The 57671-nt window shown below is 64.1% G+C and carries 49 protein-coding genes and 2 pseudogenes (1 of these 51 running past the window's edge); 18 read left to right on the top strand and 33 right to left on the bottom strand.

The window, feature by feature from the left end; genetic code table 11:
- Positions 1 to 1020: the 5' portion of an efflux RND transporter periplasmic adaptor subunit gene (locus BGI01S_RS09515; protein WP_042325883.1), read on the bottom strand. 201 nt of this gene lie to the left of the window's left edge; only the first 1020 of its 1221 coding nucleotides appear in the window; its start codon is at positions 1018 to 1020; the stop codon falls past the left edge of the window.
- 34 nt (positions 1021 to 1054) lie between these two features.
- Entirely contained in the window at positions 1055 to 1909 is an 855-nt protein-coding gene (locus BGI01S_RS09510) for an alpha/beta hydrolase (RefSeq protein WP_042324691.1), read from the bottom strand.
- A 172-nt stretch (positions 1910 to 2081) separates the two neighbouring features.
- On the opposite strand from BGI01S_RS09510, the gene BGI01S_RS09505 reads away from it, so the two are divergent.
- From BGI01S_RS09505 to BGI01S_RS09495, 3 genes are all read left to right on the top strand, one after another.
- Positions 2082 to 3086, top strand: a complete 1005-nt coding sequence (locus BGI01S_RS09505) for a LysR family transcriptional regulator (protein ID WP_042324689.1) — start codon at positions 2082 to 2084, stop codon at positions 3084 to 3086.
- 217 nt (positions 3087 to 3303) lie between these two features.
- Positions 3304 to 3615, top strand: coding sequence for a DUF4148 domain-containing protein (locus BGI01S_RS09500; RefSeq protein WP_042324687.1), 312 nt, complete (start codon positions 3304 to 3306; stop codon positions 3613 to 3615).
- A gap of 366 nt (positions 3616 to 3981) precedes the next feature.
- Complete coding sequence (locus tag BGI01S_RS09495) at positions 3982 to 5373, top strand: cytochrome c peroxidase (RefSeq protein WP_042324684.1); 1392 nt, start codon at positions 3982 to 3984, stop codon at positions 5371 to 5373.
- Between the two features lie 82 nt (positions 5374 to 5455).
- Here BGI01S_RS09495 and BGI01S_RS09490 read toward each other — a convergent pair whose 3' ends face one another.
- The gene (locus BGI01S_RS09490) at positions 5456 to 6529 is read right to left on the bottom strand and encodes a purine-nucleoside phosphorylase (RefSeq protein ID WP_042325881.1); all 1074 of its coding nucleotides are present in this window, start codon (positions 6527 to 6529) and stop codon (positions 5456 to 5458) included.
- Between the two features lie 240 nt (positions 6530 to 6769).
- Between BGI01S_RS09490 and BGI01S_RS09485 the strand changes: the two genes are divergently transcribed.
- Positions 6770 to 7750: an aldo/keto reductase gene (locus BGI01S_RS09485; RefSeq protein ID WP_042324683.1), complete on the top strand. Its 981-nt coding sequence runs from the start codon at positions 6770 to 6772 to the stop codon at positions 7748 to 7750.
- 70 nt (positions 7751 to 7820) lie between these two features.
- Here the strand turns inward: BGI01S_RS09485 and BGI01S_RS09480 are convergent, their stop codons facing one another.
- From BGI01S_RS09480 to BGI01S_RS09465, 4 genes are all read right to left on the bottom strand, one after another.
- Positions 7821 to 8744, bottom strand: a complete 924-nt coding sequence (locus tag BGI01S_RS09480; RefSeq protein ID WP_042324680.1) for a cation diffusion facilitator family transporter — start codon at positions 8742 to 8744, stop codon at positions 7821 to 7823.
- 154 nt (positions 8745 to 8898) lie between these two features.
- Positions 8899 to 13740 (bottom strand): NAD-glutamate dehydrogenase, encoded by a 4842-nt coding sequence (locus BGI01S_RS09475; RefSeq protein ID WP_042324678.1) that lies wholly within the window; start codon positions 13738 to 13740, stop codon positions 8899 to 8901.
- A 156-nt stretch (positions 13741 to 13896) separates the two neighbouring features.
- Positions 13897 to 14676 (bottom strand): alpha/beta fold hydrolase, encoded by a 780-nt coding sequence (locus BGI01S_RS09470; RefSeq protein WP_042324676.1) that lies wholly within the window; start codon positions 14674 to 14676, stop codon positions 13897 to 13899.
- A complete protein-coding gene (locus tag BGI01S_RS09465) occupies positions 14673 to 15713 on the bottom strand; it encodes a M14 family zinc carboxypeptidase (protein ID WP_042324675.1) in 1041 nt (346 codons plus the stop codon). Before BGI01S_RS09465 ends, BGI01S_RS09470 begins: the two co-directional genes overlap by 4 nt.
- 468 nt (positions 15714 to 16181) lie before the next feature.
- Between BGI01S_RS09465 and BGI01S_RS09460 the strand changes: the two genes are divergently transcribed.
- A complete protein-coding gene (locus tag BGI01S_RS09460) occupies positions 16182 to 17018 on the top strand; it encodes an EamA family transporter (RefSeq protein WP_042324672.1) in 837 nt (278 codons plus the stop codon).
- Positions 17019 to 17084: 66 nt separating this feature from the next.
- Here the strand turns inward: BGI01S_RS09460 and pdxR are convergent, their stop codons facing one another.
- On the bottom strand, positions 17085 to 18659 hold the full coding sequence (gene pdxR / locus BGI01S_RS09455) for a MocR-like pyridoxine biosynthesis transcription factor PdxR (protein WP_042324670.1): 1575 nt from the start codon (positions 18657 to 18659) through the stop codon (positions 17085 to 17087).
- Positions 18660 to 18782: 123 nt separating this feature from the next.
- On the opposite strand from pdxR, the gene BGI01S_RS09450 reads away from it, so the two are divergent.
- Together BGI01S_RS09450 and gabD are read left to right on the top strand one after the other, a co-directional pair.
- Complete coding sequence (locus BGI01S_RS09450; RefSeq protein ID WP_042324668.1) at positions 18783 to 20066, top strand: 4-aminobutyrate--2-oxoglutarate transaminase; 1284 nt, start codon at positions 18783 to 18785, stop codon at positions 20064 to 20066.
- 40 nt (positions 20067 to 20106) lie between these two features.
- On the top strand, positions 20107 to 21567 hold the full coding sequence (gene gabD / locus BGI01S_RS09445; RefSeq protein WP_042324665.1) for an NADP-dependent succinate-semialdehyde dehydrogenase: 1461 nt from the start codon (positions 20107 to 20109) through the stop codon (positions 21565 to 21567).
- 7 nt (positions 21568 to 21574) lie between these two features.
- Here gabD and BGI01S_RS09440 read toward each other — a convergent pair whose 3' ends face one another.
- Together BGI01S_RS09440 and BGI01S_RS09435 are read right to left on the bottom strand one after the other, a co-directional pair.
- Entirely contained in the window at positions 21575 to 23089 is a 1515-nt protein-coding gene (locus BGI01S_RS09440; RefSeq protein ID WP_042324662.1) for a HAMP domain-containing sensor histidine kinase, read from the bottom strand.
- Positions 23086 to 23835: a response regulator transcription factor gene (locus tag BGI01S_RS09435; RefSeq protein WP_042324661.1), complete on the bottom strand. Its 750-nt coding sequence runs from the start codon at positions 23833 to 23835 to the stop codon at positions 23086 to 23088. The genes BGI01S_RS09440 and BGI01S_RS09435 overlap by 4 nt, the downstream gene beginning before the upstream one ends.
- Before the next feature lie 231 nt (positions 23836 to 24066).
- On the opposite strand from BGI01S_RS09435, the gene msrB reads away from it, so the two are divergent.
- From msrB to msrA, 3 genes are read left to right on the top strand one after another with little or no spacing between them, the layout of a single operon-like run.
- A complete protein-coding gene (msrB, locus tag BGI01S_RS09430; RefSeq protein ID WP_042324660.1) occupies positions 24067 to 24591 on the top strand; it encodes a peptide-methionine (R)-S-oxide reductase MsrB in 525 nt (174 codons plus the stop codon).
- Between the two features lie 46 nt (positions 24592 to 24637).
- On the top strand, positions 24638 to 26488 hold the full coding sequence (locus BGI01S_RS09425; RefSeq protein ID WP_042324658.1) for a cytochrome c biogenesis protein DipZ: 1851 nt from the start codon (positions 24638 to 24640) through the stop codon (positions 26486 to 26488).
- A 56-nt stretch (positions 26489 to 26544) separates the two neighbouring features.
- The gene (gene msrA / locus BGI01S_RS09420) at positions 26545 to 27282 is read left to right on the top strand and encodes a peptide-methionine (S)-S-oxide reductase MsrA (protein WP_042324656.1); all 738 of its coding nucleotides are present in this window, start codon (positions 26545 to 26547) and stop codon (positions 27280 to 27282) included.
- Positions 27283 to 27394: 112 nt separating this feature from the next.
- On the opposite strand, the gene BGI01S_RS09415 is transcribed toward msrA, so the two are convergent.
- The 15 genes from BGI01S_RS09415 to BGI01S_RS09345 all read right to left on the bottom strand — a co-directional run bounded on the left by BGI01S_RS09415 (position 27395) and on the right by BGI01S_RS09345 (position 43297).
- Complete coding sequence (locus BGI01S_RS09415) at positions 27395 to 28537, bottom strand: porin (protein WP_042324654.1); 1143 nt, start codon at positions 28535 to 28537, stop codon at positions 27395 to 27397.
- 248 nt (positions 28538 to 28785) lie between these two features.
- Positions 28786 to 29997, bottom strand: a complete 1212-nt coding sequence (locus BGI01S_RS09410; RefSeq protein ID WP_042324652.1) for an MFS transporter — start codon at positions 29995 to 29997, stop codon at positions 28786 to 28788.
- A gap of 76 nt (positions 29998 to 30073) precedes the next feature.
- Positions 30074 to 30877 (bottom strand): amidohydrolase family protein, encoded by an 804-nt coding sequence (locus BGI01S_RS09405; RefSeq protein WP_042324651.1) that lies wholly within the window; start codon positions 30875 to 30877, stop codon positions 30074 to 30076.
- A gap of 55 nt (positions 30878 to 30932) precedes the next feature.
- Entirely contained in the window at positions 30933 to 31652 is a 720-nt protein-coding gene (locus BGI01S_RS09400) for a maleate cis-trans isomerase family protein (RefSeq protein ID WP_157004149.1), read from the bottom strand.
- Positions 31653 to 31776: 124 nt separating this feature from the next.
- Entirely contained in the window at positions 31777 to 33195 is a 1419-nt protein-coding gene (locus BGI01S_RS09395; RefSeq protein WP_042324647.1) for an MFS transporter, read from the bottom strand.
- 93 nt (positions 33196 to 33288) lie between these two features.
- Positions 33289 to 34581: a LysR family transcriptional regulator gene (locus BGI01S_RS09390; RefSeq protein ID WP_167335640.1), complete on the bottom strand. Its 1293-nt coding sequence runs from the start codon at positions 34579 to 34581 to the stop codon at positions 33289 to 33291.
- Between the two features lie 81 nt (positions 34582 to 34662).
- Complete coding sequence (locus tag BGI01S_RS09385; protein ID WP_042324643.1) at positions 34663 to 35523, bottom strand: fumarylacetoacetate hydrolase family protein; 861 nt, start codon at positions 35521 to 35523, stop codon at positions 34663 to 34665.
- 13 nt (positions 35524 to 35536) lie between these two features.
- On the bottom strand, positions 35537 to 36316 hold the full coding sequence (locus tag BGI01S_RS09380; protein ID WP_042324642.1) for an SDR family oxidoreductase: 780 nt from the start codon (positions 36314 to 36316) through the stop codon (positions 35537 to 35539).
- 43 nt (positions 36317 to 36359) lie between these two features.
- Positions 36360 to 37376, bottom strand: coding sequence for an amidohydrolase family protein (locus tag BGI01S_RS09375; protein WP_042324640.1), 1017 nt, complete (start codon positions 37374 to 37376; stop codon positions 36360 to 36362).
- Positions 37377 to 37420: 44 nt separating this feature from the next.
- Positions 37421 to 38344, bottom strand: coding sequence for a VOC family protein (locus BGI01S_RS09370; protein WP_042324638.1), 924 nt, complete (start codon positions 38342 to 38344; stop codon positions 37421 to 37423).
- Positions 38345 to 38399: 55 nt separating this feature from the next.
- Positions 38400 to 39296, bottom strand: coding sequence for a substrate-binding domain-containing protein (locus BGI01S_RS09365; RefSeq protein ID WP_052400442.1), 897 nt, complete (start codon positions 39294 to 39296; stop codon positions 38400 to 38402).
- Entirely contained in the window at positions 39293 to 40288 is a 996-nt protein-coding gene (locus BGI01S_RS09360; RefSeq protein WP_052400441.1) for an ABC transporter substrate-binding protein, read from the bottom strand. The genes BGI01S_RS09365 and BGI01S_RS09360 overlap by 4 nt, the downstream gene beginning before the upstream one ends.
- Positions 40289 to 40308: 20 nt before the next feature.
- The gene (locus BGI01S_RS09355; RefSeq protein WP_042324635.1) at positions 40309 to 41175 is read right to left on the bottom strand and encodes an HpcH/HpaI aldolase family protein; all 867 of its coding nucleotides are present in this window, start codon (positions 41173 to 41175) and stop codon (positions 40309 to 40311) included.
- Positions 41176 to 41197: 22 nt separating this feature from the next.
- Complete coding sequence (locus BGI01S_RS09350; RefSeq protein WP_042324632.1) at positions 41198 to 42238, bottom strand: hypothetical protein; 1041 nt, start codon at positions 42236 to 42238, stop codon at positions 41198 to 41200.
- A 375-nt stretch (positions 42239 to 42613) separates the two neighbouring features.
- Positions 42614 to 43297 carry a GntR family transcriptional regulator gene (locus tag BGI01S_RS09345; protein ID WP_042324629.1) on the bottom strand — a complete coding sequence of 228 codons (684 nt, stop codon included), beginning with the start codon at positions 43295 to 43297 and terminating at the stop codon, positions 42614 to 42616.
- 374 nt (positions 43298 to 43671) lie between these two features.
- Between BGI01S_RS09345 and BGI01S_RS09340 the strand changes: the two genes are divergently transcribed.
- Positions 43672 to 45123, top strand: a complete 1452-nt coding sequence (locus tag BGI01S_RS09340) for an MmgE/PrpD family protein (RefSeq protein WP_042324628.1) — start codon at positions 43672 to 43674, stop codon at positions 45121 to 45123.
- Positions 45124 to 45287: 164 nt separating this feature from the next.
- Here the strand turns inward: BGI01S_RS09340 and BGI01S_RS09335 are convergent, their stop codons facing one another.
- A complete protein-coding gene (locus tag BGI01S_RS09335; protein ID WP_042324625.1) occupies positions 45288 to 45614 on the bottom strand; it encodes a DUF4148 domain-containing protein in 327 nt (108 codons plus the stop codon).
- A gap of 287 nt (positions 45615 to 45901) precedes the next feature.
- On the opposite strand from BGI01S_RS09335, the gene BGI01S_RS09330 reads away from it, so the two are divergent.
- Positions 45902 to 46411, top strand: a complete 510-nt coding sequence (locus BGI01S_RS09330) for a thioesterase family protein (RefSeq protein ID WP_042324623.1) — start codon at positions 45902 to 45904, stop codon at positions 46409 to 46411.
- Positions 46404 to 47354 carry an alpha/beta hydrolase gene (locus BGI01S_RS09325; RefSeq protein ID WP_042324622.1) on the top strand — a complete coding sequence of 317 codons (951 nt, stop codon included), beginning with the start codon at positions 46404 to 46406 and terminating at the stop codon, positions 47352 to 47354. Before BGI01S_RS09330 ends, BGI01S_RS09325 begins: the two co-directional genes overlap by 8 nt.
- A gap of 249 nt (positions 47355 to 47603) precedes the next feature.
- Here BGI01S_RS09325 and BGI01S_RS09320 read toward each other — a convergent pair.
- Positions 47604 to 47903: pseudogene (locus BGI01S_RS09320) on the bottom strand (hypothetical protein); the annotation flags it as partial.
- A gap of 21 nt (positions 47904 to 47924) precedes the next feature.
- Complete coding sequence (locus tag BGI01S_RS09315; RefSeq protein WP_042324618.1) at positions 47925 to 48887, bottom strand: response regulator; 963 nt, start codon at positions 48885 to 48887, stop codon at positions 47925 to 47927.
- Positions 48888 to 49415: 528 nt separating this feature from the next.
- Between BGI01S_RS09315 and BGI01S_RS09310 the strand changes: the two genes are divergently transcribed.
- Positions 49416 to 50111, top strand: coding sequence for a hypothetical protein (locus BGI01S_RS09310; protein WP_042324615.1), 696 nt, complete (start codon positions 49416 to 49418; stop codon positions 50109 to 50111).
- Between the two features lie 57 nt (positions 50112 to 50168).
- Here the strand turns inward: BGI01S_RS09310 and BGI01S_RS09305 are convergent, their stop codons facing one another.
- Positions 50169 to 50843 (bottom strand): HAD family hydrolase, encoded by a 675-nt coding sequence (locus BGI01S_RS09305; RefSeq protein WP_042324612.1) that lies wholly within the window; start codon positions 50841 to 50843, stop codon positions 50169 to 50171.
- A gap of 670 nt (positions 50844 to 51513) precedes the next feature.
- Here BGI01S_RS09305 and BGI01S_RS09300 point away from each other — a divergent pair.
- Entirely contained in the window at positions 51514 to 52674 is a 1161-nt protein-coding gene (locus BGI01S_RS09300; protein WP_042325875.1) for a porin, read from the top strand.
- Positions 52675 to 52931: 257 nt separating this feature from the next.
- Positions 52932 to 53327 (top strand): TerB family tellurite resistance protein, encoded by a 396-nt coding sequence (locus tag BGI01S_RS09295; protein ID WP_042324610.1) that lies wholly within the window; start codon positions 52932 to 52934, stop codon positions 53325 to 53327.
- Between the two features lie 69 nt (positions 53328 to 53396).
- On the opposite strand, the gene BGI01S_RS09290 is transcribed toward BGI01S_RS09295, so the two are convergent.
- Positions 53397 to 54278 carry a LysR family transcriptional regulator gene (locus BGI01S_RS09290; protein ID WP_042324608.1) on the bottom strand — a complete coding sequence of 294 codons (882 nt, stop codon included), beginning with the start codon at positions 54276 to 54278 and terminating at the stop codon, positions 53397 to 53399.
- 122 nt (positions 54279 to 54400) lie between these two features.
- On the opposite strand from BGI01S_RS09290, the gene BGI01S_RS09285 reads away from it, so the two are divergent.
- Together BGI01S_RS09285 and BGI01S_RS09280 are read left to right on the top strand one after the other, a co-directional pair.
- Positions 54401 to 55153 (top strand): TerC family protein, encoded by a 753-nt coding sequence (locus BGI01S_RS09285; protein ID WP_042324606.1) that lies wholly within the window; start codon positions 54401 to 54403, stop codon positions 55151 to 55153.
- 133 nt (positions 55154 to 55286) lie between these two features.
- Complete coding sequence (locus BGI01S_RS09280) at positions 55287 to 55598, top strand: TFIIB-type zinc ribbon-containing protein (protein ID WP_042324604.1); 312 nt, start codon at positions 55287 to 55289, stop codon at positions 55596 to 55598.
- Between the two features lie 11 nt (positions 55599 to 55609).
- Here BGI01S_RS09280 and BGI01S_RS09275 read toward each other — a convergent pair whose 3' ends face one another.
- From BGI01S_RS09275 to BGI01S_RS09265, 3 genes and pseudogenes are all read right to left on the bottom strand, one after another.
- Entirely contained in the window at positions 55610 to 56281 is a 672-nt protein-coding gene (locus BGI01S_RS09275) for a DUF2894 domain-containing protein (RefSeq protein WP_042324602.1), read from the bottom strand.
- Complete coding sequence (locus BGI01S_RS09270; RefSeq protein WP_042324600.1) at positions 56274 to 56921, bottom strand: OmpA family protein; 648 nt, start codon at positions 56919 to 56921, stop codon at positions 56274 to 56276. The genes BGI01S_RS09275 and BGI01S_RS09270 overlap by 8 nt, the downstream gene beginning before the upstream one ends.
- Positions 56918 to 57671: pseudogene (locus BGI01S_RS09265) on the bottom strand (hypothetical protein); the annotation flags it as partial. The pseudogene BGI01S_RS09265 and the gene BGI01S_RS09270, both read right to left, overlap by 4 nt.

Here is a 57671-nt window from a genome sequence, read left to right as displayed (position 1 = left end):
GCCCACCGACACCTCTCGGTACACGACGTGATTGCCCTGATCGACCACCAGCACGAACTTCTTGTCCTGGTCGGTGCCGACCGCCGCGTCGTCGATCAACAGCGCCGGATGCGGCTCGCTGCCGCCCACTTTCACGCGTGCGTACAAACCGGGAATCAATGCACCGTCCTGGTTATCGAAACGCGCGCGCACCCGGATCGTGCCGGACGACGTGTCGAGCCGGTTGTCGACCGACTCGATCGTGCCGCTGCGCGAGTAGCCGCTTTCATCGGCGAGGCCGAGTTCCACCGGCACCTTGCTGCCGTCTTTCGCGCGGCTCAGGTATTGCAGATAGGTCTGTTCGTCCGCGTCGAACGATGCGTAGATCGGCGACACCGACACCAGCGTGGTCAGCGGCGCCGAACTCGCGCCCGCCGACACCACGTTGCCCACCGTGATTTCCGCGCGCGATACGCGGCCGGCCACGGGCGCCACGATCTTCGTGTAGCCGAGATTGATGCGCGCGGTTTCGAGCGCGGCTTGCGCGGCCTTCAGGTTTGCGCTCGCCTCGCGTGCGGCGTTCTGCTTCTCGTCGTAGTCGCGCTTCGCAATTGCGTTGTCGGCGATCAGGCGTTGCGCGCGCTCCCAGTCGCTTTGCGTGTAGCCGGTGCGGGCCTGCGCAGCCGCGAGCTGCGCTTCGGCGCGATCCACTTCGGCCGCATACGGACGCGGATCGATCACGAACAGCGTGTCGCCCTTCTTCACGAGCGCGCCGTCCTTGAAGTTGACCGACACGATCGTGCCCGGCACCTGCGAACGCACGTCCACTTTTTCGACCGCTTCGAGACGGCCCGAATAACTCTGCCAGTCGGTGATCGTTTTTTGCACCACGGTGGCGACATCGACTTCCGGCACGATGGTCGGCGCGGCGGGCGAACTCGCATCCACGCGGATCGCGCCGAAAGTGCCGAGCCCGGCGACGGCGATGACCACTAGCGCGGCAATCGCCACGCGGCGGCGGGAAAGAGGAAGAATAGTCATGAGAAGCTCCCGGTATCGTTGATTGAATTTCTGTTTATCGATGGGCGCGCGCATCGAAGCGCCACTGAAAAAATCGCACCGCTTCCTGCAAAGCGGGCGGATGATCGGCCAACGCGGCGTGCGAAACGCTCGGATAGCGGACCACCTGGGTCAGCACTCCCGCGTCGATCAGACTGCTCGCGTATTTCTCCGCTTCCACATGCAGCACGTCGTTTTGCGCGGTCGCGATCAGCGTGGCCGGCAACCCCGCAAGCCGCGCCGATTCGAGCGGCGCGGCATACGGGTGCATGCGTTGCGACGCTTGCGGCAGATACGCGCGATAACACGCAGCGCACTCTTTCGCGGTGATGTCGGAGCCCAGGCGCTTTTCGTCGCCCAGACGCGTGAGGCTCGGATCGAGCATCGGTCCGAACAACGCCTGCGCGGAAATCCGCACGTCGCCGCGATCCCGCGCGATGAACGCGAGACAGTTGGCCAACTGCCCGCCCGCATCGTGGCCGGCCACGCCAACCTTTCTGCTATTGCCGCCAAACGCACGCGCCCGCGTCTGCACCCACAACGCCGCGCGGTGCGCGTCTTCGGGCGCGGCGGGAAACGGAAACTGCGGCGCGAGCGAATAACCAACCGACACGACCAGTGCCGGTAAGTGTTCTGCGAAATAACGGGCGGCGAAGTCGGCCTGTTCAATCGAGCCCTTCGTAAAGCCGCCGCCGTGGAAATAAAGCAATACCGGCAGTGCGGTCTTCTTCGCCTGCCGGTACAAACGCAACGTGATGTCCTGCGCGTGTCCTTCGATCTGTACGTCGGTGATGTCGAGTGCCGTGCTGTCTGCCGCTGCCGGGCTGCTGTCGGCGGGGGCGAAGGAGTACGACGGTTTAAATGCATCCATGTCGGGCCGCGCAATGCGCAAGAACTTTCGATGGTGCGAATTGTGGGTTCGGCAGAGTCGTAAATAAATGCCTATAATCCGGCAACACAATTCGGTGCCCCTGAACAATCGAATGCGATTGCTCCGCGGATTCACTTTCCGCCCGGTGCGCCCGCCCTTCTGGAGGTTTGCAATGGACCGGCTTCAGGCCATGCAAGTGTTCACGCGCGTCGTCGACACCAACAGCTTTACCCGCGCAGCGGAAACGCTCGATCTGCCGCGCGCATCTGTCACCACGATTATTCAGAACCTCGAAGCGTTTCTCGGCACGCGTCTGATGCACCGGACCACTCGGCGTCTGTCGCTCACGCCGGACGGCGCCGCGTACTACGAACGCTGCGTGCGCATCCTCGCCGACGTCGAAGAGACCGAAGCCAGTTTTCAGAGCGGCAATAAAAAGCCGCACGGTAAATTGCGCATCGACATGCCGGGATCGATCGGCCGTCTGCTCGTGATTCCTTCGCTGTGTGAATTCCACACGCGCTATCCGGACATCGATCTGCAACTCGGCCTGTCTGACCGGCCGGTCGATCTGTTGCAGGAAGGCGTGGATTGCGTGGTGCGGGTCGGCGCGCTACAGGATTCGTCGCTGGTCGCGCGGCGCATCGGTCTGTTCGAGGGCGTGACTTGCGCCGCGCCCGACTATCTTCAGCGCGCGGGGATGCCCGCTTCGCTCGAAGACCTGGAGAATCACAAAGCAGTCAATTACTTTTCGAGCCGCACGGGACGCACGATCGATTGGGCCTTCATGGTCGATGGCAAAGAAATCGAAGTGAAGATGAAGGGCATCGTGTCGGTGAACGACGCTGACGCCTACGTGACCTGCGGGCTCGAAGGCTTCGGCCTGATTCAGCCGGCGCTCTTCATGGTGCTGCCGCATCTGCGCTCGGGCCAACTGGTGGAAGTGTTGCCGGAACTGAAGCCTTTGCCGATGCCGATTTCCGCAGTCTATCCGCACAGTCGTCATCTGTCGCCGAAAGTCCGTGTTTTCGTAGACTGGATCGCGGAGCTGTTCGACCGTTGCCCGTTGCTGAGCGGACGCGGCAGTCTCGACGCAACGTGCACGAAGCGCACATTCGAAGAACGCGAGTCCGCCCCGATGCTCGACACACCGGTCATTACCGAATGGGTCGCGTAATAGGCGATTCCATTTGAAGTACGGAATCTGGAACACTGAATTCCAACCGCGGCTCTAATGCCGCGGTTTTTTTATTCCGTCGAGCCTGTAGCGCGATTGTTCCGGAATCGCGACAATTCATTTCGCGAAAGTGCGATTTATCCGCGCTCGCTCAAAGTCTACATTTCACCCTGTCGCGGCGCCCCTCGCGCTGCAAATGAATCGACAGGAGTGAATCATGAAACGCAATCTTCTCGCAGGCCTCGCTCTTTCGCTGCTCGCAACCGCGCCAGTATTCGCGCAAGGCAATGGCGGTGGCGGCATCGGCCGCGCCGGCACTTATGAAACGCAACCCACGCCGAGCACAAGTACAAAGACGCGCGCCGAAGTGAAGGCGGAACTGGTCGCGGCTTATCGTGACGGCTCATTGCCCGCACTGAATCGCACCAGCTATCCGAACAAAGGCTTGATCGGCCAGACGCAGGCCGCGCGCATCGCCTTGCAGGAAGGCACGAGCGGCGACGTTACCCGCGTCGCCAAGGGTCAGTAAATCAGAAGGCGCAGCAATGATTCGGTTTCCAAAAGAAATAGTCATTGCGGCGTCACCCATGCACTCTTCAAAAAGGAGCACATCATGACACCATCCGAACTGGACAACTGGGATACCGACACCCCGGTGTGGACGCCGTATCGCGCGCCCCAACACTAAGGCCGCGTCAGCTTCAATGCGTCGTTAGACTTGCGAAGCACATGACGTAGCGCGGCGACTGGCTGCGGCCATGTGTCTCGCCTGGGAAAAGTCCCATGAATAGAGGCGCCCTGATTCAGATCAGGGCGCTTTTTCTTTCCCGTCGCCAGACTCCCCTCCTCGGACGCCACGGCGTCGAGCGAATATTCGAAATGGGGAGAGGTGTGCATGCTGAAGAAGTTTTTGTTGGCGGCAGGCGGTGTTGTCGCTTCGGGGTACTTCGCCCTGTCCGGCTACGCCTGGTATCACGACAGAGCATACGCGGCGCAGTCCGCGCAGCGGACCTCGTGGTCGGTCGAGAACGGCCGTATCAGAACGCTGCTGGATGAACGCGCCTGTTACTACTGTCATGCCAGCACGCAGAAGCTGCCGGGTTATGCACGCCTGCCCGGCATCAGTCAGTTGTCCGCTTACGATGTCGAGGCAGGCTCGAAAGCCTTCCAGATCGACGCGTTGTTCGCAAGCCTGCAAAACGGCACACCCGCGCCTGAAGCGGATCTCGCGAAACTCGAAGCGGTCGTCAAAGACAATTCCATGCCGCCGTTGCGGTTTCGCGCGGTGCATTGGAATGCCGCGCTGTCAAACGCGGATCGCGCGTTGCTGCTGGCGTGGATCGGCAAGCAGCGTCAGACTCATTACGCGAGCGCCGATGTTGCAGCCGAATTTTCGAACGAGCCGGTCCAGCCGTTACCCGCGTCGATTCCCGTCGAGTCGCGCAAAGTTGCCTTGGGCGAACGGTTGTTTCATGATCCGCGACTCTCGGCGGACAACACGGTGTCGTGCGCGAGTTGCCATAAGCTGTCCAAAGGCGGCGTCGACGGGTTGAAGACCTCGCTCGGTGTCGGCGCTCAGGTCGGACCCATCAATGCGCCGACCGTCTTCAATGCGGCGCTTAATCACCGGCAGTTCTGGGACGGCCGCGCGGGCACGCTGCAGGAACAGGCGGGGGGACCGCCGCTCAATCCGATAGAAATGGCGTCGACATCGTGGGCGCAAATCATCGCCAAGCTCGAACAGGATAAGTCACTGTCTGACGCATTTCGCAAGGTCTATCCCGACGGTTATTCGGGCGCCGCTATCACGGACGCAATCGCCGAATTCGAAAAGACGCTCATTACACCGAGCCGTTTCGACGCGTATCTGAGAGGAAAGAAAACGGCATTGAACGCGGTGGAATTGCGCGGCTATGAATTGTTCAAGACGAACCGTTGCGCCACCTGCCACGTCGGTCAGAATCTGGGCGGCCAGTCGTTCGAGATGATGGGGCTGAAGGGCGACTACTTCCATGACCGTGGCACCGCGCTGACCGCCGCGGACAACGGTCGTTTGAGCGCCACGGGCGACGAGCGGGACCGTTATCGCTTCAAGACTCCAACCTTGCGCAACGTGGAACTGACCGCCCCCTACTTCCACGACGGCAGTACGGGCGATCTGAATGAAGCAGTGCGCGTGATGCTCAAATACCAAACCGGTAAAGAGTTGCCCGATGCGGATGTGGATGCGCTGGTCGCGTTCCTGAAGTCGCTGACCGGAACGTATAAGCCGTATGCCGCGCACTGACAGGTGAATGCAACTGAGGCGGGGCGCATGCGTCCCGCCCTCCCGTCAAACGCACTTTCGTTCCTGCAAGAGAACTCAGCACTCACCGCTTCGGCACACCATCGCGCCACTCGCCCCAATGCGTGACGATGTCCTGCACCAGCGGATTGCCAGAGCGGAACAGGTTCTCGATAGCGATCGTGAAGCCGCCCTGCGCCGCATAGTTGAGCAGGTTGTCCGCGCTCGTCTGGCCATCGTAGGGCCGGTCGAAATCGGAGCCCGCGCGCAATACCGCCACGCGATTCAGATCGACCTTATGCACCGACGCAGCACGCTTGAGTGCTTCGTACGTCGCATTGTCCTCCTGCTGCGTCGTGCAATAGACGCCTTTGCCGTCCGTGAGAATCTTTGTCCAGTCGCGGGCGCGCTGACCGAGTTGCGTTCCCGACCACCACGTATCGCCGGCCAGCGTATCGCATTGAATGACGCTCGGCGGACGATTGGCCGGCGCATAGGAATACTTCGCGCGCGCGGCCTGCGCCTGTGCGTCATCGGACAGCGCAACGTCGCGCGACAAGGCGAATGCCGTATCGGCGAGCCGCGTGTTCAACTGGAATACCTCGGTGCGATAGTCGAGTGGCGGCTTGGCCGTGGGACTCGTCGTGTTGATGCCCAGATAACCGGTATTCCAGCCGGGCGGAATCTCGCGCGCGTCGATCTCCCACTGAATGCCGAAGTCGACCAGGTATTTCGCCCACGCGGCCGACCCCACCGTGCCCTGCTGCGGGTCGATGCCGGCAATGCCGGCCACCATGAAGTACGTGTGCCGCAAATCGAAACGCGGCGAGAAGCTCAGCGCCATGATCGACGCCGCCGCGTTGGTGTGCCCCATACCGGTCGTCATCACGCAGACGTCCTGCCGGTTGCAATGAACCGTCGGGTAATCGGGCGACAAACCATCCACCGCGATTTCGCGCCAGGGGCCGAGCCGGTCGAGCCACACCTGGCCTTCAGGACCGAACATCGAGATGATCATCACCTTGACGCGCTGCCCGTGCGAGCCGCCGTCGCCGTGCGAGAACGCATCGTTGTCGTCGGCGCTGGCGGCTCCGGACGAAAGGGCCGCGCAGGCCGCGAGTGCCACGGCGCAACACGCGCCGAGTGAGCGAGTCAGCATCATGATCTTCCTTCTTATGCTTGCAATGCAGGTTGGGAGAGAGTGCTGCTTTCAGGCCGAAAGAAGTATAGGTGCGAAGAAATTATTTGCCACTACCTGATGGGTCATGCCGTGTACGGAAAATGTAAACAGAAGGGATGGCCGAGTGAATCGGCTCACGACGTGATTCGCGCCATTTCCCTATAATCGTTAATCCGCAACGCGCACCGCCTTTGTGCAGATCACAACAGGAGCACCACGATGGAATATGTGAAACTCGGCCGCACCGGCCTCGATGTATCGCGTCTTTGTCTCGGTTGCATGAGTTACGGCGTGCCCGCGCGCGGCACGCATCCCTGGTCGCTCGACGACGAAGCCGCGCGCCCTTTCATCAAGCAGGCGCTCGATCACGGGATCAATTTCTTCGACACCGCGAATGTCTATTCGGACGGCACCAGTGAAGAGATTGTCGGCCGAGCGCTGAAGGACTTTGCGAAGCGCGACGAGATCGTGCTCGCGACCAAAGTGAATAGCCGTATGCATCCGGGCCCGAATGGCGCGGGCCTGTCGCGCAAGGCGATCATGTCGGAAATCGATCACAGCCTGCGCCGTCTCGGCACGGACTACGTCGACCTTTACCAGATCCATCGCTGGGACTACGGCACGCCGATCGAAGAAACGATGGAAGCGCTGCACGACGTCGTGAAGGCCGGCAAAGCCCGCTATATCGGCGCATCGTCGATGTACGCGTGGCAGTTCGCCAAAGCGCTGCACGTCGCCGAGCGCAATGGCTGGACGCGTTTCGTGACGATGCAGAACTACGTGAATCTGCTGTACCGCGAGGAGGAGCGCGAAATGCTGCCGCTGTGCGAAAGCGAAGGCATCGGTGTGATTCCGTGGAGCCCGCTTGCGCGCGGACGTTTGACGCGCGACTGGAACACCGGGAGTGCGCGTTCCGAGACCGACGAATTCGGCCGCACGCTATATGCGCAGACGGAAGATGCGGATCGGCGCATCGTCGAACGGGTCAGCCAGATCGCGAAGGAACGCGGCGTGCCGCGCGCTCAAGTCGCGCTAGCCTGGGTGCTGCAAAAGAAGCCGATTACCGCACCCATTGTCGGCGCGACCAAACTGCATCATCTGGACGATGCGGTCGCCGCGCTTTCGTTGAATCTCAGTGCGGAAGAAATCCGGCAACTTGAAGAACTGTATGTGCCGCATGCGGTGACCGGCTTCAAATAAGCCAACCCGCTGCACACCCCGAGACGAAAGAAGCCGGCCGGTATCCGCAATGGAATCCGCCGGCTTCGTTTCATGTGGAAGCGGCGGCCTCGCCACGCGGCACTTCCGGCTCGAAAAACACCCAACGCACCTGCGGGAACGTCGCCTGCAAATCGGCCTCGATCACGTTGATCGCATCGACCATCGCGCGTCCGCTCGCGTAATCGATCATTTCCGCCTGCACGGCCACTACCACGTGGCGTCCCCATTGCAGCGTAATCATATTGACGATGCCGCGAATCTCGGCGCGCGCACGCAGATGGGCTTCGATCGCGCGGCGCACTTCCGGACTCGCCGATTCGCCGACGATCATCGACTTCACTTCACGCGCCACCAGCCACGCAATCACCATCAGCAGCAAGCCGACGCCGATCGAGCCCAGCGCGTCCCACACGGGATTGCCGGTCACCATCGTGAGCAGCACGGCGATGAACGCAATCGCGAGGCCGGCCAACGCGGCGATGTCTTCGCCCGCGACGACCAGCAACTCGGACTCGCGCGTCTCGCGAAACCAGCGCCACATGTTCTTGTCCGGATGCTTCTTGCGGATCTCCTTGACCGCGCCCCACAGCGACAGCGCCTCCAGCACCACCGACACGCCGAGCACCGCCAACGCGACATATGCGAACTGCAACGGCTCGCGCGTGAACAGTCGATGCACGCCCTCGTAAACGGAAAACGCGCCGCCGACAAAGAACAGCAGCAACGCGACGAGCAGCGAATAGAAGTTGATCTCGCGTCCACGGCCCATCGGATGCAGCGGACTCGCCGGCTGGCGCGCCTGGCGCAGGCCAAATAAGAGCAGCAGTTGATTGCCGCAATCGGCGGTCGAGTGAATGGCTTCGGCGAACATCGAACCGGAGCCCGTGAACGACGCGGCCGCGAACTTGCAGATGGCGATGCCGAGATTGGCGGCGAGCGCATAAAAAATGGCTTTCGGCGATTCTTCTTTCATCGTCGGGAGGATGTCCGTGGGTTTGCAGAGTGCTTTCGGTTAACAGGAAGCCGTATTATGGACACGCCGGGTGGCACGCGTCCAACCCCGGCGTTGTTTGCACCGCACTCCTGCACATACTCCGCTCGTCCCCACGGTGTCGACGCGCGTTCCGTCAGGCTCGCTCCAGTGCCGCCATCTCGCGCACGATCACCAGCAGCATCGACAGACTCGCGCCACCCGTGGCCCGCAGATCGGCCAGCAGGCGCGCGTAGCGTTCGAGCTGCGCGGCGCGCTTGTCACGCCATGCGCGCACCAGATCGTCCGGCGTCGACGCATCGTCCGCGCCCGCCAGCGCGCTCGTGGTCAGCGCGCGTTTGAGGCGCGCGAGTTCGGCGAGCGCCGTCGCGCGCGCCAGCATGTCCCAGTGCGACGGCGCGGGCAACGCGGTCGCACGTTCGCTGATCCAGCCGTAGTTCAGCAGCGTGCCGAGCTCGAAGTACACGCCCGCCACCAGTTCGAGACTGCGCCCGCAGGTCGATGCCACCTCGGCGATATCGAGCAACGCCGCCGAAATTTCGCCGCTCGCGATCCGCACCGCGAGTTCGCTATCCACGCCCGCGTCGGCCAGCACGCGTTGACGCTCGGACAACGCTTCGAGATCGGCGGCCGGCAACAGCTGCGGCCATTGCGGCGCGAGCCGCTGCGCCGCGTCGCGGCAACGCGCGAGCAGGCCGGCGACGTCGTCGTTGCCGACCGCGCCGGATTGCAGATGCCGTAAGAACCACAGCGCCGAGCGCTCGACGAGCCGCGCGACCTCGACGAACATGCGCGCCTGCACATCGTCGGCGACGCGATTGTCGAGCGCGTCGATGCTGCGCCACACGTCGTCGAGATCGAACACATCGCGCGCCATGATGCACGCGCGCACGATGTCGCCCGGCTGCGCGTCGGTTTCCTCCATCAGCCGATGCACGAACTCGCAGCCGACGCGGTTCACCAATGCGTTGGTCAGATGCGTTGCGAGGATTTCACGGCGCAACGGGTGACGCTGCATCGGCACGCTGAAGCGCTGCCGCAGCGGCTTCGGGAAGTACTGGACCAGCATGTCGGCGACCAGCGGATCTTCCGGCATCGACGATTCGAGTAGCGCGTCGTACAGCCACATCTTGCTGTACGCGAGCAGCACCGCGCGCTCGGGCGTGGTGAGCCCCTGTTTCGCGGCGGCCCGTTCGGCGACTTCCTCGTCGGTGGGCAGGAATTCGATCACGCGATTCAGCCGCCCCGCGCGTTCGAGGTAGCGCATCAGACGCGCTTCGGCATCGAGCAGTTCGACGCCGTAGCGGCCCGCAATCGACAGCGCCTGGGTCTGATAGTAGTTGTCCTGCAACACGAGCAGGCCGACTTCGTCGGTCATTTCGGCGAGCAAAGCATTGCGCTGCTTCTCGGTCATCTCGCCATCGGCCACGACAAGACCCAGCAGAATCTTGATGTTGACCTCGTGATCCGAGCAATCGACGCCCGCCGAATTATCGATCGCATCGGTATTGATGCGGCCGCCGCGCTGCGCGAATTCGATGCGCCCGAGTTGCGTCAGTCCGAGATTGCCGCCTTCGGCCACGACCTTGCAGTGCAGATCGGCGCCGTTGACGCGGATCGCGTCGTTCGCGCGGTCGCCCACCTGCAGATGCGTTTCGCGGCTCGCCTTCACATAGGTGCCGATGCCGCCGTTATAAAGCAGGTCGACCGGCGCCTGCAAAATCGCGCGCATCAGTTCGGCTGGCGCAAGCGCCGGCGCGCTGATACCGAGCACCGACTGCACCGCCGGCGACAACGGAATCGTCTTCGCGCTGCGCGGAAACACCCCGCCGCCCGTGGAGATCAGCGCGGGATCGTAATCGGCCCAGCTCGACCGGTCGAGAATGAAAAGCCGCCCGCGTTCGGCAAGGCTCACCGCTGGATCGGGATTCGGGTCGAGAAAGATATGCCGGTGATCGAACGCGGCGACCAGTTTGATATGCGGCGACAACAGCATGCCGTTGCCGAACACATCGCCCGACATGTCGCCGACGCCGACCACCGTAAAGTCCATCGTCTGCGTGTCGACGCCCATCTCGCGGAAGTGCCGCTTGACCGACTCCCACGCGCCGCGCGCGGTGATCGCCATTTTCTTGTGGTCGTAGCCGACCGAGCCGCCCGACGCGAATGCGTCGTCGAGCCAGAATCCGTACTCCTGCGAGATCGCGTTCGCGTAGTCGGAGAAGGTGGCGGTGCCCTTGTCGGCGGCGACCACCAGATAGGGATCGTCGGGATCGTGGCGCACCACGTCGGGCGGCGGCACAACTGCTGTGCCGGACAGGTTATCGGTCAGATCGAGCAGGCCGCGCAAAAAGGTCTGATAGCACGCGACGCCTTCGCGCATCCACGCATCGCGCTCGCTTTGCGGCGGCGGATTCTTCACGACGAAACCGCCCTTCGAACCGACCGGCACGATCACCACGTTTTTCACCATCTGCGCCTTCATCAGGCCGAGCACTTCCGTGCGGAAATCCTCGCGTCGATCCGACCAGCGCAAGCCGCCGCGTGCCACGCGCCCGCCGCGCAGATGCACGCCTTCGACACGCGGCGAATACACCCAGATCTCGAACATCGGTTTCGGCTCGGGCAAGCCGGGCACTTGCGAGGGATCGAACTTGAACGACAGGTAGGGTTTGGGGTGGCCCTCGGCGTCGAAGCGATAGTAGTTCGTGCGCTTGGTCGCCTTGATGACGCCAAGGAACTGGCGCAGGATGCGATCCTCGTCGAGATTCGGCACCTGATCGAGCGCGCTGTCGATCGTGCGCAGCCAGCCGTCGACACGCGCCTCGCGCGTATCGCCGAACACCGGATCGAATCGCGCGGTGAACAGCTCGACCAGCATCCGCGCAATCGCCGGATTGCCGGTGACGGCGCGCTCGATATACGCGTCGCTGAAAGTCGAGCCAACCTGCCGCAAATACTTCGCATACGCGCGCAGAATCGTCACCTCGCGCGCGTTCAACTGCGCGCGCAACACGAGACGATTGAAGTCGTCGCTTTCTATCGCGCCGGTCCACACCTGCTCGAACGCTTCTTCGAACAGATCCTTCACGCGCTCGATATCGAACTCCGCATCGTCCGCGAGTTCGAGGCCGAAGTCGTGAATCCATGCGGGCGTCGCGTTCACCGCCTCGATCAGATAAGGCCGCTCTTCATCGACGCGCACGCCCAGGTGTTCGAGCATCGGCAAGCTGCGCGACAAAGCGATCGGCTGCCCCGCGCGATACACCTTGAAACGGAACGCACGCGGCCCGGCTTCGATCGGGCGGTACAGGTTCATCGCGAGCCGCTCGCTGCCCTGCACGCGTTCGATCAGTTCGATATCGCGCACCGCCGTGCGCGCCGGATAATCGTCTCGATACCCGGCCGGAAACGAATCCGCGTAATGCTGCAGCAGACGGTTGCCCTGCTCTTCGCCGTACGCGTCGAGCAGCGCATCGGCGAGATCGTCCTGCCAGCGGCGCGCCACCTGCACGAGCCGTGCTTCCAGTTCGCGCGTGTCGACATCGGGCATGCCGCCCGGCTTCGCATGCACAACGAAATGAATGCGCGCGAGCGTCGACTCCGACAGCAGCGGCGTGAACTCGACGCCCTCGCCATTGAACGCGGCGGCCAACAGATTCGCGATGCGTTGCCGCAGATCGGTGTTGTACTTGTCGCGCGGCACGAACACGAGGCACGACACGAAGCGGTCGAAGCGATCGCGCCGCACGAACAGGCGCGTGCGCTGATGCTCCTGCAAACGCAGCACGCCGAGCGCGATTTCGTAGAGCTGATCTTCGTCGGCCTGGAACAGTTCGTCGCGCGGATAGGTTTCCAGCACCGTCACCAGCGATTTCGCGAGATGACCTTTTGGCAGGAAACCGGCCCGTCTCACGATATTCGCGCATTTGCGCCGCACGATCGGAATCTCGGCGGCCGACACGAAATACGCGGTGGACGTATAAAGACCGATGAAGCGCCGCTCGCCGATCACCTTGCCGTCCGCACCGGTCAGCTTGATGCCGACATAGTCGAGATAGCCGGGCCGGTGCACGGTGGCGCGCGAATTGGCCTTGGTCAGAAAGATCGGCAACGCGCTGGCGATGATCTCGGCCGCGGCCGGCGGCAACGCGGTGACTTCGGCGGCGCCCGCGGGCCGCATCGCGTCGCGCAGAATGCCGAGCCCCGAACCGGCCACCGCGCGCAGGCCGTAGCCGTTGTCGAGTTGCACCAGCTCGTAGTCGCGCTGACCGAGGAAGGTGAAATGATCGGCCACCATCCATTCGACGAACGCGCGCGCCTCGACGCCTTCCGGGCCCGCTTCGCCGGTCTTCATGCCTTTGATCGTCACGCGCGCGAGTTCGACGATCTTCGGCCAGTCCTCGACCGCTGCGCGCACGTCGCGCAGCACGCCGGCAATTTCATCGCGCAACGCGTCGAGCTTCGCGGCATCGCCGCAACGGTCCACTTCGAAGTGAATGAACGAGGTCAGATGCGAGCGCGTGTCGGCGGCTTCCTCGGCGCCCTGGCTGACTCGCGCGATGCCGCCGTCGGGGCTGCGCCAGATGCGAAACACCGGATGCACGACCGAATGCAGCGCGAGCCCCTGGCGGTTGACCGCCATCGAGACGGAATCGACGAGAAACGGCATGTCGTCGTTGACGATCTCGATCACGGTGTGATCGGAGTGCCAGCCATGCTGTTCGAGGATCGGGTTGTAGACACGCAGCCGTTCGGCGCCGGGCACGAAGCGCTGCGCGGTTTGCCAATGCGCGAGCGCGGCGCCGTACAGATCGGCGATCGCGCGGCTTTGCAGATCGTCGGCGTCGACGAAATCGTAGTAGTGCCGCAGAAAGGGCTCGACGACGTTGAAAGTCGGCTCAGGCAGCCGCCCACGCGCAAATTCGATGACATCGTTCAGCAAATGCGTAACGGCTTCTTCGTTCTTCGCTTGCATGATCAACTCCCCCGGCTAGCGGCTATGGCGAGTACGGCGTGATTCACATGCATCGTCTGAAGGCAATTATGCGCCTGCCGCCCCGCATCCGATCGACGCGCGCAGTTAGGTAATACCCGCTGAGCGCCGCGATGCTGCAGTTGCACGGCGGGCCGTCTAAAGCGCGGGCTTCGGCGTGGCCGGCGGGGACGCTGTTTCGAGCCACGCGCGCACCTGTTCGGCAAGCCACGCGGGATCGTCGTGCGGCAGGTCGTGACCCGCCCACGCGTGCTCGCGGCGCGGCGCGCCCCACGCCGCCGCGAGCTTGGCCGAGCACACCGGATCGACGAGCCGGTCGGCACGCGAGGACAGAATCAGCACCGGACAACGCGGTGCAGCAACGGCCGCGCTGAAACGCGCCGCGGCCCACAATTGCCGCAGCGCATTGGCGCGGCTCACCGGCGCACTGAGGCGGATCGCGCGCCACGCGTCGAGGTCCGCGTTCAGACGATCGACGCGATTGCACGTCAGCCGATGAATGCCGCGCTCCGCGCGCAGCGTGTCGCGCCAGTGCGCGGCGATGGCCAGCAAACCCGGCCATGCCGACGGACGCAGCCGCTCATGCATGCGGCTGAACGGCCGCATGCTGGTGTTGATCAGCACGAGCCGTTCGATCTCGCCGGGATGCCGTTGCGCCCAGTCGGTCGCCACCATGCCGCCGAGCGACATCGCAAGTACGCGATATGGACCGGGTGCGCCGGTTTGCAACGCGGCATCGCGCACGAAGCCGACCATGTCGGCGACCGCGATCGGCGAACACAAATGCGTGAAGGCGCCGTTGCCCGGCAGATCGATCGGCAACAGAGCGCCGCCGACCGCGTCGCGCAGCGCGTCGGGCAAACGGCCCCAGTGGCGCGTTTCGCGCGTCAGGCCGCGCAACAGAAGCCACGTGCTCATGCGGCGGTTTCCGGCTTGTACCAGTGATCGATTGCGCTTTGCAGCAGTTGCTCGCGACGCTTGCCTTGCGGCAGCCAACGCTGCGACGAAAACGCGGCGCGCGCCAGAAAGTCGAGCAGGTTCGCGTGCCGCCGCAACACGCGCGCGGTGCGATGCGCCTTCACCGGATTGAACATGCCCTGACGCGAAAACAGCTGGCGCGGGTTCTTCTTGATCCAGAGCCACGAGCCGAGTTCGAGGGTCATCGGCAGAAAGATGTTGGGAGCGGGCGTGCGGTCGTACGCGAAGTCCCACAGATCGCCGTGCAGCAGGTACTGATGGCTCTGCGGTTCGAACGCGTAGCCATGATGCGGATGCGCGCGTTCGAACATCGTTTTCAGCACGTACATCTCGGGCAAATGCAGCATCCTGTTGCGGGTGCGCGCGTACGGAAACCAGATGCTGTCGCTCCAGCCATAACCCGAGTGGCAATCGAGCGCGATACTCAACGGCCGCGCACTCAGCTGCGTTTCGACGACGTGCAGCAGTGCGGCGGCTTCGGGCTCCATCGGCTCGCCCGCGCGGCCGCGATACCACGGCAGCCAGGCGCCCACGCGTTGACCGCCCGCGAGCGGGGGCACACGCGCGTCGGCGTTTTGCGGGGCATTGCGCATCAGATCGACGCCGTTCGGGTTCGCGCGGGTGGCGGACCACATGCCGCCGGGGTTGACGATGGGCATGAAAATCAGGCGAATCGACTGCAGCTCACGCACCAGCAGTTCGTCCCATTCGAGCCGCGCGAGCAGCGCGCGCATGTAGTCGAGCACGAGCTGCGAGCCGATCCGCTCGAGTCCATGGATGCCGCCGAAAAACCCGATGGCCGGCGCGAGCGGATCGGTCGAACCAATGCTCGCGGTGTGAACGGCGAACTGCCGCCCACGCACGGTGGTCTCGCAGACCGTGCGGATTTCGAAGCTCGCACTGCCGTGGTCGAGGATCGACTTGAGGTCTTCATACTCCGCGAAACTGTCGGGAAGGAAGCTCAAAAAAGGCTGCATGACGACGTCGCAAGAAACTGCCGGGTTATGGGGGACGATGCCGGGATGACGCAATATAGCCTGGCCGCGAACGATCATGCGCGAGCAGTGCATCGCAGTGCGAAGCGTGTCACATGGGCGTCATCTCACCGTCGAACAAATGACTTCAATCTGCCTTCCCCGCGACTTGAAAACGACACGCGAAGATCTAGTCGTCTAGACGTTTCGAACGCCTTTTATTCCGTCTGACCGGTGCGCATGGGGCCGGGATCCTCCGCCCTCCAGCGGCAGAAACATCGGCAATACCGGCAACCTCGATACACCCCAACAGCTCCCCGCCCCGGCCTAACCCACGCCAAAATTCGCCGTTTTTCTCCACACAAAGCCCCTTCGCTTTAGTCGTCCACTCCGGCATTCCGGCGTTCTGCTGGAATAATCACGTGCTTGCGGCCGGCCTATGGCCTTTCCTCACCCTTTCCCTGGTAGTCGATGGAAACCTTTGTCGTCCTGCTGGTGCTGCTCTCCGCCCTGCTTCACGCCACGTGGAACGCGTTTCTGCATCTCTCCGAAGACCGCATCTGGCTGCTCGGCATGATGGCGATTCCGTATCTCGTCATCAGCGCGATCGGCGTGATCGTACTGCCGATGCCCGCGCCGGCCGCGTGGCCGTTTATCGGCGCATCGGCGGTGCTGGAGTGCGGCTACCTGCTCGCGCTGATCCGCGCGTATCGAAGCGGCGACTTCGGCCAGATCTATCCGATCGCGCGCGGCCTGTCGCCGATGCTCGTGTTCGTCGGTGCGCTGGTGTTCGCGAACGAAGCGCTCAAGCCGCTCGCGGCGATCGGCGTGGCGCTGGTATCGCTCGGGATCGTCTCGCTGGCGTTTCGCCGCGGCATGCGCTTTTCCGGCGAGAGCGTACCGTTCGCGCTGCTGACGGGCCTCTTCATCTCCACGTATTCGGTGGTCGACGGCATCGGCGCGCGCGTCGCGGGCAACGGGCTGAGCTACATCATGTGGGTCTATCTGATCTGGAACATCCCGCAGTTTCTGCTCGCCTGGCATTGGCGCGGCGGCGTCAAGGGGCTCTTCATCGGACGCACAGTGGTGCTCAAGGGGATGGCGGCAGGCGTGCTCGCGCTCACCGCGTATTGCATGATCATCGAGGCTTATCGCTATCTGCCGATCGCGACGGTCTCCGCGCTGCGCGAGTTGAGTTCGATCTTCGCGGTGCTGATCGGCTGTGTGTTCATGGGCGAGAAGCTCACCGCGCGGCGCCTCGTGGCATGCGTATTGGTAACGCTGGGCGCTGTGTTGATACGGATATGACGGCAGCGTCGCGACATGGGGCGTCGTGGTTGCGCCATGCCTCGCGATCGGGTCGCCCATCCACCCTCACGCAAACTGCGGCAGCGTCGCATCGATAGCGTCGGCCAGCGTATTGAACGCCGGCGCAATCTCCTCGTCCGGCACGCACGCATAGCCGATCAGCAACCCCGACGGCGCCAGCGACGGCTGCGCGTAATACCCCGACAACGGCCGCACGACGATATTGCGCTCCAGCGCAGCCGCCGCCACGCGCCGGTCGTCGCTGCCATCGGGCAACTGCATCACCAGATGCAAACCGGCGTCGCCTCCCACCGCCGGCAACGCATCGCCATAACGTTGCGACGCGGCGTCGAGCAAGGTCTGCCGACGCTGACCGTACAGCGTGCGCATCCTGCGGATATGCGACGTGAAATGCCCCTCGGCGATGAACTCGGCGAGCATCGCCTGCTGCAACAACTGTCCCTCGCGATACAGCTCGGCGCTCGCGGTCGCGAAGCTCTCCGCGAGCGCTTCCGGCACGACCAGATAGCCGATGCGCAAACCCGGAAACAGCGTCTTGCCGAAGCTGCCCACGTAAATCACCTGGCCCGACGTATCGAGACCTTGCAGCGAAGCGAGCGGCCGGCTGCCGTAGCGGAACTCGCTGTCGTAGTCGTCCTCGATGATCCAGCACTGGTGCTGCCGCGCGTATTCGAGCAGCATGCGGCGCCGCGCGAGGCTCATCACCATGCCGAGCGGATATTGATGCGACGGCGTGACGAGCATCAGCTTCGGCGGCTGCGCGAGATCGTCGGGTGAAGGCGCGATGCCTTCGTCGTCGACGGCGATCGGCCGCGATTGCAGGCCCGACACGTGCAGCACGCTGCGCACGCCCCAATAGCAGGGATCTTCGGTCCAGATCACGTCGCCGGGATCAGACAGCAGACGCACGGCGAGATCCACCGACTGATGAATCCCGGTCGTGACGATGATCTGCTCGGGCGTGCAACGCACCGAGCGCGAGGTGCGCAGATAGTCGGCGAGCGCGTGGCGCAGCGCGGCCAGTCCGCCGCCCGGCGCGTAGGTCAGCAGGTCCGGGCGCAGCCTGCGCCAATACTTGTTGTGCAGACGGCTCCAGACGCGCGCCGGAAACTTAGTGACGTCCGGCACGCCCGGCATGAACGCGCCCCACTGACGCTTCGACACGCCCGCGCCCGCGATCAGTCGCGCGCCGCGCGTGGACAGCGCGCGCGTCGCGCGGTGTGGCGAGGGTGACGATGATGACGCCGGCGTTCGCCCCGAAGCCAATACGCCAGGTTCGCGCGCATCGGCCGCATTGGGCGCATCGGGCGTGCTGGACGCCTCCGCATCCGGCGCCCCAACGATCTCATCCGGCGCACTATCGGCGACGAACGTACCGCGCCCGGTCGCCGAACTTACATAGCCCTCGAGCACCAGCTGCTCATACACCTGCGTGACGGTATTGCGCCCGATCCCCAACTCCTGCGCCAGCAGCCGCGACGATGGCACCTTGCTGCCCGCCGGCAATTCGCGCGACAGGATCGCCTGCTGCAACAGCCGGTGCAGCTGCCGATAAATCGGCTGGCCGTTACCCCGGTCCAGACGCTGCGCCAGCCAGTCGGACAACACACTCGTGCGCATAATTGGCTCCTACATTTTTATTGAAATGGCTCTGAAGTTAAGAGCCAAATCTGATTATAGTCGCTGCATGTGCCGTGCTATGGGCGTGGCGTCCGCAAAAAACCGGGAGCGAAGGAGATGACCATGAAGAATGCCGAACTGAAGAGCCGCAAGGACGCCGCCACGCCGCGCGGTGTCGGCGTGATGTGCGATTTCTACGCCGAGCGCGCCGAGAACGCGGAGCTGTGGGACATCGAGGGCCGCCGTTTCATCGACTTCGCGGCGGGCATCGCGGTCTGCAACACGGGGCACCGTCATCCGAAGATCGTCGCCGCGATTCGCGACCAGCTCGATCATTTCACGCACACCGCGTATCAGATCGTGCCGTACGCGTCGTATGTCGAGTTGGCCGAGAAGATCAACCAGCGCGCGCCGGGCGACTATCCGAAGAAAACCGCCTTCTTCACGACCGGCGCCGAAGCCGTCGAAAACGCGATCAAGATCGCGCGCGCCGCCACCGGCCGGCCGGGCGTGATCGCGTTCACCGGCGCGTTCCATGGCCGCACGCTGATGGGCATGGCGCTGACCGGCAAGGTCGCACCGTACAAGAGCGGCTTCGGGCCGTTCCCGTCGGACGTGTTCCATGCGCCGTTCCCGAATCCGCTGCACGGCGTGAGCACCGCCGATTCGCTGAACGCGATCGAATTTCTGTTCAAGGCCGACATCGATCCGAAGCGCGTGGCCGCGATCATCTTCGAGCCGGTGCAAGGCGAAGGCGGTTTCTATCCGGCGCCCGCCGAGTTCGTGCGCGCGCTGCGCAAGCTGTGCAACGAGCACGGCATCCTGCTGATCGCCGATGAAGTGCAGACGGGTTTTGCCCGCACCGGCAAGCTGTTCGCGATGCATCACTACGACGTGGTGCCCGACCTGATGACGATGGCCAAGAGTCTCGCGGGCGGCATGCCGCTGTCGGGCGTGGTCGGCCGCGCGGACGTGATGGATGCCGCCGCGCCGGGCGGACTCGGCGGTACTTACGCCGGCAACCCGCTCGCGCTGGCGGCCGCGCATGCGGTGCTCGACATCATCGATGAAGAGGGGCTGTGCGAGCGCGCGACCGTGCTCGGCGATCGCGTGAAGGCGAAGCTCAACGCGCTGCAACGCGACGTGCCGCAGATCGCGGACGTGCGCGGCCCGGGCGGCATGGTGGCCGTGGAATTTTGCAAGCCGGGCGGCACGGAGCCGGATGCGGACTTCACGAAGCGCGTGCAGGCGCGTGCGCTCGAACGCGGCTTGCTGCTGCTGGTGTGCGGCGTGTACTCGAACGTGGTGCGCTTCCTGTTCCCGCTGACAATTCAGGACACCGTGTTCGACGAAGCGATGGCGATTCTCGAAGACGTGTTGAAGGAAAGCGTTGCGGTAGCCGCATGACCGCACTCGACAGCATCACAGCGAAACAAGCGAACGACAGATGACCACGTTGACCCTGAAAGACCCGACTCTGCTGCAAACGCGCGCGTACCTCGCGGGCGAATGGCAAGGCGCCGACAACGGCGCGACGCTCGACGTCAGGAACCCGGCCACCGGCGAGACCATCGCGGCAGTGCCGCTGATGGGCGCGGCGGAAACCCGTCGCGCGATCGACATCGCCAATGCCGCGTGGCCCGCATGGCGCGCGACCACCGCGAAGCAGCGCGCGACGATCCTGCGCAAATGGCACGACCTGATGCTGGAAAACGCCGACGACCTCGCGCTGATCCTCACCACCGAGCAAGGCAAGCCGATCGCTGAAGCCAAAGGCGAGATCCAGTACGCCGCGTCGTTCCTCGAATGGTTCGCCGAAGAAGGCAAGCGCGTGTATGGCGACACCATTCCCACGCCGGCGAGCGACAAACGCATCGTCGTGACGAAGGAACCGGTCGGTGTCTGCGCGGCGATCACGCCGTGGAACTTCCCCGCCGCGATGATCACCCGCAAGGTCGGTCCGGCGTTGGCGGCGGGCTGTCCGATCGTCGTCAAACCGGCCGAGGCCACGCCGCTTTCCGCGCTCGCGCTCGCCGTGCTGGCCGAACGCGCGGGCGTGCCGCGCGGCGTATTCAACGTCGTGACCGGCGAGCCGAAGGCGATCGGCGCGGAACTGACCGGCAATCCGGTCGTGCGCAAGCTGTCGTTCACCGGCTCGACGCCGGTCGGCCGTCTGCTAATGGCGCAATGCGCGCCGACGGTCAAGAAGGTATCGCTCGAACTGGGCGGCAACGCGCCGTTCATCGTGTTCGACGACGCCGACCTGGACGCCGCGGTGGCCGGCGCAATCGCGTCGAAGTATCGCAACAGCGGCCAGACCTGCGTGTGCACGAACCGCTTCTATGTGCACGACAAGGTGTACGACGCGTTCGCCGAAAAATTGCGCGTCGCCGTCGAGCAACTGAAGGTGGGACGCGGCACCGAGGACGGCGTCACGCAAGGTCCGCTGATCAACGAAGCGGCGGTGCGCAAGGTCGAGTCGCACATCGAAGACGCGCTCGCGAAAGGCGCGCGCGTCGTCACCGGCGGCCGGCGTCATGCGCTCGGACACGGCTTCTTCGAGCCGACCGTGCTCGCCGATGTCACGCCGGCCATGCAGGTCGCGCGCGACGAAACCTTCGGGCCGCTCGCGCCGCTGTTCCGTTTCTCGTCGGACGAAGAAGTGATTCGGCTTGCCAACGACACCGAGTTCGGCCTCGCCTCCTACTTCTACAGCCGCGATATCGGCCGCGTGTGGCGCGTCGCCGAAGCGCTCGAATACGGGATGGTGGGCATCAACACCGGCCTTATTTCGAACGAAGTCGCGCCGTTCGGCGGCGTCAAGCAATCGGGCCTAGGCCGCGAAGGGTCGCATTACGGTATCGACGACTACGTCGTCATCAAATACATGTGCGTCGGCGGCATCTGAAGGCCGCTTACAACCGGGCGCCCGCTGCGCCCGGTTGATCCGCAGTCGGCAGCTCGAAGCGAAATGACGTACCCGGTCCCGCGCGATCGACCAGATGTATCTGACTGTGATGCAGTTGCAGCATGCGTTGCACGATCAGCAAACCGAGTCCGCCGCCGCGACGTGAGCCGCTCGCGCTGAACGGGCGCTCGAACAGTCCCTCGCGTTGCGCCGCCGGAATGCCGGGCCCGGTATCGCTGACCGTCACCTCCACTTTGCCCTCCTGATAAGTCAGGTCGACGTCGATCGCGCCTTCGGCCGGCGTGTGGCGAATCGCGTTGTCGAGCAGGTTCGTCAGCACGCGCTCGATCATCCCCAGATCGGCGCACACGTTCGGCAGACGCGGCGGAATGCCGGCACGCAAGCGGATATGGCGCGCCTCGGCGGGCAACTCGAATTTCTGAAACACGTCCTGCACCAGATCGACCAGTGAGAACGGTTCGAGCACCGGTTGCACGTTGCCGTGTTCGAGCCGCGCCAGTTCGAATAGCGCCTGCGCGAGCCGCCCTACCTTGACGCTCTGCGCGAGTGCGATCCCCAGATAACGGGAGCGCTCCGTGTCGCCGAGCGTGTCGGCCTTCAACGACAGCGTCTCCAGATACCCATGCAGCGACGTCAACGGCGTGCGCAGATCGTGCGAGATATTCGCGATCAGCTCGCGCCGTTGCTGATCCTGCCGCGTCAACGCGCGCCATTGATCGCTGATGCGCCTGGCCATCTGTGCGAAGGTTGCTTCGAGCACGGCGATTTCGTCGCGCTGTCCGGCCGGGCCCGAGCGCGGCACGTCCGCTTGAGTCGGCGGCTGCATCGGCGCTTGCACGTCGGGCCGGTCCGCATCGAAGCGGCGCATCGCGTCGGTGAGCCGGCGCAGCGGCCGCGTAATCAGGCCGAACGCCGTCAGGCCCGCAAGCAATCCCAACAGCGCGACCAGCGCCATCGACCACAACGTCGTGCGCAACACCGAACTGGCGGCGACGCGCGCCGCGAGCGCGTCGTGCTCCTCACCGAGCAGAACCACATAGATATAACCGGACGGCGGCTGCCCATTCGTCTGCAGCGGCGCGGCGCTGAACACCTTCTTACCGTCGATGCTGCGCGGGTCGTCGCCGAGAATAGGCAGCGCGTCGCCCGCGATGAAGCGCCGGATCGGCGCGAGATCCACCTGCTCGCGCCTGACGTGACCCGCGGGCGCGTCATCGCCCTTGATGCGCCCCGCGTTGTCGAGCAGATAAACCTCGACGCTCGGATTCACCATCATCAACTGGCCGAACAACTGGCGCACCGCGTCGGGCCGCAAACCGTTCGCGTCCATCAGCGTGGTGCGATGCGCGATATGGTCGGCGAGATTCTTCGACAGGCTCTGCACCACCTCCTTTTCGTGCAGATCGCTCGAACGGATTTGCAGCCACGCCGACGCGCCGCAACACGCGAGCAGCAGCACGGAGAAAACGAGCGACAGCCGCTGGGTCAGCGTCAGATTCACGGCGCGTCCTGGTGAGTGCCGGCCGGCGCCGACGCATCGCCGCCGGCCACCGCGAGCTTGTAGCCGCGGCCCCACACCGTGAGGATGCGCTCGGGCTGGGCCGGATCGGCCTCGATCTTCGCGCGCAGCCGGTTGATGTGCGTGTTGACCGTGTGCTCGTAGCCCTCGTGCCGATAGCCCCAGACGGCATTGAGCAGATCCATCCGCGAGAACACTTTGCCGGGATGCTGCGCGAAGAAGTACAACAGGTCGAATTCGCGCGGCGTGAGTTCGATCGGCTTGCCGTCGACGGCGGCCTCGCGCGTCATCGGGTCGATCGTCAGGCCGGCGATCTGCAAGGTGCCCGCGTCGATGCGCGAGTCCTTGGCCAGCGCTTCGACGCGCCGTAGCAGCGCCTTCACGCGCGCCACCAGTTCGAGCACGGAGAACGGCTTGGCGAGGTAGTCGTCGGCGCCGAGTTCGAGGCCGAGAATCCGGTGCACTTCGCTCGAACGTGCGCTGGTGATGATGATCGGCGTATAGCGCGCCATCGCCCGCGCGCGCCGGCAGATTTCCAGACCGTCGACGCCGGGCAGCATCAGATCGAGGATCAGCGCGTCCCAGCCGCCCTGCTCCAGCAGACGCAGGCCTTCGTTGCCGTCGGCGCTGTGCACGACCTCGTAACGCTCGTCGCGCAGATGAAGGCTCAGCACGTTGGCGATGTCGACGTCGTCTTCAACGATCAGGATGCGCTTCGGTTGGTCCATAGGGAGCTTGGGGTGCCTGCAGGAGCGTGAAGGAGCGAGCAACGGCAAGGTTGGGCGCGCACGCTGAAGCTGGCTTCAGCCGGCGCGAGCCGTGGCGTTATTGTGCAAAATTTTTGGTCGGCGAGTTATCACATTTAATTTAACTTTTCGTGAGGACTTCGACACCGGCGCCGCCCTACGATGAGGCCACTTTCAGCAACCTCGCGCGAACCGCGCATCAAGGGGCTCATCATGCAATGCAGAAGGCGCTTCCTCTTTTCCGGCGCGGCGGCGCTTGCCGCGCTGGCCGTCACGGGCCGCCGGCGGCTGCTGGCCGCCGCGCCCGCCGCCGCCCCCGGTGATGCCGGCACGCCGGACGGCGGCTTCGAAATCACCCGCACCGACGCGCAATGGCGTCAGTCGCTGACGCCGGCCCAGTATGCCGTACTTCGCCACGAAGGCACCGAGCGGCCGTACAGCAGTCCGCTGAACGACGAGCATCGCAATGGCGTGTTCGCGTGCGCGGGATGTCGGCTCGATCTGTTCGCGTCGCGCACGAAGTTCGACAGCCAGACCGGCTGGCCGAGTTTCTGGGCGCCGCTCGATCACGCGGTGGCAACGCGCGACGACCGCTCGTTCGGCGTGTCGCGCACGGAGGTGCATTGCCGGCGTTGCGGCGGCCACCTCGGCCATGTGTTCGACGACGGTCCGCGACCGACCGGGCTGCGCCACTGCATGAACGGCGTCGCGATGACCTTTACGCCGGCTGCCGCCTGAGCCCGCGCGCTCGCGCTGAACCATCACTTTCACGTCCGGAATCGCCATGCTACTCATCGTTCTCGCCTACCTCGGCGGCGCCCTCACGATCCTCAGTCCGTGCATTCTGCCGGTGCTGCCGTTCGTCTTCGCACGCGCCGATCAGCCCTTCGTCCGCAGCGGCCTGCCGCTGCTCGCCGGCATGGCGCTCACGTTCGCGCTCGTCGCGACGCTCGCGGCGGTCGGCGGCGGCTGGGTCACGCAGGCCAATCAGTATGGCCGCTGGCTCGCCGTCGCGCTGCTCGCCGTGTTCGGCCTGACGCTGTTGCTGCCGCGTTTCGCCGATCATCTGATGCGCCCGTTCGTCAGCGCGGGCAACCGGCTGTCGAACTTCGCGCAGGCGGACGGCCAGCAGGTTCGCGCAGGCTCGTCGTTTCTGCTCGGCATCGCGACCGGTTTGCTGTGGGCGCCGTGCGCCGGTCCGATCCTCGGGCTGGTGCTGACCGGCGCCGCGCTGCGCGGCGCGAGCGTCGGTACGACGCTGCTGCTCGTAGCCTATGCGGCGGGCGCGGCGACGTCTCTCGCGGTGGCGCTGCTGATCGGCGGCCGCGTGTTCACGGCGATGAAGCGCTCGCTCGGCGCAGGCGAATGGATTCGCCGGGGGATCGGCGCGGCGATGCTGCTCGGCGTCGTGGCGATCTCGCTCGGTCTCGACACCGGCGTGCTGGCGCGGGTGTCGACGGTCGCCACCGGTGGTCTCGAACAGAAGCTGGTGGACCGGCTCTCGCCTGGGTCGGCGCGGACACAGCCGGTGGCCGCAGATGCCGGCGGCGCGATGATGCGCGCCAACGCGCCGGCAATCGCGGCGGCCGATGCCAATGCCGATGGCAATGCGGAGTCCAAAACGACTGCCAACTCGAGCGCATCCGACGCCGCGCCGTTGCCCGTCGAAGGCGCGCTGCCGTCGTTGAACGGCGCGGTTCAATGGCTGAATTCGCCGCCGCTGACTACCGAAGCCTTGCGCGGCAAAGTCGTACTGGTCGACTTCTGGACTTACTCGTGCATCAACTGCCTGCGTTCCCTGCCGTACGTGAAAGCGTGGGCGCAGAAGTACAAGGATCAGGGGCTCGTCGTGATCGGCGTGCATGCGCCGGAGTTCGCGTTCGAACGCAACATCGACAACGTGAAGAAGGCCACGCACGACCTGGGCGTCGACTACCCGGTGGCGATCGACAACAACTACGCGATCTGGCGTGCGTTCAACAACCAGTACTGGCCCGCGCACTATTTCGTCGATGCGCAAGGGCAGATCCGCTACCACCATTTCGGCGAAGGCGACTACGCGGAATCGGAGAAGGTGATTCAGCAACTGCTCGCCGAAGCGGGACATGCGAACGCGACGAAGGTCTCGCTCGGCATCGCGGGGATGAGCGCGCAAGGCGTGCAGGCAGCGGCCGACAACGCCGATCTGCAATCGCCCGAAACCTACGTCGGCTATCAGCGCGCGGACAATTTCGCGTCGCCCGGCGGCGCAGCGCAGGACACGCTGCACACGTACGCGGCGCCGTCACGGCCCGCCGTCAACGAATGGGGACTGGCGGGCGCGTGGACGGTCGGCGCCGAGAGCGCGAACCTCGCGGCGGCGCACGGGCGCATCGTCTATCGCTTTCATGCGCGCGATCTGCACCTCGTGCTCGGCCCCGGCGCGAACGGCAAGCCGGTGCGCTTTCGGGTGAGCGTCGATGGCGCGGCGCCCGGGGCGGCCCACGGCGCGGACACCGCCGCCGACGGCAGCGGCATCGTCACCGAACAGCGCCTTTACCAGCTCGTGCGCCAAACCGGCGACGTGAAGGACCACACATTCTCGATCGAGTTTCTCGATCCGGGCGTGCAGGCCTACGCGTTCACGTTCGGCTGATGCGAGCCGTGCGTCATCAATCAACGACCATCCATGACTCTTCGAGGAACGGCATCATGAACACGACATCCGTCATTAAGGCACCGTTGCGCAAACGCTCGACCCTCGCGCGAATCGCCGCTTGTGTCGCCATTGCGGGGAGCGTGCTGGCCGCGCAGCGGATCGCGCATTCGGCCGAAGCGGCTACGAAAATCCCACCGCCCGCGCAGGACGAACAGCCCGCGGCGACGCATAGCGAAACGGCGGTGTTCGCGGGCGGCTGCTTCTGGGGCGTGCAAGGCGTATTTGAACACGTGCGGGGCGTGAAGCAGGTCGCAGCCGGTTATGCGGGCGGCGCGGCCGGCACCGCGCACTATGAAACCGTCAGCGACGGCGACACCGGACACGCGGAGTCCGTGCAGATCACATACGACCCGACACAGATCAGCTATGGACGTCTGTTGCAAATCTTCTTCTCGGTCGCGCACGATCCCACCGAGTTGAACTACCAGGGCCCCGACCACGGCACGCAATACCGTTCGGCGATTTTCCCCGCCAATGCGCAGCAGCGCGGCGTCGCGACCGCGTATATCGCGCAATTGAACAACGCGCATGTGTTTTCAGGGCCGATCGTCACGCGGGTCGAGGACTTCAAGGGCTTCTATCCGGCGGAGAACTATCACCAGAACTTCCTCGCGCTGCATCCCGACTATCCGTATATCGCGATCAACGATCTGCCGAAGGTGAGCGGCCTGAAGCGCATGTTCCCCGAGTTGTATCGCAACGACCCGGTGCTGCTGAAAACGGGTGCCTAGAAAAGCAGGAGCGAACCAGGTCGCTGGAACAGCGCGGCACGACACCTGTGCCGCGTGTTCTCAGGCTCTCCTTATGCTCCCGCGACCGCCTCGTCACTCGTACGCAACCGGCTCAGAAACGATGCCGGATACCCGCTTGCACCAGCGTTTGCGAATGGCTGCTCGACGCCGTCGTCGTGTAGATCTGTGCAAACGCGCCCTGGCCGCTCGCGCGCTGATAGATACCCGTGAGGAACAGATCGGTGCGCTTCGAGAGCAGGTAATCGGTAGCCAGCGTCACCTGGTTGTAGTGCGGTGAACGGCCGCCGGAATAATCGCCGGCCGTGTACACGTACGACACGCCGACGAGCCACGCGGGCGTGAAGCGCTTATACACACCGAGTTCGCCGTTTTGCAGCCGCAGCCCCGACGTATCCGAGTAGTTGAACAGTACGTTTGAATAGCTCGCCAGCACGTTGACGAAGCCGAAGTCGTAGCTGGCTCCCACACCGAAAATGCGCTGCTGGTCCGTGCCCGCGCCGGTCGGGCTGACCACAAATGGCGAACTGAAACCCCAACCCGTGCTGTCGACCGCGCCGCTTGTCAGGTTCGACGGCGTCGCGTTGCTGCGCCGGTTGAACTGTGTGAAAGCCGCGCCGAGCTTCAACGGTCCGCTCGCATAGTTCACGCTGCCGCTGAAGCCATTGTTGTTCGAGAACTGCGTCGAGTTCGACAGCGCGAAGCTGCCCGCGAACGTCAGTCCGGCGAACGTCGGCGACACGTACCGGACCGAGTTGTTGAAACGGTTCGTGAAGAACATGTTGTCGTTGTCGCCGATGTGCGCGCCGAAACCCGCGAACAGATTCGCGGATTCGGCCCACCAGAGACTGTTCGTCATCTCTTCATACTGACGGCCTGCTGTGATCGTGCCGTAGTGCGGGTTGTTCAGACCGACGAACGCCTGGCGTCCGAACATGCCGCCGAGCATCGCACCGTTGGTGATCGAAAAGCCATTCTCCAGCGTGAAGATCGCATGCGTGCCGCCGCCGAGATCTTCGTCGCCGCGCAAACCCCAGCGCGGCGGCATCATCCCGCCGTTGGCAAGCGCGAACAGGTGCGAACCCTTCACGTTGCTCACGTATTCGATCCCGGTCGAGATGATCCCGTACAGCGTGACGCTGCTCTGCGCATGTGCGCAGCCGATGCCCGCCGCGCCCAGCACGGCCACTAGCCCCGCGCGCCCCGCCGTCTTCCGTGCCAACCTCCAAACCTTCATGATGTCTCCTTCATTAGTATCGCTAATTGTTATTGATTGCCGAATCTACTCGGTCAAGCACAGAGCGGTTCGCACGTTCCGTTCTGCCGGTTGCCTGCCTGCTTTGTGCATGCTTCCTGTCTGCTAGCCGCTTTTGCCGGATGGTTTCCGCGTTGCCGTCACCGCTTTTCGTTCCCCGCCTGCGATCGCGGACGGGCGCGCGCGACCGGCTACGCGCCCGTGCCCCCGGTCAGGTTCATTCAGTTCAGTCAGTTCGGCCCGAGCGCTTGCGCCGAGCCGGGGCGCCGTTCCTCGTTGCTTTCCGGACGGCCCCAGCCGAGAATCGGCGCGAGTTGCAACACGACGGCGACCACTACCAGGCCGATGCGAATCGTCCAGCCCCCTTCATAGAAGCTCGCAAAGATTGCCGGCGGTCCGAGCAGCACGCCGAGATACGTGGCCTGTGCGACGAGCCCGCTGGTTGCGCCGAGGCTCGCGACGCTCGGTGACGACGACGGCACCAGCGTCCAGATGTAGCCGTTGACCGTGCCGATCCCCAGCGAGAACACGCAGACCGCCACGATTGCCGCGACCAGCCCGACCATCGGCAGATACAGTGCGACACCGCCGCACAACATCACGACGCCGCCGACGATCGCGAGCCGCCCGCCGCGCACGCCCGCTTTCAGCAAATAGCCGACGCTCAGGCAAGCGCACGCGACGAACACTTCAGCCAACGTGCCGATGCCTGCCGCCGCCGGAATCGGAATCGCGTAACGCCGCGACATATAGACCGTGAGGGCCGCCATGATCCCCGTCTGGATGAACGCGGAGGCGCCCGATGCGAGCGCCACGCGATACGGCCGCGGGCTTTTCACCACCAGCCAGATGTCGGCCAGCCGGCGGCTTTGCAGATTGGCCTGCTTGGCCGGCAGCAGCACGACCGCGCAAGCGAGCAGCGCCATCAGGATCGCGTGGCCGCCGAACGCCCAGCGCCACATTTCGCCGTGCTGTGCGAGCGGCGCGACGATGCTCAGCGTCAGACCGATGCCGACTGCCGTATGCGAAGTCCACAGACCCAGCGCGATGCTGCGTCGTGAGCCGGTCGTCGTGCGCATGATCAGCGTGACCGCGCCGACCGTCAGCGACAGATAGCCGACGCCTTGCAGCAGGCGGCCGATGAACAGCGTCGTCACATCGTGCGCACCGACCACCACCAGATTGCCGACCAGCGCAAACAGCGAGCCGCCGAAAATGACGCGCTTGTCGCCGATCCGGTCGACCAGCCAGCCGCCGAACAACGCGGCAATTGCGGTGATCAGCGACGGAATGGAGATGACCCAGCCGGCGTTCGCGTGCGACAGATTGAAATACTTTGCGATGTCGCCAATGACGGGAACGGATTGCGTAACGAGCGAGGTCGCGACGGTCCCGTAGATGTACAGCAGAATGATGCAAGGCCAGCTGCCTGGGGAAAGCATGGTTGTCTCCTGAAAATTCGCCTGATTTTTTGTGCTCGTTATTCTTCTATATAAAGCCCCGCTCGCCGCACTAGCGTTATCCCCACTCAAGCAGTCGGCACAAATTGCCGCCCATGATCAGATCGCGATCCGCGGGCGCGAGCCACGACAAGGTCTCGCTGAAGTGCGTCACACATTGGCGGTACGGATGATGCAACCTCGACAGTTCGCTCGCCCACACGATCCGCTCCGCGCCGAACGCGTCGAATACGCGGCGCAGCGTGCCGTCCAGTGAACGGAACGGGTACGGGTCGAGCGCGTAATCGCCGACGCCGGCCGCCTTCACATGCACGTTCGGATGCTCCGCGAGCGCCAGCAGCGCGGGCAAATGATCGAACGCGCCGGGACCGGATGCGCCGCGCGGCACGCCGAGGTGATCGACGATGATCCGCATCTGCGGATGACGCCGCGCGAGATCGTCCACGATATGCAGCGCGTTCGGCACCAGCAGCGCAACCACGAGGCCGGTCTCTTCGGCGATCGGCCAGAGGCCGTCCAGCTCGCCGTCGAGCAGCGGCGCGAGCCGCTCCTTCGTGTTGAACAGAAAACGGATGCCGCGCATGGCCGGTTGTTCGCGCCACGTGCGCAACAGCCGGTCAGGATTGTCGAGGCGGCTGTCGAGCAGGCCCATCACCGCGAAACGTTGCGGCTCGGCTTCGGCGAGTGCTAGTGAATAGGCGTTGCCGTCCGGGTCCCACAGCGGCGGCACGAGCAGCGCGCGGTCGACGCCCGCCTGCGCCATTTCCGCCTTGAGGACTTCGCCGGTGATCGGCGTGCGTCGATGGTGCCCGGTCGATACACCGTTGGACCAGGCATGGACTTGTGCGTCTACGATCGGCATGGAAGTTCGTCGTCAGTGTGTCGGTTGGTCGTTGAGGTAGCGGATGCCCTGCGCGTTACTGGCCGCGAAACAGCCGGCCCGCACCACGGATTTCGCCGCGCCAGCCCGCCGCGTTCAGCACCGACCACAACATCGCCTGATTGCTCGTGACGACCGGCAGGTCGAGCGCGCGCTCCAGCTCGTCGGCGGCTTCGAACGCGCGCACGTTCGCGCACGACAGCAGCACCGCGCGCGTGTCGCCGTCGACCTGCTGACGCACCACTCGCGCGATCTCGGCCGGCTCCATCTGCGCGGCAGCTTTCGCATCGGTGAAACCCAGCGAGACCGTGCGCAATACGTTGAACCCCGAGTCGAGCAGCGACTGCCGTTCGACGCGCGAGAATTCGTCGCTGAACGGGCATACGTGCAGAATCGCGTCGGCGTTCAGCGCGTTGAGCGCCTGCTTGATCGCGACCATCGTGTTGGTCGAGGGGATGTGCAGCGCTTCCGACATGCGCTGCGCGAGCCGGGCGTCGCAGTCCTTGCCGTTGGCGACGCTCGCGCCCGTACAGTTGAACGCGATCGCATCGGGCGACAGGTCTTTCAGATAACCGGCCTCGTCGGTCGCTTCGAGGTAGGCGCGCGTGAGGCTGTCCATCGTCACGCGCCCTGAATCCTTGCGCAGACGAATGCGGTGCACGTGATACGCCACGTCGTCCGGGCAATAGCTGCGGAAGTCGTCTTCGGCGATGGTGTTCAACGACGGGACAATCATCCCTACACGCAATTTCTTCATCTGTTCCTCTCGTCTCCGTTCTGTTCTGCGTAGTGGTGTTTGCGTGCTTTGCTCTGTTCGCTTCGACCGGTGAAGCCAGTCTATGGGCTTGCGCTTTGCAGGCCCAATCGAAAAACTGCCGGGGTCATCCGTTTTTGCTGTACTCGGGAGCCGGGCTCGTTGCGCGCGACTCGTCGCTGGCGTTGTCCATCGATTCAAGCGCTTTGCCGCGCGCTTCGATGCCGATGGTCAGATACGTGAGGCCGCACACCAGCAGGCAGAACGCGAGGAACTGAAACGCGGGGACGATCACGTTGACGGTCGCCGACGGCATCACGACATTGCTGGAGCCCGCGGTCATCGCGAGACCGAGCGGCCCGAGAATCTTGCCGATCGAGCCGGTGAGCCCCGCGTAGCCGGAGCCGGTGCCGCGCAAGCGCGACGGCCAGATTTCCGTCGAATACGCGGCGCAAACCGCAAAGCTGCCGTCGGCGAAGATGAATGCGAGCAGCAACGGCGCCCAGAAGAGCGATGGCGTCAGCAGATCGCCATGCCCGATATACCCCGCCGCCAGCAACGCGGCGGCTGCCGCGATCGCAAAGTAGCCACCCGTCTTGCGACGGCCGATGCGGTCCGCGAGCGACGCGGCCGAGAGTCGCGCGAGCATGCCGAGCAGGCTGAAGCCGATCATCGTTTTTGCCGCGGTTGCGGGCGAGAACTGCTGGATCTGCGCGAGCAGCGTCGGCGCCCACAACACGATGCCGTAGTAGCCGGCGATCAATCCGATGTTGATCAACGTCGCCGTGATCACGCTGCGTGGACAACGCAGCAACTCGAACCAACCTTTCGACGGCACCGGTTGCGGCGCATCGATCTGATCTTCGAACGACGCGCTGCCGAGCGCCCAGGCAATCGAGCGGCGCGCGTCCTTCTCGCGCCCTTGCAGGCTGAGCCACCGCGGCGACTCCGGGATATACGCGGCGCCGATCAACGCGATCACCGCGGGCGCCGCGCCCAACGCGAAGGTCCAGCGCCAGCCGATTGCCGGAATCACGTATGCGCCGCTGAACGCGCCGAGCAACAGACCGCCTGTTGTGATCGCGGAGACGATGCCGGTCAGCATGCCGCGCCGCCGCGGCGGCGTGAACTCGTGCACCAGCGCGATCTGGATGAAGTAGCCCGCCGTGCAGAAGCCGATCACGACACGCAACGCGGCCATGTAAATCCAGCCGTGCTCCGGCGTGAATGCGAGGCCCACGCTGGCCGCCGCGAGCAGCAGCAGCGAAATCACGAACACCGGTTTGCGGCCGAAGCGATCCGCCATGCTGCCCCACACGACACCGCCGACGATCGCGCCTGCGCCCGACGACAACAGCACCGCGCCCATGATCCCGTACGTCAGTCCCCACGGCTTGATCAGATACGCCATGATGAAGCCGATCAGATAAGCGTCCCAGAACTCCAGCATGCTGCCGACGCCGACCAGCCCCAGCAGTAGTCGCTGATTGCCCGATAGCCGGGTCTGTTCCTGGAACGGGCTGCGCCCACTATTGATTTGAAGCATGGTTGTCTCCGTCTCCATCGTTCGTTGCTTTATTTCGCATGACTAATCGTTCTGCCTGGACCGATTCACCATCGCGTTTGGGGCCATGCAAAGTCAGGAACGCGGCTTGCGGCCTGGCGGCTTGAGTTTTACGGGCGATGCCGGCAATGTCTGCAATCCGGCCATCGACTCGTCACCCGACTCTCCGGCAATAGCCGTCGCATTCCTCTTCAGATGGTGCAAAAACGCCGCCTGCACGTCGTTCGGCTTCCAGTCGCGTTTCGTCGTGATGCCGACGATCGGACCGTCCCACGGCACATCGACCGGCAGCGGCGCGATGAAGCCGAAGCGCCGTTCGCTGAGCACCTCGGTCCAACTCAGCACCGTCAGCATTTCCGCGTCGTACAGCGTGATGCGGATCGTCGACAGCGAGTAGGTTTCGATGCTCGCCGCCGGCGGCGTGGTTTCGGCGAAGATATGTTCGTAGGCCTCGCGGCGCGGCGACCCCTTGGGCGGCAGCACCCATTGATAGCGCGTCAACTGATCCACGGTGATGACGTTCTGCCGCGTCAACGGATGCTCGCGGCTCGCCACCACGCAATATCTCTCGTGATACAGCGGCTCTTCGACAAAGTCGAACGCCTTACCCGGCTGCTTCAGCAAACCGAGCATGAAATCGATCTCGCCGCGCAGCAGCTTGTTGAGCAAGGTCTCGTAAGTGCCGCTCAGCACGACGACGCGCGCATCCGGAAACTGGGCGGTGAGCGAGCGGATCGCGTTGACGATCAGAATGGTCGGATCGAGCAGCAGCACACCGATGGTGACCGTGCGTTCCTTCGGAAACTCGTACGCGTTGACCGTTTCGACCAGCGCCGCGATCTGGCTCGACACGAGTTTCAGACGCCGCGCGAACTCGGTGCCGGTTTCCGTCGTGTTGATGCCCGACGACGTCTGCCGATATAACTGCCCGCCCAGGTTCTGTTCGAGCGTGCGCGCCGCGCGCTGCAACGAGGCCTCGGTAATACCGAGCATCCGCGCGGCCGCGCGAAACGAACCGCACTCCTCGATCGCAATCAGGCAACGCATCTGCGTGCGCGTGATGCTGCTCGCCAACGCGAGCGGCGACACCTTGCGCGTGCTGCCGACCAGTTGCGCGGCCTCCTCGGCGAATTGCAGAATCTTGCGCGTGCGGACCAGTGCGGCGACGCCGACCGGCGTCAGATACGTGCCGGTCGGCGAACGTTCGAACAGCCCGACGCCCAGGATGCCCTCCAGCGCCGCGACGCACGATGTGGTGGCCGGCTGCGAGCGCAGCAGCTCCTGCGACGCCTGCGTGACGTTTTCGTGGCGCGCGACAGACTCGAAGACCCGCAGTTGCCAGATGCTGGGCAGGTCTTTCTCAGACACCGTGGTCTCGATTCGTCGCATCGCAATGCCTGGGTGAAAAATTCGTCACGTTCCGTCGCGGCCCGGGCGGCCTGAACGGTGCTATTCCTCAGCGACCTCGTTGCGCAGTGTCCCGATCCTGTCGATCGAAATCTCGCATACGTCGCCCACTTTCATGAAAACCGGCGGCGTACGCGAGAAACCGACGCCGCTCGGCGTGCCCGTCGCAAGGATGTCGCCGGGGTACAGCGGCGCGATGGTCGACACGTATTCGATGAAACGCGGGATCTTGTGGATCATCGCGCTGACGGACTCGTCCTGCATCACTTCGCCGTTCAGCGTGGTCCTGATGCGCAATTGTTCGACGTCTTCGATCTCGCGGCGCGGTACGATCCACGGGCCGATCGAGCCGCTGCGGTAAAAGTTCTTACCGGGCGTGATCTGCCGCGTGTGGAATTGCCAGTCGCGCACACTGCCTTCGTTCATGATTGTAAAGCCGGCAATATGTTCGAAGGCCTCCTCCGCCTTGATCCGATAACCCGGCTTGCCGATCACGACGACCAGTTCGCCCTCGAAGTCGAACTGCTCGCTCACGCCCGGATGCAGCAGCGTCTGGCCGTGACCGACCAGCGAGTCGGCGGCGCGCGCGAACAACGCCGGAGACTTCGGCAGTTCCTGCACGCGCCCGGCGCTTTGCACTTCGTTGTGATGCTCGGCGTAGTTCAGCGCGAGGCACCAGATGTGAACCGGCGCCGCGATCGGCGGTAGAAAACTGATGCGGTCGAGCGGATAGTCGGCGGGCTCCGACGCGGCGGCCGCCACGTGCGGCGGAAAGCCCGCCGCGACCAGCGCCTTCAGGTCCGCGTATTCGTTGCCGAAGCGCTTGCCGAGATCCACCACGCCATTGCCGACGACGATGCCGTAGGTGGTGCGTCCGTCGATTTCAAAGCTGGAATATTTCACTTCGTTTTCTCCGTTAGACCAGGCCCGCGTACGAGCCGCCGTCCAGTTGCAAGTTCTGTCCCGAGATGTAGCCGGCCTGCGCGCTGCACAGGAACGCGCATGCGTCGCCGAATTCCATCGGATCGCCGAGGCGTTTGGCGGCAATCGTCGCGGCGATCCGCTGCTTCGCTTCGACCACCGTGATGCCGTCCTTCTTCACCATCCGCTCCGCCATGTATTGTTGACGGTCGGTGTCGAAGCGCTCCGGCAGCATGTTGTTGATCGTCACGTTGTCGACCACGCTGTCGCGCTGCACCGATTTACTGAGCGCGGTGAGCGCCGCGCGCACGGCGGCGGACAGGCCCATCATCGCGCTCGGCGACTTGACCATCGCGGACGTGATGTTGACGATGCGTCCGAAGCGCCGCTCGCGCATACCCGGCACGTAGGCCTTGATCAGGAAGATCGGCGCGAGCATGTTTGCCTCGACCGCGCCGAGCCAGTCTTCGCGGCTCCAGTCGCCGATCTTGCCCGGCTCCGGTCCGGCGTTGTTGTTGATCAGGATGTCCGGTGCGGCACATGCTTCGATCAGGCTTGCGCGCCCCTCCTCTGTATTCAGGTCCGCGACGACTATGCGCGGCCGCCGTCCCGCGATCGACTCGATCTGCGCAGCAGCGCTTTCGAGCGCGTCGCGATGGCGACCGTTGATCGTGACATCGCAGCCTTCGCGCGCCAGTGCGGTCGCACAAGCGAGTCCAAGGCCGCGCGACGATGCGCATACCAGTGCCTTCTTTCCGGCGATTCCCAAATCCATAACGTTTCCTTCTTCGATGACTGTTCAGCTCACGTGAGTTCGTTCAAGCTCGGGCCGCGACGCGATCTTTCAGTCGCGGATAGAGACTCAACGCATTGCCGGCGAATACCTGCTGCCGGTCGCAATCGCACAGATGGGGCGTGGCGGCGAGATAACGGCCGGTGTCGTCGAAGTGATGACCGGTCTCCGGGTCGATGCCCTTGACCGCGCCGATCATCTCCGAGCCGAAGATGATGTTGCGATGAGGGATCACTTTCGTGAGCAGGTCGATGCCGGCCTGGTGATACACGCAGGTATCGAAGAACACGTTTTGCAGCAGGCCCTGGTCCAACGGATCGAAACCCATGTCCTGCGCGAGACCCCGGTAGCGTCCCCAGTGATACGGCACCGCGCCGCCGCCGTGCGGGATGATGAAGCGCAGCGTCGGAAAGTCCTTGAACAGTTGCGGCGAGAGCAGCAACTGCATGAACGCGGTGGTATCGCCGTTCAGGTAGTGCGCGCCGACGTGGTGGAAACACGGATTGCACGAACTGCTCACGTGAATCATCGCGGGCACGTCGAGCTCCACCATCTTCTCGTAGAGCGGGTAGTAGATGCGATCGGTCAGCGGCTTGTCGGTCCAGTAGCCGCCAGCCGGGTCCGGATTCAGATTGCAGCCGACGAACCCCAGCTCCACGACGCAGCGTTCGAGTTCTTGCGCCGATGCTTCGAGCCCCTGTCCCGGTGATTGCGGCAACTGGCAAACACCCGCGAAATTGTCCGGATACAGCGAGCAGACCCGATGGATCAGATCGTTGCACAGCCGCGACCACTCGATACTGTTCTCCAGCGTGCCGAGGTGATGACCCATCTGTCCCGCGATCGGCGAGAACAGCGTGAGGTCGAGGCCGCGAGCGCGCTGCTCCTTCAATTGGCCCGCCTCCAATGCGTCGCGCAGTTCGTCGTCGGAGATGACGAGCGGCGCGCCGTAAACGCCGCCGCCGTTTTCGAGCTGACGGCGACGCCATTCGTGCAGTGTTTTCGGCACTGTCGTGAAGTGCCCATGACAATCAATAATCATCGTGATTTACCGTGGTGTTTGATCCGCAATGCCGCGCGGCGAAGTCAGAAGCCGGTTCCCGCCGGCCATTCGACGATCGGCGTCGCCTGTTTGACGAAGCGCTCAGGTGGCTTTTCGCCGGTGTCGTAACTCATACCCTCGCCGATCTGAATCCGGTTGAAGCGGCTCGACGCATTGAGCTTCTCGTGCGAAATCCAGTGCTCGTGCATCTGTTCGTACGGGCTCATCCAGTAATTGAAAATCTGGCTGCCGAGCGCGTGACGGCCGATGCCGCGCACGTGGTCATGCTCGCGGTGCGCCATGTGGTCATAGCCGAAGAAGATGTCGTCGACCCCCTCCACCTGATACGACACGTGGTGCATGCCCGCGCGCTGACCACGCAACAGAAAGATCACGTGATGGTCGACGAGTTCGTCGCCGCGATCGACACGATTGAACTGGCCGATCACGTTGTCCGCCTGGCCCACGAACAGTTCGTCGGTGGGCAGCAGGCCGAGCGTGCGCTGATACCAGCCGATCACGTCCGCCAGATTCGGCGTCGCGTACGCCGTGTGTGCGATGCGCACGACCCGCGCCGGGCCGAGCGAACGGCTTTCGCCATCCGGTCCGCGCACCAGCACACGCGGCGGCAATGCGGCGACGCGCTGTTGCCCCGTCACCAGTTCGAGCCAGAAACCGTTGGGGTCGCGCAAGCGCACACGCTGTCCGCCGCCCGGCACGTCGGGCGATTCGATGCCGTGCGCGCCCGGCAGCTTCGCGAGCGCGGCCAGATCGGCGTTCTCGCTCAACTGGTAACCGAAGCTGACCGCACCAGGTGCGCCCAACTCGGTGACGTGAAGAAACGGCGACTCGCCGACGCCTCGCATGTAGAGGCGTTGCGCGTCGCGATGCGCGAGCACCATGCCGAAATCTTCCAGAAACGCCTGCATGCGGCCGAGGTCCGGCGCACTCAGTCTGACGTATGACATTCCATTGATCGGTGAGGTCACCGCTGTCTCCCAGGTATGCTTTCTTTCTCGACGGTCAGCTCAGGATATTGACCACGTTCCCGTACAACTCGTCGACCGTATAGCGTTTTGTAATCAGCTTCTGTTCGAACGCGTACCGGATGACCGTTTCCAGTGCCGGGCGCAACGCGTCGAAACCGGCCGGCTGCAAATCGGGGCCGCTCGCGCTGGCGAGGTCGCCGCTCGCGACGCGGCTCTCCAATAGCATATGGAACACTTCGCGCACGAGGTCAATCCGGGACTCCGCGACCTCCTTACGAATCGTCACGACGTGATTGATCGGCACCACGTTCGTGCGGCGGTGCCATGCGGCGGCCGCCTCCTTCGGCTCGGGGATCAGCGTGCGGATGCCAGGATCGCCCGACAGCGCGCCGCCGGCGATGATCGCGTCGACCTGGCCAGTGCGCAGCAGGTCCTCGAGGCTCAACGTCGAATCGATTCGCGTGACGAACTCGGGGTCCGCGTATTCGGCGACGTGCGCGCCTTCCTGACTCAACCAGCGCACCTTGTCGAGTTCGACGCCATATTCGTCGGACAGAATCCCGCGCACCCACGTCGGCGTGGTTTGCGCATACGAGCGCATCGCGACGGTTTTTCCGGCGAGGTCCTGCGGCTTCAGATCGTCGTCGGCGCGGCACAGAATGCTCTTGTGGTGAAACATGCCGTTCATCACGAACGGCAATATCACGTAAGGTTTGCCGGCCTCATAGGCTTGCAGGAACGTGACGATGGCGAGTTCGGCCACGTCGAACTTCAATCCGCGCACCACGTCCTTGAAAGCTTTTTGCGCGGTATCGACATCGGCGAAGTCGAGGCGCAGCAGCGGCGACGAGATGCTGCCGTCCTTCAGCAGCGCGGTCTTTTTGTACGAGCCCATCATCGCGGTGAGCGTGGTCATGTCGGTCCCTTTCATGTGCGGGTCGCCATTGCCGGCGTGTCGTGCTGGCTGTTGTTGCGCGTTTCACGAGACGCGACGCGCGGATCGAGGAACACCGTCTGCAAACGCGGCTCATGGGAAATCAACCGCTGTCGATGCGCGTAACGCACGAGCGCTGCGAGCGATTGCGCGTTTTCGTCGAATCCGTACGGCAGCGGATCGCCGACCCACTGCGCGAGATCCCGATAACGGATGTCCTCCGCGCCGGCCGCCTCACCGCTGCGAATACGTTCCAGATAGTTCTGCTTCGCCTGCGTGAACGCCTCGAACAGCGCCAGCGCGAGACCGCGATGCCGTTCGAGCACATCGTTGCGCACCACGATCATCCCGTGCAGCGGATAAATTCCGGTACGGCGAAACCAGTCGCGCTCGCGTTCATCCGCATCTTCGACAATCTCGACGAGTTCGTCGTCCAGCGCGTTGCCCGCTCCCGCGAGTCCGCCGAATGCGGCTTCCAGTTCGCCCCGCCTCATCAGGTCCGCAAGCGACGTACCTTCCGCGAGCCGCTGCACGTTCGACGGCGTCGCGAAGCTCTGCACGTTCTCTTCCTCTTCGGTGATCCACGTCACCTTGTCGGGATCGAGACCGTATTCATCGGCGAAGATGCCGCGCGTCCACACCGCGGCCGTGACCGAATAGGTGCGAACACCGGCGCGCCGCCCTTCGAGATCTTTCGGATCACGAATCGTCGACGTACGCAGCCGCTGCATGCCCGCGTGCCGGAAACGGCGCGTCATCGGCAGCGCCAGCGCGGTGATCGGCGCGCCCGCCGCGACCGCCATCAGGTACGACGTCGGCGCCATTTCGCAGATGTCGTAAGGCTGGCTGCGCGCCATCTCGCGGTACGCGTCCGGCATCCGCTTCTTCTCGATGAACTCCAGTTCGAATCCGTCGACACCGACCGCGCCGTCGCGCAGATCGCGCACCTGTCCGTGCTGCCCCAACACGATGGACAGTTTTGCTGTCATAACTCCTCCCACGTTCCGCTTTATTTGTCGAGGCGTCCGGCTAACTGGAGGCCTTTGTCCAGCGCCGAGAAATCGCGCTTCGGGTAGGTCATCAGGAAACGGTAGCCCTGCGCGATGACCTGGCTCACGTTCTGGCCGGTCACATGCGGATGGCCGACCGGAATGTCGTGGGCCTTCCCCACTTCGAGCACGTGGTCCATCATGCGCAGCAGTTCCGGGTTGTCGTACTGGCGCGGGCAGCCGAGCTCCTGAGTCAGATCGCCTTCGCCGATCAGCAGCACGCCGATGCCGGGCACCTGCTTGACGATCGTTTCGAGGTTTTCGATTGCACGCGTGTCCTCGATCATCAGCACCACCAGTACCTCGCCGTCCGGTGCGAGCGGCCACACGTCCGCCTTGCGGTAATACTCCTGTTGCGAGACGCCCCAATATCTCGCGGCGGGCATCGGCGCATCGCCGCGCAAACCCGCGGGCTCGTACAGCGGCGCGCTCTTCAGGCGCGGATAGCGGCACGCGGCGACCGCGTTATAGGCTTCCTCGGGCGTGCTGATGCGCGGCCACACAATCCCGTATGCGCCGAGGTCGAGCGCCTGCTTCGCGAACCACTGGTTCATTTCGCTGCCGCTCGGCGGAATACGCACGAGCGGCGTCATCTGGCAGGCAACCGACTGCGCCTTCGCGATGCGCTCGCGCAGCAGCAGAAACTGCATCGATTCACGCAGCGAGCGGATATCCCAGGGCGTGTGTTCGAGTTCGAACACCACCCCGTCGTTCGACGACTGCGCGAACGCCACCGCCGATTCCACTTCGGCCTGAATGAACGACGTGAATGCGATACGTCGTCCGGTTTGCAGCGCGCGAATGACGCCGTTGAGTCTTTCCGTCATGGTTCGATCATCCTTCGTTCGCTTAGAGCATCGTCGCGCAGAATGCATCTCCTGCGTCGGACGGCAGAGGTTTTTCGGTCCAGCTACGGCAACCGTCGGTCGTGAAGAACACCTGACCGCCGCGCGTCACGGTGATGACGCCGTTCGGGTCGCTGGGATGCAGGCCGAAGCCGAGCATCGTGCTCGCCGGTTCGACTTGCGCATCGGCGCGATACCAGCTCTTGCCGAGGTCGTCGCTGCCATACAGCGCGCCCGCATTGCTGCGCGACGAAATGCTGAAGCACGCGTACATCTTCTTCGGGTCGTCGCACACGAAGCGGCAGTCACGCGTGTACGAGAACGGAGCGAATTTGCCGACTTCGATATCGCGGAACGTCTTGCCCTTGTCGCGGCTTTCGAAAATGCCGAGGCGGCAGATGTAGAACAGTGCGTCCGGATCGGCTGGCGTGGTGCAAACCGAATGGGCATCGAAGACGCCTTCTGCGTCGTCGTCGGTTTCGATTCTGCTTTTCAGATGCGGCAGCTTCGACAGCGCCAGAAGCCCTTCCGGTTCGCCGCGCCATGTGTCGCCGCCGTCTTCGCTGACGAGAAAGCCGTTGATCTCGGCCACCGCGTACATCACATCCGGATTCAGCGGGTGGAACGCGATGCGCATCACGCGCGAGTCGCCGAACGAAATCTTGAAGCGCTCGGGATGATCGGCCTTGCATTTGCGCCAGGTGTCGCCGCCGTCGTCGCTGCGATAAATGCTAACGGGACCGCCGGCCGCGAACAGCGTGTCGGGACGCGTCGGGTGAATCACGACGGTCCAGAACTGGATCGTCTCGTCCGTCACGTTCAGACGGGTCCACGAATTGCCGCCGTCTTGCGAGCGGTATACGCCTTTGCGCGTGGCGGCGAACAGCAGATCGGGCCGCACGGGATGTGGCGTAATCGCCTGCACGGACGCGTCGTCGGGGAAGTCGGTCAGCTTTTGCCACTCGCCGCCCGGCTCGAGCCGATACATCGAACCAATGGCATTCGGACGATTGGCGGCGGTGCCGACCAGCATCACTTCTTTCATAAGGTCTCCAAATGAATTATTCGTCGAGCGCCGGTGCGAAACACGGATCGACTTGACGGCATGACCCGCTGGACCACGGTAGCGACCGGCTCACAACAGGAGTTCGGAATGCAGTGTAAGTGCCGTCGGCTACGCTTTGTTATTCAAAATCTGCGGGGGCAATAGAAATTTGCTTAGTCACTGCGGAGGCCGTCCGCGCGGGCGAAAAAGCGCGGATTCGAGGCCATTGTGAGTCGGTGATTACCCGGAGAAAGCGGGCTTTTGCACGCAACGAGGAGAGGGAAAGACGATCGCGAAGCGCTGCTGTTCGTGCGGCGCGAGCGCGCCTCGGAAAGAGGTCCGGCAGCGGTCCGGGAAGACCGCAACGTTGTTGAATCAAGCCTGGACCGGCCACGCCTGCTCGATCGCGTGCAGCGCACTCAGCACAATCGAACGATTCAACGCCGCCGCGAGCGTGCCATCGCGCTCGGCATACGCTTCGCACAGCCTTTGATGATCCGCGCATGAGCGCTGCAAGCGGCCGGGCAGCGTCGTGCTGAGATGCCGCAGACGGTTGGTCCGCATCCGCATCGAGTCGAGCACTTCCTTGAAAATGCCGTTGCGGCAGACGCGCAACTCTTCGTCGCGGAACTCGACGTTGGCCCAAAAATACGCATCGACGTCGCCTTGCGCGGCCACCTCGGCAAGACGCTGATGCGCGCGCCAGAGCGAAGCGATGTCGTCGTCGGTCGCGTGCTCGACGATCGCGAGCGAGACCTGCGCATACAGGATCGCACGCAGTTGATAGATCTCGCGCACGTCCTTCAGCTTGACGGCGGACACGCGAGGCCGCCGGCGTGGCGACCAGTCGACCAGCCCTTCGCGGCTTAGCACGAACAGCGCCTCGCGCGCCGGCGTGCGGCTCACGCCGAAACGTTTGGCGAGTTCGACCGAGTTGAGATCGTCGCCGGCCACGAGGCGTCCTTCGATGATGCCGCGCGCCACCCAGTCGACGATCTCCGCAACCGGCGACGCTTCGCCGTCGTCCGCAAGCGGGCTCTTGTCGACATCTTCATCCATCGCGGGTCCTTTCGTGAGAGCGCGCCGGAGGCGCGGGCGCAGCAGCGGATTCTAACAAACCGCTACGCCTGCGCGTGCTGAAAACCGTGCGCAAATTACACTCAAAGTGTGCACACCTGTTGCAATTTGGCCTTGAGTTTTGGAGGGACGTCGCACTATGATGCGCAAATTGTCGACACCTCACTCAGTTGCCGGTCCGTGATCGACACACTGGCAGGTAGTCACCAGGAGACATCGTCGAGCCGGATGCGGTCGTGCGTCCGCGGCACGCCGCTGCCGACTCCGCTGTCCACGCATGCGAGGCACCCATCTCGAATCGCCGATCTATTTCATTGCGCCCATCCAACCCGCCGTCCACCACCAGAAGGATTCACATGTCCGAGTCTCACATGCCGGCGCGCCGCCGCATGCTTCAATCCGTCGGCGCGCTCGCCGCACTGACGCTGTCTCCCGCCCGCCTGTTCGCCGCTGCCAATGCCGACGTGACCGGGCAGCTCGCGCGCTACATGGTGTCGGCGCGCAGCACCGCGCTGCCCGACGCGGTCGTGCTCGCCTGCAAGCACCGCATTCTCGACACCTTCGGCGCGATGGTGTCCGGCTCGCGCATGCGGCCGGGCTCGATGGCGACCCACTACGTGCACGGACTCGGCGGCGAGCCGCAAGCGTCGGTGATCGGCGCAGCGTTTCGCACGACCGCGATCAACGCCGCGCTCGCCAATGCGATGTGCGCACACTCCGACGAAACCGACGACTTCGAGCCGGTCACCAAGGCGCACCCCGGGAGTTCGGTCGTGCCGGCCGCCCTCGCGCTGGCCGAACGCGAAGGCAGCAGCGGCGAGGCGCTGATTCGCTCGGTGACGCTCGGCTACGATCTCGCATGCCGTCTGCTGATGGCGCTCGGACCCGACCAGGTGCGCGGCTCGCATCGTAGCGCCGAGGGCACCGCGTCGACTTTCGGCGCGCTCGGCGCGGCGGCGTCGCTCGCGAAACTGGATGAACTGCAAACGCGCTATGCGATTTCCTATTCCGCGCAGCAGGTCTCCGGTTTATGGAGTTGGGTGAAGGACAAGGATCACATCGAGAAGGCGTTCGACTTCGCCGGCATGGGCGCGCGCAACGGCGTGACGGCGGTCGACATGGCGCAGTCGGGCTTCACCGGCGTCTACAATGTGCTCGACGGCACCAACAATCTTTTCATTGCGCTGTCGACGAGTCCGAAGCCCGAAGCGATGCTCGATGGACTCGGCAGCCGTTTCTATGTCACAGAGACGGCGATCAAAACGTACTCGGTCGGCTACCCGATCCAGTCGCCGCTGGACGCGCTGCTGACGCTGCGCAAGCAATACGGCCTGACGCCGGACAACGTGCGCAGCATCCTCGTGAAGATTCCCACCGATGCCGAGGGCATCGTCGGCGACAGCGCGATGCCCGATGTCAATTGCCAGCACCTGGTGGCGGTCGCGATGGTCAAAGGCGCGGTTTCGTTCGTCGATAGTCACGATGTCGCGTTGATGCACGATCCGCGTATTCTCGCGCAGCGCGCGAAGGTCAGCGTGACGCCGGATGCCGCGTTGATGGACCCGGCCGCGCCGCGTGGGGCGATCGTCGAGGTGACGCTAACCGACGGACGCAAGGTCGAGCACTTCACCCGATTCCCGCCGGGCACGAAGGAGAATCCGTTGACGACCGAAGCCGTCGGCGCGAAGGCGCGCGACCTGATGGCGCCGGTCCTTGGCGCGCGTAAGACCGATCAGCTGATCGAGCGGATCAACCGGCTGGAGAGCGTGGACGATGTGCGCCAGTTGCGGCCGTTGTTCACGGTGTGATCGGGCGGTTTGATCGACCCGCGCGTGCAATGCGTGAGCGCTAGCACGAATGCAAGAATGGCTTGCTTCACCCATGCGGCACGGTGAAAGCAAGCCATTCATGTTCGATACCCATCGGCTCACGCGCGAGACCTGCGCTCGCGCTGCGTTCGCGCTGCGTTCGATTAACGACCGTAGTTGACGACCGGCGCCGAATACGAGCTCGACTGCGTGCTAGTGCGGCCCCCGGCTTGCGACGAACCATTGGTCGCCGAACCATAGCCGCTGGTTTGTGCGGCGGCGTTCTGCGCCGCGACGCGTGCTTCGGCTGCCTGAATATTGGCCGGGTAGTCGTTCGCGTCGGCGGTGGCCGGGTCATAGCCGGCCTTTTCAAGTTGGACCAGTTCGGCACGCACTTGAGCGCGCGTCACCGGCTGGCTCGATTGAGCAAACGCGGCGAGCGGTGCCGTGATGAGCGCGGCGATAACAACAGCTTCGATCAGCGATTTCATGATGTCTACCTCGATAGATTGTTTTGCGGTGCTGGCAACCCTGGTGGTCCGCAGCGGATGAATAGAGTCTAGGAGTCGAGGAGACCAGGGTAAACCCCTGATTCACAAATTCACTATTGCGTCAGATGGTCTAATTTGACGCAACGGCGACTCATGCTTCGAGTCCACCGACACCGAGCGAAGCGCATCGACAGACGGGGTGCTCACTCGCATGCGAATCGTCGTGAACTAAACTGGGTAGCGTCGAGGCCGACGCCCACGCATTCGAACGACGGAGACCCTTGCCCATGCCGCAACACGTTGCTCTGCCCGGCTATCACGACACCGTGCGGGTCGAATGGGTCGATTACAACGGCCATCTGCGCGACGCGTTCTACATGCTGATTTTCAGCTTCGCGACCGATGCGTTGATCGACCTGATCGGGCTGCCCGACGCGGTACGCAAAGCGCGGACGCGCTCGATCTACACGCTGGAAGCGCACCTCAACTATCTGCATGAGATCAAGGAAGGCGCGCAGGTTCGCGTCGATATGCGCGTGCTCGCGCACGATGCGAAGCGACTGCATCTGTACCTCGAAATGTGGAGCGGTCGCGGCGACGAACCCGTGGCCGCCAGCGAGCAGATGTTGCTGCACGTCGATACCGGCGGACCGCGCGCCGCCGCGTTCGATCCCGATGTCGCGGTTCGCGTGCGGGCGTTGGCCGACGCACACGCCGTGTTGCCGACGCCGAGGTTCGCGGGACGCGTGATCGGCCTGGGCGTCGGCCAACAAAGCAACGGGAGCGAACATGCTTGAGCCGGAAATGGCCGCCTTCATCGAACGGGCCACCGCGATCTATCCCGCGCACACCGCCGCCGCGACGCCGCGCGAGCAGCGCGAAATGTACGACCGCTACGCGGCCATGCTGAGTCCGCCGCTGCCGGACACCATCACGACACACGAAGGCGAGTTGAAAACCGACACGGGTCATGCGATCGCGCTGCGGCTTTATCGGCATCGCGCGAAGACTCACAGTGAGGTTCGCGGCACGGTACTGTACTTTCACGGTGGCGGCTTCGTGCTCGGGTCGCTGAATAGCCATCAGATGGTGACCGCACGCATCGCCGCCGATACCGGGCTCGACGTGGTCGCGGTCGAGTACCGGCTCGCGCCCGAACATCGCGCACCGGCCGCGCATGACGATTGCCTGGCAGTGACGCTCGCTGCGCTGGAAGGACGTCTGCCGTTCGATCTGTCGGCCGACGCCGCGCTGCAACTGGCCGGCGACAGCGCAGGCGCGACGCTCGCGGCCAGCGTCGCGCTCCGGTTGCGCGACGAAGGCATGCCACGCCTGCGCGGCCTCGCGCTGAGTTACCCGATGCTCGGCACCGACCCGCAACCGCCCGCGCGCGACACCGAAGCGCATGCGCCGATGCTCACGCTGGTCGACGTCCATACGTTTCGCGATCTGTACTGGGGCGCTGGCGAGTCCGCGTCGTATCCCGCGTGGACGATCCCGCTCGATGCGACGCGTTACGATGGCTTGCCGCCGACGCTTGCGTTCGGCGCGGAACATGATCCGTTGCGGGACGATGCACGCGTGTTCGTCGAGCGCATCCACGCGGCCGGCGGCGACGCGCGACTCAGGATCGGCGTGGGCCTCGTGCATGGATGCTGGCGCGCGCTCGAATCGAGCCCCGGCGTTCAGGCGATGCATCGGGCGGTGTGTGAATTTCTTTGCGCGCAGGCGCGGGAGTAGTCAGGCGCTAAACCAAGATAGCGCCGTTTGTTCAGCGGGCCGGCTCGCACTGGCTGCACCGGTAACTTTGCAGCACACGTTCATGCCTCAACGCGAAAGGACTTGCGCGCGTGCTAGCGCTTAACCACACCCGTCGCCCTACCTCAACGCCAGCGCGGCCAACTCCTCGGCGGCTCGCGCAGCGCGCGATCGGCCGGCGTGCCCGGAATCGGCAAGCGGACGATGAAGGTGGTATGCACGCCATACATCGAGCCCATACGACGCGAACAGCAACGGCTGCTCACGACGCCGCGCCGCCACCTCGATGACGAAGTGATAGAACGTGGTCGGCAGAAACAGAATGAACAGTTAGCCCAGCCTGACCAGCACGCCGGCGAGCTGCGGATCGTTCGTCTCGAACAGCAACGTCCACGTGCCCTGCCATGCGAAAGTCGCCGCGCACATCAGCAGGAACGGCCCCGACAGACGCGTGATCCCTTGAGTGATGAGTACATACAGCCCGAACACCACGAACAGCGCGGACTCGAAAGCAGTGGGGATCGCGTACATGGGTGTGACGCGTCGGCGGCTTCAGCGGCCGCGCTTAGTGCGCCATTGCGAGAACGTGAGCAGATCGAGGTCCAGCTCCGCCGGGTCGATGCGGGTCCAGCCATAGAACGCGTCGTCCCAGCCGGGGATGCCGCGCGGCGTGAGCTTTCGGAACTCCATGCCGCCACGATAGGCGAGGTCCGGCCAGAATAGCGGCATCACCTCGCGCACCGCGAGCTGCCTCAGCAGTTCGGCCGGGCCGCCCTCGTCGGCCACGATCTCGCCCTGCGAGATCCAGTCGTTCTCGGCCCACGCGACGAACACGCTCGGGTTGCCCGCGCGGTCGAACATCAGAATCACGTTCTGCTCCGGACGCCAGTAATACTCGACGATGCCTTCGGCGGCCACCACCTCGTCGATCACCTTGCGGGTGCGCGGATCGCAGTACGTCATGCCGTTCTCGCCCAACGCGAGCCAGCCCGATTCCGAACAGTGCCGGCTCTTGGCGTCTTTCAGAAAATGAACCAGGCGGTTGGCCGAATCCGCATCCGTCTTGCGCAGATACAGATCGACGATGCCGGCATTGAACGCCTTGACCGCGACGGTCTCGTTCGCGACGCCGGTCAGCAGTACCTTCGCGCAACGCAAGTGCGAGATCGACGAGAGAAACTCGACGCCGTTCATGCCCGGCATGTCGTAGTCCACGACGACCGCGGCGACTTCCTCGAAACGGGAGGGCCGCGCGACGATATCGCGCTCGGCCGAAGTCTCGACGAAGCGCTCGACGCCCGGCTCGCTCAGACACGCAGACGCCGGCGCGAACTCCAGCGAATTCTCGCGCGCATGCTGACGGATGAAAGCGAGCGCGTTTTGCGGCCGCGTGAAAAACAGATTGGTCAACGTGTCCGGGAAGAACCGGCGCAGGGCATCGAGGTAGCTCTCGTTGTCATCGACGAAAACAACCGTTGCCGGATAGAAAACAGGGGGTCGAATAAAGTTGTTCATTTTTCACGTGGTCCGTCGCGTCGTCGCTGTCGCGCTCGCGAGGCAGGCCGGCACGTTGGCGCAAAGGCCGTGCGGTATGTCGCGATGCGATTGCTCCGGGGTATGAAAGGCGGTCCACCTTTCGCCCGTGAGCCGTACGGTCAGCGTTGATTTTGCCGTTGCCGGTCGCAGCAAATTTTCTGGGAGACAGGCCGGCGCTTTAGTCGTGCCGATCCGCGGATAGTCGAACGCCGACTGACAGGCCGGTCTCCCGTTGAGCCATATAGTACAGGGCTCTCAGCCGAACGGTGCAAACTTCGTCGCAGTGCAGCGAACGCGTGCGGATCGGGCAGGCCGGACTGGATGGGCCAGGCGGAATGTGGCCGCGACAGTCGGTGCAACTCGATCGCGCTGACCGCTCGCGCGAACTGACCCGTTCAAGGTTCATTCAGACATCGGTCATCGCCGCCACGCGGGGCGAAGGGCCGTTCAGTGGACGGTCGTTTATCATCGATTGTTTACAGTCCTCGAATGATCCGCTGATTAAATATGACGAATACCGGCAAGATGTTGATAATCGGCCTGCTTGTGATCGATGCGGGCGTCGCCGGCTATCTGCTTTTCCCGAAAGAAGAAGAACGGCCGCCGGCAGTGACCGGCGCGGTGGTGGGTAGCGCCGGCACGGCGGCGATCGACTCGCGCGCCAGTGAAAGCCATGTGGTGGCAGGCAGCGTGGCCCGCACGTCCCCCGCCGGCAGCGCGACCGACAAGCTCGCGGCGGTAGCACCGGCTACGCCGGTGAAGCTTGCGCCTGATTCGCCTGCTACGACGGTTGCGCCCGTGGTGATCGCCCCGCGCGCCGCTCCAGCCGTGACCGCCGCGCCCAATGCGGGCCCGACAACGCGCGAGACTGCGAACGGAGCGCATCCCGCTACGCGCACGCTCGTCGCTTCGAACGAAGTCCACCAACCCGCTCATACGAAGCCGAAGCACGCCGAACACGGACGCGAGCGCAAGCATGACGAGCCGCGCCGCAGCAACTCGAATCACGTCTCGGCGGCGCTGACGGCGCAGCTCGTCAGGGAATCGGCCAAGCCGGATCCGTCATTGCCGCTCCCGCCGGGCACCGGCAACGGCTCGACCGGCAAGAACGCACATCCGGTTGCGTCGGCGATGACCGATCAACTGGTCCGGGAGTCCTCAAGGGTCAATCTTTCGGCGCCCTCGCAGTCCTATAAGCATTGAAGCGGCATTGAAGCGGCGGGCACGCGGCGCGGCGTCGCGCGCGTGGATGCCGGCACGTCATGGCCGCGACGCCACTTCGTCCAGATGTTCCAGCAGGTCGGCCGGGTCGTCGTAGACCCGCAGCGCGCCCGCGCGTTCGAGTTCTTCCGTGCCGTATCCGCCCGACAGCAAGCCGACCCCCAGCGACCGGCAACGGCGCGCCGCGAGCATGTCCCAGATGCTGTCGCCGACAACCACCGTGTGCTCGATCGGCACGCCGAGACGTTCCGCCGCCGCGATGAACAGATCGGGGTCGGGCTTCGCGTATTTGACGTCGTCGCGCGTCACGACGACGGCCTTCGCCGGGTCGACGCCCAATGCCTCCAGATTCACCGCGGCGGTTTCCATCCGGCCGCTGGTCGCAACCGCCCATGGCGTGCCGGCCTGCGTCAGCGCATCGAGCAGTTCGCGCGCGCCCGGCAGCGGGCACACCTGCGCGCGCAATCGCTGATAGGCCGCCGCGTGCGCCTGACGCAGCCGCTCGCCCCGCTCGACGCTGATTTCGCCGTGCGTTTCGCGCATCAGTTGATTGGTGAAGAGGCCGCCGCTCATGCCGATCTTGCGATGAATCCGCCACACCGACAGCGCGATGCCTTCGCTGTCTAGCGCTTCTTTCCAGGCCAGCACGTGCTGATAGACGCTGTCGACGAGCGTGCCGTCGAGATCGAAGAGAAAGGATGTCTGGATTCGCATGACGTGCTCCGGGGATGGCGGGTGTTATCAATATGCCATGTATTGGCCGGCGAGCCGCGCGACGATGCAGCGGGGCGGCGACTTCAGAGCGCGTTGTCTTGCATTGCTTCACGCGCTCAGTGCCGTTCCGATCGCATGGCAATTGCGCGCGTCATTACACGGCCCTTGCCACTTCATTTCAAAGAAACAAACAGTCATTCAAACAAACGCGCCGCCGCAGTTCTGCCTTCCATCGAATGCCCTGTGATATCCATGGCAATAGAAAATCGCCCGCATCCCGTGAATTCCGTTGCGTGAACCTCACGTCGCCACTCCCGCCATGCGGCGGAAAACGGTAAGCTTCGCCCCCTCATTGTTCTTCCGACGCGCCGCGGCTTTTTTTTCCGACACCCCGATTATTTTCACCGCCCTATGATCGGAGCGAAGTCACTCGCCGCTTCGATCAGGATGCGTCCATTCGATCCAATTGAAAACCGCGCCGTCGACCGGCACGCACCTTTTCAAAGTCATTGGAATAGCGCTATTGCGCGCAATAAGCATCCATCAAATCGCATGAGTATCTGGAATTCTCGCAATAACACAGGGCAAACACATGCCAAGCGCGGGCGCGGCGTCGATGAATAGCACGACCGATTTCTTCAAGCACTGTTTGATCACGGAGCCAACAAATATGAAAAAGTCTTTACTCGCAGCCGCGCTGTGCGGCGCATTCACCCTGTCCGCGCATGCGCAAAGCAGCGTGACGCTGTACGGCCTTATCGATGCCGGCCTGGTCTACACGAACAATCAGCTCGGCCACAGCAACTGGCAATTGGGCAGCAGCTCGACGCAGAACACGGTGTTCGGCCTGAAGGGTTCGGAAGATCTGGGCGCGGGCTTGCACGCGATCTTCAAACTGGAGCAAGGCTTCGTGCTGAACAACGGCGCGCAGGCTTTCTCCGGTAGCGCGTTCGGTTCGCAGGCCTGGGTCGGTCTGCAAAGCGATCCGTACGGCACGCTGACGTTCGGCCGCCAGTTCGATGTGATGAACGACCTCGTCGGCCCGGTCTCGGCCTCATTCAACACGTGGGGCGGCAGCATCGCCGCGCATCCGTTCGAGAACGACAACCTCGCGGCGAATTCGGTCGTCATCAACAACTCGGTCAAATACGCGAGCCCGGTCTACCACGGCGTCACGTTCGAAACGATGTACTCGTTCAGCAACAAGGCCGGCGACTTCGCGAACAACCGTTCGTACGGTTTCGGCCTGTCGTATGCGCAAGGCCCGCTGTACCTCGCCGCCGGCTATCTGCAACTGAACAACGCGGGCAACGGCACCGGCGCGGTGACCGCGAGCGATGCCAGCGCGAACTTCCTCGCGGAACGCCAGCGCATCTGGTCGCTCGGCGGCAACTACACGTTCGGACCGGCCACCGTGGGGCTGCTGTGGAGCCATACGCAGATCGACAACGTGTCGGGCGTCTTCTCGTTCGGCACGGGCAGCTACCTCGGCGCGGCCGACAACACGGCCGGCACCCTCGCCGGCTCGCTGCGCCTCGACAACTACGAAGTGAACGCGAAGTACGCGCTCACGCCGGCGTTGAGCGTGTCGGGTTCGTACACGTTCACGCATGGCGCGTATAACGGCTCGTCGCCGGGCTGGAATACTGCGATGCTGCAAACCGACTACGCGCTCAGCAAGCGCACCGACTTCTATGTCGAAGGCGTTTATCAGAACGTGCATGGCGCGCCGGCGGATTCCGTGCTGTCGCACGCGATGATCAACACGCTGTCGCCGTCGTCGACGAACACGCAAGTGGCCGTCACGGTCGGCATGCGTCACGCGTTCTGAGCGGCGCGCCTGGCGGCATTTCACCACGCAGCGAGTGAAGACGTCTGCCTGGCTTCGGCCAGGCAGACCTCGTCCGGTTCAGGCAGCCCGCCTGCGCCGGTAGCGCTGCGAGCACGATCGTGCGTTCTGGCGGCGCCGCCCTCGTATCGTTTTTTTCGAACCTTTACTCTTCGATTAACAGGTTTATCCGATCCCCACGCTAACGCAGACTGAGGCTCCTCACCACTGCGGATACTCTCCGCGAAAAGGAACCCTTCATGCGAACCTATCCGCGCAACAGTCCTCAGGCCGCAGCACGCATCGTGGCGCTCGCCTTGACTTCCGACGGGCACGTCTGCAGTTCGGAAGAAGCAGCGCTAGAAAAACTGGGCATCGCAGGCGAGCTCGGCCTCGCCCCGGCGCAATTCGCGCAGATCGTGCAAACGTTGTGCGAGGACCGCTCGGTCGCGCAGATGTCGCCCGAACTGACGGTGGACCAATTCGACACGTCCCCGCTTTCCACATTGATCGACGAAATCGACGACCCCGCGTTGCGTCGCAAGGTCATGCGCCTGTGCATCGCCGTGGCGATCTCGGACGGCCATCTGGCGGATGGCGAGATCGCGTTGCTCGGCGCGGTGTTCAAAGCATGGGGGCCGCCTATTCGCCACTGAGCGCCAGCAAGCGCCAGTGACCGCCCTCCTGCACGGCCCGCCGCCTCGCCGGTAAGCCTCCCCGCGCGGTTACGACCGCGCGGCGGCGAGCACCTGCGAGGCGAGCGCGTGATGCTGCCCGCGCCGCGAGCGGATTGCGTGAACCTCCTCGACCACACCGTCCGCGCGACCGAGCCAGCGCAAACCGCGCAGCAACGACAAGTCCTCCGCGCCGAGTTCCGCGAGCGGAAATACGCCGAGACCGCGCGCGGCGAACACCGCCATCAACGCACTGTCCTCGAATTCGCCGACGATGCGCGGCCGGATCCCCTCGGCCTCGAACCACCGGTCGAGCCGCGCTCGCAGCGCGGCGTGCCGGGTCGGCAGTAGCACGGGCAAATCCGCGAGACATTGCGGAAAGCCTGCGCGGGCCGCCTTGCGGACGATCTCCGCCGGCCCGTACCAATCCACCGGCGAGCCCACGAGGCGCTGACTCAGCACGCGCAGGTCCGCGTTGTGCGGCGCCGGCTGACACGCGAGCACGAGATCGAGCCGATGCAGCGCGAGCTCCGACAACAGGTGCGCGTGCTCACCGTCGTGACAGAGCAGCCGCAGCGACGGCGTGCCGAGCACCGGCGCGAGGAGCGCATGCGCGGCCAGTTTGGAAATGCCGTCCGACAGACCGACCGCGAGCCGCGCGACACCCTCGCCGCCCGCGTCGCGCATGTCGTCGAGTAGCGCCTCGCCGAGCTGAAAAATCTGCTCCGCGCGACTGAACGCCGTCTCGCCAGCCTCGGTCATCGTGACGCCGCGCCCCGCCGGCTTCAGCAACTGGCGCCCGATCGATTTCTCCAGCTCGCGCACTTGCGCGCTGATCGTCTGGACGGCCATGTCGAGCCGTTCCGCCGCGCGCGCGAAGCCGCCTTCCTTCACGACGATCCAGAAATAGTACAGATGACGATAATTGAGCATGCTTTTGACACTTCGAAATAACCGAAAGGTCGTTCAGCTTATCACTGATTTATCCGAACCCTGAACACGCCGATGATGGCGGTTCCGCGACCTTCGTCGCAACGACCTTTAGCCCGCGCTCCATGGAACCCCTGCTCGTACTCGCTACCGATCCTGCCGCATGGGCCGCTCTCCTGACGCTGGTCGTGATGGAGATCGTGCTCGGCATCGACAATCTGATCTTCATCTCGATCCTCAGCAACAAGCTGCCCGAAGCGCAACGCGTACGCACACAGCGCATCGGCATCATGCTCGCGCTGGTGATGCGGCTGGCGCTGCTCGGCACGGTCGCGTGGATCGCGCAGTTGACCGGCAACGCATTCACGCTTTTCGGTCACGGCTTTTCGTGGCGCGATCTGATTCTGCTAGGCGGCGGCCTGTTCCTCGTCTGGAAGGCGACCAGCGAAATCCGCCATCACGTGACCCACGCCGACGAAGTCAGCGACAAGGCGAGCAGCACCGTCCAGTTGACGATGGCGGCCGCGATCGGCCAGATCATCCTGCTCGATATCGTGTTCTCGATCGACAGCATCATCACGGCGGTCGGCATGACCGAGCATATGCCGATCATGTTCGTCGCGGTGATTGCCGCGGTCATGGTGATGCTGTTCGCCGCGCGTCCGCTGTCGCGCTTCATCGATCGCAATCCGACCATCGTCATGCTGGCGCTGAGCTTCCTGCTCGTGATCGGCATGGCGCTGATCGCGGAGGGTTTCGGTTCGCACGTGCCCAAGGCTTATATCTACGCGGCGATGGCGTTCTCCGCGTTCGTCGAGGCGATGAACATGCTCGTGCGCCGCCAGAAATCGAAGCGTGCGGCCGGCGCCGCGCAGTGAGCGCCAACGTGAGGCGCGTGTAGCAAAAGCGGTTGAGGAAAGTGGAATCAGGCAGCGCTGGAGAGCCCGTCCCATTGCGGGCGGCTAGCCAGCCTCAACGTTCGATGTGCGGATACTTTCGAGGAGCGACACCATGAAATGCCCAGTGTGCAAAACAACCGACCTGCTGATGACCGAGCGCCGCTCGATCGAGATCGACTACTGCCCGGTGTGCCGCGGCGTCTGGCTAGATCGCGGCGAACTCGACAAACTCATTGCGCAGGACGCGGCTGAGAACGTCGGAGCGTCGTCCGTCGCGCGTGCTGGTCACGACGATCGCGACGACCGCAGGGAGCGCGACCACGCGTACGAAGGCGACCGTCATCGCGGTCACGATGATCATCGGACGGGGTATCGCGGATATAAAAAGAAGCGCTCGATTTTCGACGTGTTCGACTTCGATTGACCGCAACGGCGCTAGCGCGCTTTACCGCGCGCGCCCTTGCCACCGGTTGCGGCGCGCGGCGCTTCTTTACCCGCCGGCGCGCCGCCACTGTTCATCTGTTCCATCCACGACAACGTGTCGACGTACGACAGAAACTGCTTCAGGTACCCCGGCGACAACTCGCGCATCAACGACAGCGAACGGTGCACGAGGCTGCTCGAATTGAGCGGACCCGCATTGCCGGACACCGGTGCAAGCGACTGGCGCAACTGCTTCTCAGCGCGGACTTTGGACCAGACTTCACGGAAGTAATCGAGCGCCGGCAGTTCAGGATACGAAGCGGAGCCGTCACGATTTGCCGGCGCGTGACGGTTGATGTGGTCGACCAGACTCGCTAGCGTTGCGTCAGCGGGCTCGTGCGAGGCCGATCGCGTTGCTGCGGTGTCTTCTTGGACAGAGTCCGCCTCGGCGTCGGCCCGTTCGAGATCCGCCGCGTACGCGTCGAGCAAGCCTGCCAGCTTCACGTCGAGAACGCGCCGCGCTTCACCTTCATGAGCGGCCGCGCGCCGCTCCAACGCCACGATGAAATGAAAGCGGACCGGGTTCACACGATCCGCGCCGCGCTCGCGCCATGCGTCGAGCGTCGCGCGAGCCGTGTGGGGCGCGTCGCTGTTGCCGCTGTCCTGGTTGTCGTTGCTATGCACCGGACTTCACCGTTGCGTTCGACGGCCGCGGAATCGGCGCGATTTCCACGCGGCGGTTTTTGGCCCGCCCCTGCTCGTCGGCGTTCGGGCTCACCGGCTGCTGCGAGCCGAATGCGGCCGCGAATACCGACGCCGCCGGCACGCCCGAGTCGATCAACGCGCGCGTCACCGTCAACGCGCGCTGCGCCGACAGTTCCCAGTTATCCGCGAAACGGCGATTGCCTTCGCGCAGGCGCTGGTCGTCCGTGAAGCCGCTCACCATCAGGATTTCGTCATTGGCCTGCAGATAGGCGGACAACGGTCCGGCGAGGCTCTTCAGCAGATCGCGGCCTTGCGGCTGCAACTGATCGGAGTTCAGCGCGAACAGCACGTTGCCGCTGATGCCAATGCGTCCATTGACGAGCGTCACGCGCCCGGCCGCCAGCGGCCCGGCCAACGCCTGCTCCAGCGTCTTGCGGCGCTGCGTCTCCGCCTGGCGCTGCTTGACCTCCTGGTCCAGCTTGTTCGACAGCTCGAGCTGCACGCCGATGACGCTCACCAGAATCAGCACGAACGCGCCCAGCAGCACCGACATCAGGTCGCCGAACACCGGCCAGATCGGCGCGGCCGGTTCCACACCGCCGTCGATTTCCTCGCTCATACGACATCGGCTCCGGCTGAGGCGCGCTGGCCCGCGATCCGTTGCAGGTCTTCGACGATCTGCTTTTGCGACATCACGCTCAGGTCGATCACTTCACGCGCCTGCGCGACGTAGTAGGCCAGTTGTTCGTCGCTGCGGGCGAGGGACTTGTCGAGCGCGGTTTCGATACGTTGCAGGTGCGCCGCCAGCTTGTCGTTCGAATCGCCGAATATCTGCACGGCCGCGCCGAACGCCTCGCCGAGGCTCGCCACTTCGACCGCGCTGCCCGTGACCTGCGCGGCCACCGCGCCGAGCTTGCCGGTCTCGTGCTCGATGTGATCGGTGAAGCGCGTGCCGACGCGCTCAAGCAGATTCGCCGACGTGGCGACCAGCGCGTCGACGGCCGTGCGCTGCTCGGTGGACGCGTGGTTCACCGCGTCGAGCAGCGTCTCCAGCGTTTCGAGCAGACGGCTGCGCTCCTGCAGCATCGCGGTGTCGCGCACCATGCTGTCGGAGAGCTTCTGGCGCAATTCGGCGACCACTTCCGCTGCGGCCTTCGGCGCTTCCGATGCGGCTTGCACGAGGCGTTCGATCTCGCCGATCGTGTCGCTTGCATGCGCTTGCGTTTGTGCGGAGATATCGCGGGCGGTCTGCGCAAGCGTCTCGCAGATTTCCTGCTGACGGCTCGCGGTTTGTGCGCCCGACTGCTCCCACTGCTCGCTCAACTTCGCGGCCATGGCGCCGAGCGTTTCGGTCCATGCCGCCAGTCGT

Source organism: Paraburkholderia ginsengisoli NBRC 100965 (assembly GCF_000739735.1).
In the GTDB taxonomy this organism is placed as follows: domain Bacteria; phylum Pseudomonadota; class Gammaproteobacteria; order Burkholderiales; family Burkholderiaceae; genus Paraburkholderia; species Paraburkholderia ginsengisoli.
This window is presented reverse-complemented; position numbering and strand designations above follow the sequence as displayed.

Excerpts from the sequence above, each read along its gene's own strand:
- BGI01S_RS09480 (WP_042324680.1), bottom strand. The coding sequence starts at position 8,744 with ATGAAAGAAGAATCGCCGAAAGCCATTTTTTATGCGCTCGCCGCCAAT.
- BGI01S_RS09490 (WP_042325881.1), bottom strand. The coding sequence starts at position 6,529 with ATGCTGACTCGCTCACTCGGCGCGTGTTGCGCCGTGGCACTCGCGGCC.
- BGI01S_RS09295 (WP_042324610.1), top strand. The coding sequence starts at position 52,932 with ATGCGAACCTATCCGCGCAACAGTCCTCAGGCCGCAGCACGCATCGTG.
- BGI01S_RS09395 (WP_042324647.1), bottom strand. The coding sequence starts at position 33,195 with ATGCTTCAAATCAATAGTGGGCGCAGCCCGTTCCAGGAACAGACCCGG.
- BGI01S_RS09365 (WP_052400442.1), bottom strand. The coding sequence starts at position 39,296 with ATGAAAGGGACCGACATGACCACGCTCACCGCGATGATGGGCTCGTAC.
- BGI01S_RS09470 (WP_042324676.1), bottom strand. The coding sequence starts at position 14,676 with ATGAGCACGTGGCTTCTGTTGCGCGGCCTGACGCGCGAAACGCGCCAC.
- BGI01S_RS09435 (WP_042324661.1), bottom strand. The coding sequence starts at position 23,835 with ATGGACCAACCGAAGCGCATCCTGATCGTTGAAGACGACGTCGACATC.
- gabD (WP_042324665.1), top strand. The coding sequence starts at position 20,107 with ATGACCACGTTGACCCTGAAAGACCCGACTCTGCTGCAAACGCGCGCG.
- BGI01S_RS09290 (WP_042324608.1), bottom strand. The coding sequence starts at position 54,278 with ATGCTCAATTATCGTCATCTGTACTATTTCTGGATCGTCGTGAAGGAA.
- BGI01S_RS09335 (WP_042324625.1), bottom strand. The coding sequence starts at position 45,614 with ATGAAATCGCTGATCGAAGCTGTTGTTATCGCCGCGCTCATCACGGCA.
- BGI01S_RS09415 (WP_042324654.1), bottom strand. The coding sequence starts at position 28,537 with ATGAAGGTTTGGAGGTTGGCACGGAAGACGGCGGGGCGCGCGGGGCTA.
- msrB (WP_042324660.1), top strand. The coding sequence starts at position 24,067 with ATGCAATGCAGAAGGCGCTTCCTCTTTTCCGGCGCGGCGGCGCTTGCC.
- BGI01S_RS09340 (WP_042324628.1), top strand. The coding sequence starts at position 43,672 with ATGTCCGAGTCTCACATGCCGGCGCGCCGCCGCATGCTTCAATCCGTC.
- BGI01S_RS09370 (WP_042324638.1), bottom strand. The coding sequence starts at position 38,344 with ATGTCATACGTCAGACTGAGTGCGCCGGACCTCGGCCGCATGCAGGCG.
- BGI01S_RS09315 (WP_042324618.1), bottom strand. The coding sequence starts at position 48,887 with ATGAACAACTTTATTCGACCCCCTGTTTTCTATCCGGCAACGGTTGTT.
- BGI01S_RS09380 (WP_042324642.1), bottom strand. The coding sequence starts at position 36,316 with ATGGATTTGGGAATCGCCGGAAAGAAGGCACTGGTATGCGCATCGTCG.
- BGI01S_RS09505 (WP_042324689.1), top strand. The coding sequence starts at position 2,082 with ATGGACCGGCTTCAGGCCATGCAAGTGTTCACGCGCGTCGTCGACACC.
- BGI01S_RS09330 (WP_042324623.1), top strand. The coding sequence starts at position 45,902 with ATGCCGCAACACGTTGCTCTGCCCGGCTATCACGACACCGTGCGGGTC.
- BGI01S_RS09495 (WP_042324684.1), top strand. The coding sequence starts at position 3,982 with ATGCTGAAGAAGTTTTTGTTGGCGGCAGGCGGTGTTGTCGCTTCGGGG.
- BGI01S_RS09350 (WP_042324632.1), bottom strand. The coding sequence starts at position 42,238 with ATGAAAGAAGTGATGCTGGTCGGCACCGCCGCCAATCGTCCGAATGCC.
- BGI01S_RS09375 (WP_042324640.1), bottom strand. The coding sequence starts at position 37,376 with ATGATTATTGATTGTCATGGGCACTTCACGACAGTGCCGAAAACACTG.
- BGI01S_RS09345 (WP_042324629.1), bottom strand. The coding sequence starts at position 43,297 with ATGGATGAAGATGTCGACAAGAGCCCGCTTGCGGACGACGGCGAAGCG.
- BGI01S_RS09280 (WP_042324604.1), top strand. The coding sequence starts at position 55,287 with ATGAAATGCCCAGTGTGCAAAACAACCGACCTGCTGATGACCGAGCGC.
- BGI01S_RS09310 (WP_042324615.1), top strand. The coding sequence starts at position 49,416 with ATGACGAATACCGGCAAGATGTTGATAATCGGCCTGCTTGTGATCGAT.
- BGI01S_RS09485 (WP_042324683.1), top strand. The coding sequence starts at position 6,770 with ATGGAATATGTGAAACTCGGCCGCACCGGCCTCGATGTATCGCGTCTT.
- BGI01S_RS09500 (WP_042324687.1), top strand. The coding sequence starts at position 3,304 with ATGAAACGCAATCTTCTCGCAGGCCTCGCTCTTTCGCTGCTCGCAACC.
- BGI01S_RS09410 (WP_042324652.1), bottom strand. The coding sequence starts at position 29,997 with ATGCTTTCCCCAGGCAGCTGGCCTTGCATCATTCTGCTGTACATCTAC.
- BGI01S_RS09285 (WP_042324606.1), top strand. The coding sequence starts at position 54,401 with ATGGAACCCCTGCTCGTACTCGCTACCGATCCTGCCGCATGGGCCGCT.
- BGI01S_RS09450 (WP_042324668.1), top strand. The coding sequence starts at position 18,783 with ATGAAGAATGCCGAACTGAAGAGCCGCAAGGACGCCGCCACGCCGCGC.
- BGI01S_RS09465 (WP_042324675.1), bottom strand. The coding sequence starts at position 15,713 with ATGCAGCCTTTTTTGAGCTTCCTTCCCGACAGTTTCGCGGAGTATGAA.
- BGI01S_RS09355 (WP_042324635.1), bottom strand. The coding sequence starts at position 41,175 with ATGACGGAAAGACTCAACGGCGTCATTCGCGCGCTGCAAACCGGACGA.
- BGI01S_RS09475 (WP_042324678.1), bottom strand. The coding sequence starts at position 13,740 with ATGCAAGCGAAGAACGAAGAAGCCGTTACGCATTTGCTGAACGATGTC.
- BGI01S_RS09460 (WP_042324672.1), top strand. The coding sequence starts at position 16,182 with ATGGAAACCTTTGTCGTCCTGCTGGTGCTGCTCTCCGCCCTGCTTCAC.
- BGI01S_RS09270 (WP_042324600.1), bottom strand. The coding sequence starts at position 56,921 with ATGAGCGAGGAAATCGACGGCGGTGTGGAACCGGCCGCGCCGATCTGG.
- BGI01S_RS09300 (WP_042325875.1), top strand. The coding sequence starts at position 51,514 with ATGAAAAAGTCTTTACTCGCAGCCGCGCTGTGCGGCGCATTCACCCTG.
- msrA (WP_042324656.1), top strand. The coding sequence starts at position 26,545 with ATGAACACGACATCCGTCATTAAGGCACCGTTGCGCAAACGCTCGACC.
- BGI01S_RS09305 (WP_042324612.1), bottom strand. The coding sequence starts at position 50,843 with ATGCGAATCCAGACATCCTTTCTCTTCGATCTCGACGGCACGCTCGTC.
- BGI01S_RS09510 (WP_042324691.1), bottom strand. The coding sequence starts at position 1,909 with ATGGATGCATTTAAACCGTCGTACTCCTTCGCCCCCGCCGACAGCAGC.
- BGI01S_RS09400 (WP_157004149.1), bottom strand. The coding sequence starts at position 31,652 with ATGAAGAAATTGCGTGTAGGGATGATTGTCCCGTCGTTGAACACCATC.
- BGI01S_RS09360 (WP_052400441.1), bottom strand. The coding sequence starts at position 40,288 with ATGACAGCAAAACTGTCCATCGTGTTGGGGCAGCACGGACAGGTGCGC.
- pdxR (WP_042324670.1), bottom strand. The coding sequence starts at position 18,659 with ATGCGCACGAGTGTGTTGTCCGACTGGCTGGCGCAGCGTCTGGACCGG.
- BGI01S_RS09425 (WP_042324658.1), top strand. The coding sequence starts at position 24,638 with ATGCTACTCATCGTTCTCGCCTACCTCGGCGGCGCCCTCACGATCCTC.
- BGI01S_RS09325 (WP_042324622.1), top strand. The coding sequence starts at position 46,404 with ATGCTTGAGCCGGAAATGGCCGCCTTCATCGAACGGGCCACCGCGATC.
- BGI01S_RS09405 (WP_042324651.1), bottom strand. The coding sequence starts at position 30,877 with ATGCCGATCGTAGACGCACAAGTCCATGCCTGGTCCAACGGTGTATCG.